The organism is Candidatus Epulonipiscium sp., from assembly GCA_012519205.1.
GTDB lineage: Bacteria > Bacillota > Clostridia > Lachnospirales > Defluviitaleaceae > JAAYQR01.
Window position 1 is genome coordinate 1 of sequence record JAAYQR010000028.1, and the last position, 57,671, is coordinate 57,671.

Annotated in this window: 45 protein-coding genes, 1 tRNA gene and 1 CRISPR repeat array (1 of these 47 running past the window's edge); of the genes, 12 read left to right on the forward strand and 34 right to left on the reverse strand. The window is 34.8% G+C overall.

Annotation, left to right across the window (positions count from 1 at the left end; all coding sequences use genetic code 11):
- A CRISPR array of direct repeats spans positions 1 to 1,722; the repeat unit is 32 nt; unit sequence ATTTCAATCCACGCCCCTGTATGAGGGGCGAC.
- 166 nt (positions 1,723 to 1,888) lie between these two features.
- The 17 genes from cas2 to GX308_09980 form a co-directional block, all read right to left on the reverse strand.
- Entirely contained in the window at positions 1,889 to 2,179 is a 291-nt protein-coding gene (gene cas2 / locus GX308_09900; protein ID NLK22361.1) for a CRISPR-associated endonuclease Cas2, read from the reverse strand.
- A 5-nt stretch (positions 2,180 to 2,184) separates the two neighbouring features.
- The gene (gene cas1c, locus GX308_09905; protein NLK22362.1) at positions 2,185 to 3,216 is read right to left on the reverse strand and encodes a type I-C CRISPR-associated endonuclease Cas1; all 1,032 of its coding nucleotides are present in this window, start codon (positions 3,214 to 3,216) and stop codon (positions 2,185 to 2,187) included.
- 3 nt (positions 3,217 to 3,219) lie between these two features.
- Positions 3,220 to 3,858 carry a CRISPR-associated protein Cas4 gene (cas4, locus tag GX308_09910; protein ID NLK22363.1) on the reverse strand — a complete coding sequence of 213 codons (639 nt, stop codon included), beginning with the start codon at positions 3,856 to 3,858 and terminating at the stop codon, positions 3,220 to 3,222.
- Between the two features lie 37 nt (positions 3,859 to 3,895).
- Complete coding sequence (gene cas7c / locus GX308_09915) at positions 3,896 to 4,744, reverse strand: type I-C CRISPR-associated protein Cas7/Csd2 (GenBank protein ID NLK22364.1); 849 nt, start codon at positions 4,742 to 4,744, stop codon at positions 3,896 to 3,898.
- A complete protein-coding gene (gene cas8c / locus GX308_09920) occupies positions 4,738 to 6,540 on the reverse strand; it encodes a type I-C CRISPR-associated protein Cas8c/Csd1 (protein ID NLK22365.1) in 1,803 nt (600 codons plus the stop codon). Before cas8c ends, cas7c begins: the two co-directional genes overlap by 7 nt.
- Positions 6,515 to 7,249 carry a type I-C CRISPR-associated protein Cas5 gene (gene cas5c / locus GX308_09925; GenBank protein ID NLK22366.1) on the reverse strand — a complete coding sequence of 245 codons (735 nt, stop codon included), beginning with the start codon at positions 7,247 to 7,249 and terminating at the stop codon, positions 6,515 to 6,517. The genes cas8c and cas5c overlap by 26 nt, the downstream gene beginning before the upstream one ends.
- 9 nt (positions 7,250 to 7,258) lie before the next feature.
- On the reverse strand, positions 7,259 to 9,727 hold the full coding sequence (gene cas3, locus GX308_09930; GenBank protein NLK22367.1) for a CRISPR-associated helicase Cas3': 2,469 nt from the start codon (positions 9,725 to 9,727) through the stop codon (positions 7,259 to 7,261).
- A 139-nt stretch (positions 9,728 to 9,866) separates the two neighbouring features.
- On the reverse strand, positions 9,867 to 10,298 hold the full coding sequence (gene msrB, locus GX308_09935; protein ID NLK22368.1) for a peptide-methionine (R)-S-oxide reductase MsrB: 432 nt from the start codon (positions 10,296 to 10,298) through the stop codon (positions 9,867 to 9,869).
- 140 nt (positions 10,299 to 10,438) lie between these two features.
- Positions 10,439 to 11,413, reverse strand: coding sequence for a Gfo/Idh/MocA family oxidoreductase (locus GX308_09940; protein ID NLK22369.1), 975 nt, complete (start codon positions 11,411 to 11,413; stop codon positions 10,439 to 10,441).
- Between the two features lie 138 nt (positions 11,414 to 11,551).
- Positions 11,552 to 12,715: a tetratricopeptide repeat protein gene (locus GX308_09945; GenBank protein ID NLK22370.1), complete on the reverse strand. Its 1,164-nt coding sequence runs from the start codon at positions 12,713 to 12,715 to the stop codon at positions 11,552 to 11,554.
- 12 nt (positions 12,716 to 12,727) lie between these two features.
- The gene (locus GX308_09950) at positions 12,728 to 14,806 is read right to left on the reverse strand and encodes an Hsp70 family protein (protein NLK22371.1); all 2,079 of its coding nucleotides are present in this window, start codon (positions 14,804 to 14,806) and stop codon (positions 12,728 to 12,730) included.
- Entirely contained in the window at positions 14,803 to 16,443 is a 1,641-nt protein-coding gene (locus GX308_09955; GenBank protein ID NLK22372.1) for an Hsp70 family protein, read from the reverse strand. Before GX308_09955 ends, GX308_09950 begins: the two co-directional genes overlap by 4 nt.
- A 121-nt stretch (positions 16,444 to 16,564) precedes the next feature.
- Complete coding sequence (locus tag GX308_09960) at positions 16,565 to 18,136, reverse strand: Hsp70 family protein (GenBank protein NLK22373.1); 1,572 nt, start codon at positions 18,134 to 18,136, stop codon at positions 16,565 to 16,567.
- A gap of 16 nt (positions 18,137 to 18,152) precedes the next feature.
- Positions 18,153 to 20,075 carry a nucleotide exchange factor GrpE gene (gene grpE, locus GX308_09965; protein ID NLK22374.1) on the reverse strand — a complete coding sequence of 641 codons (1,923 nt, stop codon included), beginning with the start codon at positions 20,073 to 20,075 and terminating at the stop codon, positions 18,153 to 18,155.
- A 27-nt stretch (positions 20,076 to 20,102) separates the two neighbouring features.
- Positions 20,103 to 21,782 (reverse strand): Hsp70 family protein, encoded by a 1,680-nt coding sequence (locus tag GX308_09970; protein NLK22375.1) that lies wholly within the window; start codon positions 21,780 to 21,782, stop codon positions 20,103 to 20,105.
- Positions 21,783 to 21,797: 15 nt separating this feature from the next.
- Complete coding sequence (locus tag GX308_09975; GenBank protein NLK22376.1) at positions 21,798 to 24,494, reverse strand: hypothetical protein; 2,697 nt, start codon at positions 24,492 to 24,494, stop codon at positions 21,798 to 21,800.
- Positions 24,495 to 24,496: 2 nt separating this feature from the next.
- Positions 24,497 to 25,714 carry a hypothetical protein gene (locus GX308_09980; GenBank protein NLK22377.1) on the reverse strand — a complete coding sequence of 406 codons (1,218 nt, stop codon included), beginning with the start codon at positions 25,712 to 25,714 and terminating at the stop codon, positions 24,497 to 24,499.
- A gap of 223 nt (positions 25,715 to 25,937) precedes the next feature.
- Here GX308_09980 and GX308_09985 point away from each other — a divergent pair, with 223 nt between their 5' ends.
- Positions 25,938 to 27,038 (forward strand): aminotransferase class I/II-fold pyridoxal phosphate-dependent enzyme, encoded by a 1,101-nt coding sequence (locus GX308_09985; GenBank protein ID NLK22378.1) that lies wholly within the window; start codon positions 25,938 to 25,940, stop codon positions 27,036 to 27,038.
- 33 nt (positions 27,039 to 27,071) lie between these two features.
- Here GX308_09985 and GX308_09990 read toward each other — a convergent pair whose 3' ends face one another.
- Together GX308_09990 and GX308_09995 are read right to left on the reverse strand one after the other, a co-directional pair.
- Positions 27,072 to 28,268: an ATP-binding protein gene (locus GX308_09990; GenBank protein ID NLK22379.1), complete on the reverse strand. Its 1,197-nt coding sequence runs from the start codon at positions 28,266 to 28,268 to the stop codon at positions 27,072 to 27,074.
- An 85-nt stretch (positions 28,269 to 28,353) separates the two neighbouring features.
- Positions 28,354 to 29,070 (reverse strand): folate family ECF transporter S component, encoded by a 717-nt coding sequence (locus tag GX308_09995; GenBank protein NLK22380.1) that lies wholly within the window; start codon positions 29,068 to 29,070, stop codon positions 28,354 to 28,356.
- Positions 29,071 to 29,557: 487 nt separating this feature from the next.
- Here GX308_09995 and GX308_10000 point away from each other — a divergent pair, with 487 nt between their 5' ends.
- The 8 genes from GX308_10000 to GX308_10035 all read left to right on the forward strand — a co-directional run bounded on the left by GX308_10000 (position 29,558) and on the right by GX308_10035 (position 36,547).
- On the forward strand, positions 29,558 to 30,097 hold the full coding sequence (locus tag GX308_10000; protein NLK22381.1) for a cupin domain-containing protein: 540 nt from the start codon (positions 29,558 to 29,560) through the stop codon (positions 30,095 to 30,097).
- A gap of 28 nt (positions 30,098 to 30,125) precedes the next feature.
- Complete coding sequence (locus GX308_10005) at positions 30,126 to 31,172, forward strand: ABC transporter ATP-binding protein (protein NLK22382.1); 1,047 nt, start codon at positions 30,126 to 30,128, stop codon at positions 31,170 to 31,172.
- Positions 31,173 to 31,206: 34 nt separating this feature from the next.
- Complete coding sequence (locus GX308_10010; protein NLK22383.1) at positions 31,207 to 31,992, forward strand: ABC transporter permease; 786 nt, start codon at positions 31,207 to 31,209, stop codon at positions 31,990 to 31,992.
- Positions 31,986 to 32,759, forward strand: coding sequence for an ABC transporter permease (locus GX308_10015; GenBank protein ID NLK22384.1), 774 nt, complete (start codon positions 31,986 to 31,988; stop codon positions 32,757 to 32,759). Before GX308_10010 ends, GX308_10015 begins: the two co-directional genes overlap by 7 nt.
- A gap of 13 nt (positions 32,760 to 32,772) precedes the next feature.
- A complete protein-coding gene (locus tag GX308_10020; GenBank protein ID NLK22385.1) occupies positions 32,773 to 33,822 on the forward strand; it encodes a spermidine/putrescine ABC transporter substrate-binding protein in 1,050 nt (349 codons plus the stop codon).
- Between the two features lie 92 nt (positions 33,823 to 33,914).
- Positions 33,915 to 35,189: a peptidoglycan-binding protein gene (locus GX308_10025; protein ID NLK22386.1), complete on the forward strand. Its 1,275-nt coding sequence runs from the start codon at positions 33,915 to 33,917 to the stop codon at positions 35,187 to 35,189.
- A 115-nt stretch (positions 35,190 to 35,304) separates the two neighbouring features.
- A complete protein-coding gene (locus GX308_10030) occupies positions 35,305 to 35,865 on the forward strand; it encodes a hemerythrin domain-containing protein (GenBank protein ID NLK22387.1) in 561 nt (186 codons plus the stop codon).
- Positions 35,866 to 35,956: 91 nt separating this feature from the next.
- Positions 35,957 to 36,547, forward strand: a complete 591-nt coding sequence (locus GX308_10035; protein NLK22388.1) for a rubrerythrin family protein — start codon at positions 35,957 to 35,959, stop codon at positions 36,545 to 36,547.
- A 38-nt stretch (positions 36,548 to 36,585) separates the two neighbouring features.
- Here the strand turns inward: GX308_10035 and GX308_10040 are convergent, their stop codons facing one another.
- The 13 genes from GX308_10040 to GX308_10100 form a co-directional block, all read right to left on the reverse strand.
- Positions 36,586 to 40,101, reverse strand: a complete 3,516-nt coding sequence (locus GX308_10040) for a S8 family peptidase (GenBank protein ID NLK22389.1) — start codon at positions 40,099 to 40,101, stop codon at positions 36,586 to 36,588.
- A gap of 69 nt (positions 40,102 to 40,170) precedes the next feature.
- Positions 40,171 to 40,587, reverse strand: a complete 417-nt coding sequence (locus GX308_10045; protein ID NLK22390.1) for an alpha/beta hydrolase — start codon at positions 40,585 to 40,587, stop codon at positions 40,171 to 40,173.
- Between the two features lie 64 nt (positions 40,588 to 40,651).
- Positions 40,652 to 41,005, reverse strand: coding sequence for an alpha/beta hydrolase (locus GX308_10050; GenBank protein NLK22391.1), 354 nt, complete (start codon positions 41,003 to 41,005; stop codon positions 40,652 to 40,654).
- Between the two features lie 101 nt (positions 41,006 to 41,106).
- Positions 41,107 to 41,832: a 3'-5' exonuclease gene (locus tag GX308_10055; protein ID NLK22392.1), complete on the reverse strand. Its 726-nt coding sequence runs from the start codon at positions 41,830 to 41,832 to the stop codon at positions 41,107 to 41,109.
- A 116-nt stretch (positions 41,833 to 41,948) separates the two neighbouring features.
- Positions 41,949 to 42,863 (reverse strand): homoserine O-succinyltransferase, encoded by a 915-nt coding sequence (gene metA / locus GX308_10060; GenBank protein ID NLK22393.1) that lies wholly within the window; start codon positions 42,861 to 42,863, stop codon positions 41,949 to 41,951.
- A 107-nt stretch (positions 42,864 to 42,970) separates the two neighbouring features.
- Positions 42,971 to 43,044 (reverse strand) — tRNA-Met (locus tag GX308_10065).
- A 114-nt stretch (positions 43,045 to 43,158) separates the two neighbouring features.
- Positions 43,159 to 46,689, reverse strand: coding sequence for an AAA family ATPase (locus GX308_10070; protein ID NLK22394.1), 3,531 nt, complete (start codon positions 46,687 to 46,689; stop codon positions 43,159 to 43,161).
- Entirely contained in the window at positions 46,670 to 47,896 is a 1,227-nt protein-coding gene (locus tag GX308_10075; GenBank protein ID NLK22395.1) for an exonuclease SbcCD subunit D, read from the reverse strand. Before GX308_10075 ends, GX308_10070 begins: the two co-directional genes overlap by 20 nt.
- 187 nt (positions 47,897 to 48,083) lie before the next feature.
- On the reverse strand, positions 48,084 to 48,377 hold the full coding sequence (locus tag GX308_10080; GenBank protein ID NLK22396.1) for a hypothetical protein: 294 nt from the start codon (positions 48,375 to 48,377) through the stop codon (positions 48,084 to 48,086).
- A gap of 201 nt (positions 48,378 to 48,578) precedes the next feature.
- Positions 48,579 to 48,890, reverse strand: a complete 312-nt coding sequence (locus GX308_10085; protein ID NLK22397.1) for a hypothetical protein — start codon at positions 48,888 to 48,890, stop codon at positions 48,579 to 48,581.
- A 143-nt stretch (positions 48,891 to 49,033) separates the two neighbouring features.
- The gene (gene fsa / locus GX308_10090) at positions 49,034 to 49,681 is read right to left on the reverse strand and encodes a fructose-6-phosphate aldolase (protein ID NLK22398.1); all 648 of its coding nucleotides are present in this window, start codon (positions 49,679 to 49,681) and stop codon (positions 49,034 to 49,036) included.
- 23 nt (positions 49,682 to 49,704) lie between these two features.
- The gene (araD, locus tag GX308_10095) at positions 49,705 to 50,394 is read right to left on the reverse strand and encodes an L-ribulose-5-phosphate 4-epimerase (protein NLK22399.1); all 690 of its coding nucleotides are present in this window, start codon (positions 50,392 to 50,394) and stop codon (positions 49,705 to 49,707) included.
- Positions 50,395 to 50,471: 77 nt separating this feature from the next.
- Positions 50,472 to 51,560, reverse strand: coding sequence for a GntR family transcriptional regulator (locus GX308_10100; protein NLK22400.1), 1,089 nt, complete (start codon positions 51,558 to 51,560; stop codon positions 50,472 to 50,474).
- Positions 51,561 to 51,775: 215 nt separating this feature from the next.
- On the opposite strand from GX308_10100, the gene araA reads away from it, so the two are divergent.
- From araA to GX308_10115, 3 genes are read left to right on the forward strand one after another with little or no spacing between them, the layout of a single operon-like run.
- A complete protein-coding gene (gene araA / locus GX308_10105; protein ID NLK22401.1) occupies positions 51,776 to 53,254 on the forward strand; it encodes an L-arabinose isomerase in 1,479 nt (492 codons plus the stop codon).
- A 31-nt stretch (positions 53,255 to 53,285) separates the two neighbouring features.
- The gene (locus GX308_10110) at positions 53,286 to 54,893 is read left to right on the forward strand and encodes an FGGY-family carbohydrate kinase (protein ID NLK22402.1); all 1,608 of its coding nucleotides are present in this window, start codon (positions 53,286 to 53,288) and stop codon (positions 54,891 to 54,893) included.
- 57 nt (positions 54,894 to 54,950) lie between these two features.
- A complete protein-coding gene (locus GX308_10115; protein ID NLK22403.1) occupies positions 54,951 to 56,084 on the forward strand; it encodes a glycerate kinase in 1,134 nt (377 codons plus the stop codon).
- Positions 56,085 to 56,137: 53 nt separating this feature from the next.
- On the opposite strand, the gene GX308_10120 is transcribed toward GX308_10115, so the two are convergent.
- Together GX308_10120 and GX308_10125 are read right to left on the reverse strand one after the other, a co-directional pair.
- Positions 56,138 to 56,320 carry a hypothetical protein gene (locus tag GX308_10120; protein NLK22404.1) on the reverse strand — a complete coding sequence of 61 codons (183 nt, stop codon included), beginning with the start codon at positions 56,318 to 56,320 and terminating at the stop codon, positions 56,138 to 56,140.
- A gap of 90 nt (positions 56,321 to 56,410) precedes the next feature.
- On the reverse strand, positions 56,411 to 57,671 hold the 3' portion of the coding sequence (locus tag GX308_10125) for an MATE family efflux transporter (GenBank protein NLK22405.1). It continues 98 nt past the right edge of the window; only the last 1,261 of its 1,359 coding nucleotides appear in the window; its start codon lies off the right edge, out of view — the gene reads right to left on this strand; its stop codon occupies positions 56,411 to 56,413.

Sequence of the window (57,671 nt, forward strand, 5' to 3'; positions counted from 1 at the left end):
ATTTCAATCCACGCCCCTGTATGAGGGGCGACAATGGGTTTACGTCTAGGCTACCTATGGTTGTAATTTCAATCCACGCCCCTGTATGAGGGGCGACCTTAAAAATTTTCTCACAAAAATTATCAAGCATGATTTCAATCCACGCCCCTGTATGAGGGGCGACAATGTAAAAGTTATTCATTATTTAAATGGTGAATTTCAATCCACGCCCCTGTATGAGGGGCGACTAGACTATCACAACCCAAAGGAAGAGGGAAAAAAATTTCAATCCACGCCCCTGTATGAGGGGCGACGCAGCACTATTGATAATATTTTTGATGGATTTAATTTCAATCCACGCCCCTGTATGAGGGGCGACAAGAATTAAGGGAAGATATAGATTTTATATTAATTTCAATCCACGCCCCTGTATGAGGGGCGACGTAAGGTTAGGCTCTGCCCTATGTGTTCATGGAATTTCAATCCACGCCCCTGTATGAGGGGCGACAAAGATGAATTATATATTGCTGAAAAAAAAGAATTTCAATCCACGCCCCTGTATGAGGGGCGACGGCTTTTCTGCGGTAGACTATCACAACCCAAAGATTTCAATCCACGCCCCTGTATGAGGGGCGACAATGACTCTGGTATAAAACGTACTAATCTTAAATTTCAATCCACGCCCCTGTATGAGGGGCGACATATGGCAGAGCAACAGAGGCAAAGACAGAAGAAATTTCAATCCACGCCCCTGTATGAGGGGCGACAATGGGCTTGGTGATTTTATTCTCTTTAAGAGAATTTCAATCCACGCCCCTGTATGAGGGGCGACGGCTCTCTTGTTGGCGCTCTCAATAACATTGTTATTTCAATCCACGCCCCTGTATGAGGGGCGACATCGCTTAAGTGTTGTCATAGTCAAGTATAGAAATTTCAATCCACGCCCCTGTATGAGGGGCGACGATACCATGCAGGCTTTTTTCATGCTTAAAACTATTTCAATCCACGCCCCTGTATGAGGGGCGACAATACTACCTTGATTTATTATTAATGACTGGTGATTTCAATCCACGCCCCTGTATGAGGGGCGACCAGATCGCCCGCCCTCCAGCAAGTGTTCCGATATTTCAATCCACGCCCCTGTATGAGGGGCGACATTCACAAAAACGCCGTTGAGCATGGGTGGTGGATTTCAATCCACGCCCCTGTATGAGGGGCGACAATACCGGCCGGTTCCTATACCGTCATACATAATTTCAATCCACGCCCCTGTATGAGGGGCGACATACTCAATATTATACCGTTTACGGTGATGGCGATTTCAATCCACGCCCCTGTATGAGGGGCGACAAACGGGCTATTCGGCTGTATCTTCACCCGAAATATTTCAATCCACGCCCCTGTATGAGGGGCGACAAAACGCTTGCAGAGGATTTACGCCGTTGGATGATTTCAATCCACGCCCCTGTATGAGGGGCGACTTCCTGCATTGCGATAATATAATATTGCAAAGCGGATTTCAATCCACGCCCCTGTATGAGGGGCGACCAACACTTGTTTGTATTAAATATTGCATTGCAGATTTCAATCCACGCCCCTGTATGAGGGGCGACGGGCTAATGCTTCAAGGCCGTATTCGTTCGGTTATTTCAATCCACGCCCCTGTATGAGGGGCGACTTTCACCCAACGCAAAAACCCGTAAAGCTTTATATTTCAATCCACGCCCCTGTATGAGGGGCGACCGCATTCTATAAACACCTTTATCTTAATGGCATTAATATATAGTTTCCGCGAGTCTATATAATCTAACGCTCAATCAAGATATTTTTTATTATGATTCTCTATATATATTATGCTAGGATACTATCGCGAATAATTCAGTATCTAAATGTTATCATTGGGTTCGCGCTATAATATTAGTGGCTCATCAATGTCCATCTTTTTCTTAACTCCATAATGATTAATTTTATTTTTCCAGTTGCTCCCCAAAAAATAGAAACAAATACTATCCACATTTAAGTCAGCTATTTTAAGAAGTTTATGTTTGAATTCTTCGAATTGAGCTGGATCTAGAATGCATTCGAACACCGAATTTTGGACCCTTTGTCCATAATTAACACATTCTTTTGCAACTAGTCTTAATCTTTTTGTTCCTCCTGTTTCTGAAGTAGCAACATCATAGGATACAACAACCATCATATTAATCACCTCATTAGAAATGGTGGATAACCGTCCATATCTTCTCTAAGATATCTAGCCATTAATAATGCCTGGCTATATGAAATAAGCCCTATCTCTATTTTTTCTTTCAAAAAAGGATGAGTGATAGTATCTTGCTTTCTTTTCTGCCAAACCTGTAAAATTCTTTTTCTTGCTTCTGGATTTAACAAAACAGCACCATTTTCCTTAATCGTAAAATCATTTAATTGAATCTGCCTAGTATTAATAAGCGTTACCACAAAACGGTCTACTATATACGGTCTAAGTTCTTCCATCATATCTAATGCCAATGAAGACCTTCCTGGTCTTTCTTGGTGAAAAAAACCTACTTGTGGATCTAGTCCAACCGTTTCAAGAGCTGCCTCACAATCATGGGCCAACAATGTATAAAAAAATGACAATAAGGCATTTATTTCATCTGTGGGTGGTCTTTTATTACGTCCTCTAAAAGTATTCTTAAAATCAGGGTTAAATATTAGCTCTGAAAAAACACTATAGTAGTTTTTTGCTGCTTCTCCTTCAACACCCCGTAATGAATCTAGATTCTTCACTTTATCAATATTATTAATCGATATGGCTAAACTACTAACTATTTTGTTTACTTTCTTACTATCTATTTTGTCTTTGTGATCTCTTACCAATCTTTGAAATACACATCTACTATTGAAAATCTTCCCTATAATACAGTTTTTCGATATCTCTAAACAGGCATTTTTATCATCACATACTCTATATTGTTTTCTCCTTAATCTCACATTTCCTTTAGTGGGATTTTGTATTCCAACTAAAAATCTTCCTGTATATGAAATAAAAGATACCTTAATATCCTTTTCAGAGCACATTTTCATTAGAGCAGGCGTAATCGTTAAGGGTTCAAAGATAACTATATCCTCAATATTATGAGATGGGAACTGAGCTATTTTCTGTTTTCCCTTTTTAAATACAATTGTTTCTCCCTCTTTAGATATGCCCATTCCAGTGCTGGTAATATAAATAGTACTTAATAATTTTCTCATATTTTAATCCTTCTCAGTCAATTTTGTATCAATATAACGCTTAACTGACTTATAAGACTTTTTAGTTTTTGGCACACAAATATTATATAAAGAACAATTAGCACATTTAGTCGAGTATATAGGTAGTATTTTTATATCTTTTTCAATAATTTCATGCATTTTTTTCGATATATCACAAACCTCATGTCGTAATGATTCATTTATTTCTATCAGACGCCTGTGCCTGGTTTTCCCATAGTATAAATATCCAGTTCTAATAGAAGTCTGAAACATCTCCTCTAAACACATGGCTTGAATACAAAGTTGGATAGCATCTCTATTATCTTCTTTTGGCTTTCCAACCTTATATTCAACTGGTATAACCTCATAAAAATTGTTCTTAGAAGAAATAAAACACCCCGAATCATTTAATCTAAATTCTACAGCATCTGCAATACCATAGAAGCCTAAACTATATGAAATAAGCGGCAAACTTCTACTTATAAAATAGTCATTTCTTGATTCAAAAATAAATGGATCATCGACTTTCTCATGGAATATTTCCCCTTTTACCGTATATATGTTTTCTGCCCACTGTTGTTCCATATGTATTAGGGCCCATTGCCGTTTACAAAAGTAGAAATGTTGTATACCTGAAATCATTAATAATTCATCGTCTGTATACAATTAAATTCCACCCCTATCTTCCATCAATCTCTTCCATTTCTAATCCTTTTAAGGGCTCAACCGAAATAACATAGTCGTTTATTTCTTTTGGCTCAACAATACCCTTTTTTAGATTAATTTTAACACTTTTATGAACCTTCGCTGAAGAATATTGTCCATTAGGACTATTGTGTTTCCACCAAAATACCTTCATTATTTCCATACTACCTTCAGGTCTTGCCGATGACGCATCATTTTCAAAAAGTTCAATTAGGGCTGTTTTTATATCCTCTACGTCCTTATCATCCAATCCTGTTTTTGATGCCAGCTGTGGATTGATACTTCCTGCAAAAGTATATAAACCAAAATCTACACGATGTTTCATACCCATAGTATCTGAAGATTTGTTTTTTCCATCTCCCTCACTATTAACACTCTTTGTAATTTGAATACTCGTAGTATTAATAGGTGATACACTAAATGCACTTTGAATAGATATAGGCCCTCTTACTCCTGTTGATACCCCTTTTGTTTCTCCACCTTTAAAAGCAAACACTTGTCCAAAGGCCCTAACATCTATCCATTCCTTGCATGCTGCCTCATATAATTTATCCTTATCTTTAAGAACATCTTTAGGTAGAGTCTTTTCAGCTCGCTCTTTTAAACTTTTATACCCATCCATTTTATTATCATCTGATTGAACGAATACCCTTTTCCCATTTTGCATTAGCCTATTTCTTATTTTACGCTTAATGCATACATCCGATATTTCACCTATACCGTCATAATTAATGCGTGGCCTGTTTCCATTTAAGGGATCACCATTGGGGTTTGCATTTTTCACACTAAGAACCACTAAGAAATCATACTTATTATTTAACATTTTACTTCCTCCTTTTTTCTTAATGCTGCACGTTGGCAGTGATAACCTAATAAAAATTCACCGGATAATGCTGTATCTTTTATGAAGTCTTCCGGTTCAAATAAATTCATTATTTCATCAATTAAGCTCTCCCTACTTTTACCTTTTCCTTTTAGTCTTGTGAAAGATGGTTTTAGCGCTAATTCGATTGCTTTCCATGTTGAAAATGGATACTGGGAAAACCTCTGCATTAATCTATCTGCATTTGTTAGTCGATTTTCATCATTTGTATCCAATGCCCATCTTTCAACATTTTGAGCTATGGCTAATAGTCTGCCATATAGATAATCTCTACTTCGTCTTTCCTTATCCAGTGCCATACTTATTTCCTCCTTCTTATAATCATAGCAATACTTTTTATATAATGCACAAGTGATACTAAGAGATTTGTCAAAATTCCATTGTTTTTCAAATGCAACCCTATTTACTGTTCTTCTAACGGAATTCTGAACTAAATCTAAAGGTATCTTTTGTCCATCCGTGATACAAGTTAAAATTCTATCTATCACCTGCATTTTAACTTTTGTATTAACTTGCTTTCCCTCGCCAAAAATTGTATTTGCGATATCCATAGGGGCCGGAGCTCCAACGAATACATGAGGTTTTTTATAATGATGAATCCAATTGCAGGTTGTATGCCACTTTTCTAATTTGTCGATAAAATCTTCGGGATTCATTTCCTGATAATATGTAATGGATAATCTTCCATCGGTAACTGATTCGAGACTCATTAATACAACGTGATCAAGTTCATCTAGTTTTGAATTGTATCCACGTAATTTCATATTAATTTTATTGGCAACTTCTTCCCCTGTATAAGTAACTGCATTTTCACTTCCTTGATCTTCCCCACTTAGTAAATCAAAAGTATCATAAAAAATATTAGCAATTTCTACCTTAGATGTTCTCCAGCAAATAATCGTTTTTTTACCATTATTATATCCTTGCTTTGATATTAGCCACTTCACGGCATTATGGGCCTTTTGAGAAACTTCGTAACTTACCCCATAACTTTGAGTGGAATTTAGAAATCTTCCTCTGTAAGTAAATCCGTTAGAATCATTAGAACTTATTATTTTTGCATTAGCACACTTATTATATATGTTTTTAGGATGATTTATAGCAGTGGGTAAATGCTTGCCTAATACTTGGCAAAAGCCTTTTGATGTCAATGAAGAACTATAATATTTTTCCCAACTCTTAAAAAGACTAATATCCCTCCATACACGACTTTCTTTTATATCTATTTGTTCAACACACCATCTTATAAAATCATCATTATTTTCCACATTCCCTTTATCATCCAAGGTATATACCTTTGCATTTATCAAGTTTTCTATAAGAGTTCCTTTTTTTACATATTCATAAATGGCTTTTACCTTCCCATGGGTATCATTGGATACTGCCCATTGATATAAGTTTTTGCAGTAATCTTCATATCCATGCCATTTTTCGCCTCCATATTTCTTATAATCCCCAGCTAGATATTGTACCTTATCACATAATGGATGTGGAACTGGATATTTACCTGCTCTACCACCTGATTCTTCTGTGCAAGGTATAATTATGCTAGGGCTATCCTTATCTAAGATATGGGCTCTTAAAAAATTACCCTTTCCATCAATAACCACTTCAATCTGCGCCTGTACAATAGTATGATATATGGGCAGTAGAGGAGTTGTATCTTCACTTTCTATAACTCCTACTTGTGAAATATTATTTTCATATGTATCATAAAGTCTTTGAATCCAACTCATACCCCGCCTCCTCATACCCTTCTAGTAGCCTTGGCTCACTTATTCCGACTGTACTAATCTGCTCAAAATCCATTTCTTTAATAATCTTTGGTGTAGTATCTACGAAATCCATTGAAAACATAATAACACCATCTTTCATTATCGGTTTCCAAAAATATGCCTTTAAATTGTTTTCTCCGGATTCACTTGGGTAATCAAATTTATAAAACATTCTGTCAAACCGTAGTTCTCCATAATTATCATAAAACCCCTTCTTCGCGCCATATACTACAGGTTCTACATATGCCTGACATTCTCTTGTTCCAAGAAAAACATCTCGTCTGCCTCCTTTTTCAATCATTCTCTTCGCTACAAAGAAATGTTTATTTTCATTCCTATCTACTTCTAAATCCGTTCTATTAAGATTCCATTCAAAATGGGCTCTTACTTCGTATTCAACATCGCTTAAGTATGTATAATATGAAAGGGTATTTCCTCCATTGTAATTAATGGGTCTAATACCTTGGCTCTGGGTTCTGATAGGATTCATTACCCGAATCTCATCAATAATCCAGTGAAATGTCGGTTTCCAATATATGCTTTCACATATTCCCTTTAATGCTTGATAAGTCGGAATTTGATATGTGAACTTTTCTCCCCCAACACGGGTTATGGAATCAGTAAAAAGAGCGTACCTTCCATAAATTTTAAACTCAACTTGATTTCTCATAATCTCCTCCTATAAAATTGTGGCTTCTACAGCTTTTGATTCCATTAGTAAACCATAAGCATCATCATAATAGGCCTCTGATAAATAATAGATTCCTGAATTCTTTTGAGTTTCATATATGGCTTCCATTTTACATAGGGCCTCAATTTGATAATGAAATAAATTAACCGAATGTCTTTGAGCTAACTTAAGATATGCGTACCCCTGTTCTAGGTAATACATGGCACATAAACCTGATATTATTTCTTTACTTTCATTGTTATATGGAACAATAATGCCTTGGGTATATGTATCGATGGCTCTATAATTTTTAGCTGCTGTATCAAAAGCCTGTGTAAGGGTAATATGGGTGGCTTGTTTTCTATACTTAGCTGCCTCTATAGACTTTTCATTTATTGATAATAAGTTAAATATGTTATCTTGAACTCCCTCCTTCAATTTCACCAAATAAGGCATTCCCTCTTTTCTTTTGAAAAAGTAATACTCATAATATTTTTCTAAAGCTTTAGGACTAAGTAAATCATTATCAAACCTATCCGGTAAAACTCTATATTCTTCTAGAATCCGCTCCGTTACTTCTTTTCCCTTTAGAATATCCGTTAATCGAGATAACTTTTCATCTTTTGGATTAACTATGTAGACTTTTCCCTTATCTTTCATGAAACCATTTCTATTGCATCGACCTGCAGCCTGGACTATGGAATCTAACCCTGCCAAGTATCGAATAACTACATCAAAATCTATATTTATCCCCGCTTCCATTAATTGTGTACTTACACAAATGATTGGTTCTGCCGTCCCATCCCTTGCCCGTTTAAGTTTATCAATCATTTCATTCAAACGCTCCATACGGTGAATAGGGCACATGCTTGTACTTAAATGATATACATTTTTAGAGTATTTATTTAATATTTTAGTGACTTTCATAGCAGAATTCTTTGTATTAACAATTATTAAAACACTTTTTCCTTCTTTTACTTTATTTAAAACAAATTCTACTATTTCTTCGTTCTCCCATCCTCCAGTTTTTGTAAGATCTTCTGTAATAGTTCTTGAAAATTCTTTGTATAAGTTATTTGTGTTTTTAATGATTCTGTTCTTACTGTGGATATTTAATGCATAGGATTTAGGCTCAATTCTATCTAGAAGTGGTTGAGTGGCTGTACATAATACTATGGATGAGTGACATATTTCTTTTAGAAACTGCATGGCCATATTGAATAAATAAATAAATTTTACTCCTAATGTTTGTATTTCATCAAAAATTATTATGGAATTAGCCAATTGATGCATTCTTCTAACACTTCTTGTCCCTCCTGCAAATAACGTATCTAATAATTGCACCATAGAAGTAAAAATAATGGGAGCATCCCAATTCTCTGATAATAATTTTGTTGTAGGCGTTTCTTCATCCTCAGTCAAGTTAGAGTGATGTTCTAAAACAACAGTTCCAAATTCCTCATTAGTTTCTAAGATATCTCTAATTTCTTGAGCATTTTGATCAATAATCGTATTAAAGGGCACCACATATATAATTCTATCCATTTTATTTTCTTTGGCATGGTGAAGTGCAAATCGCAGACTAGATAAGGTCTTTCCTCCACCTGTTGGAACTGTAAGTTGAAAAATATCATTATTAGCTTTCGCCGCAATTTTACAACTATTAGATATCTCTGTTCTTAAACTATCTATCTTATTACGAATCTGAAATTTAGAAATATAATTTTCTAATCTTTCTATTAGAGTTGTCCAATCTATATATTCACTATTTAAACGTCTCGTCTTCCCCATTGGCATTTGAAAGTCTGCGGTATCTTGCCTATCTGCATCTATCAAACAACTAAATAAATACTTTATAAGTAGACCAAACATATAAAAAGTTGTTTTATCGTCTTTAAATTTCTTTATACGGTCAAGATTATTCTTAAGCGGTGTAACTAAATCTTCATTAGTTAATTTATCAATTAGAGATTTTAATTCATCATCCAAATTATTTACTGCCTCTATTAATCTCTCAATTGTTTCAGCCTTCTGCATTTTTTCATGTAGTAAGTTATTCCCATCAGGAGTTAGACAGTCAATCAATCCCCCATGATGTGATTTAATTATTAATGATATAATGGACCTAATCCTTTCATCTATTTTTTCCAATTGATATATGTATTGTGCTCCTATTGATGAGTGATCTACTTTTCCCTTCCATTGGATGGGCTCCATATAATTTTTATCACCCTTATCTAATAATGCAGTTTGTGATTTTATATATGAATTAAATAATTCTGTTTGTTTCCCTAAATCATGTAGTAGCCCTATTAATTCCCCCCATGATTTCATGCCAACTTTATTAGCATATTTCCCAGCTAGACGAGATGTTTCAATTAAGTGCTCTTTTACAGTCTGAATCACATCATCTTCTTTCCTATAATGCGCAATAAATATTTCATTTGAACTCACTATGAATACGCCTCCCTCCTTAATATTCTACATTTTTTTATACAAAAAAACAATATAATTTCAAAAAAAAGTGAAAAACAGTCAATAATATAAAAACGTGCATAAACAACCAATTTGTATCAGTAGCTTATACACGTTTACTATTAAGTCCTAATAAAAATTATTAAACTCTATCCATATACTCCCCATAACCTTCTTCTTCCATCTTATCCTTAGGAATAAATTTCAAAGCAGCGGAATTGATACAATACCTAAGGCCGCCTTTTTCTATGGGTCCATCATTAAATACATGTCCAAGATGGGAGTCAGAGCCAGAACTTCTTACCTCTGTTCTTATCATATTGTGACTGTAATCTTGCTTTTGCTTTACCAAATTGCTATCAATGGGTTTTGTAAAAGAAGGCCAGCCGCACCCTGATTCGAATTTTTCCCTAGATGAAAAGAGGGGTTTGCCACTTATGATATCGACATATATCCCATCTTCAAAGTTATCGTTATATTCGTTTTGAAAAGGCGGTTCGGTCCCATTTTCTTGAGTTACTTTGTACTGGATATCTGTTAACTTTTTCTTTAATTCCTCTTTGCTTTCTGCCATAGATATATCACCTCAGTTTTATAATGCCCCATTTTGGGAAATTTAGAATATAATTATGCTATAAATTATAAAAAAAAGACAAGCATAGATGCCTGCCCTACAAACTTTGAACCTTTTTAATGGTTGGGATTTGTTGTTTATTAGATTATACCGATTTGTTTTCTGATGGTATCTAGAGTTTGTTGAATTTCCAAGGATTCCTTAAGGGGCATAATATCACTTTCTAACTTACCTTCCTTAAGGCATCTGATAACTTCTTCTATTTCATAATTATATCCGTTGCCTTCCATGGGCATATGGATTGTTTCTTGATCCTTATTGTGTACTTGGATAAAAGCTTTTTCAGCTCTATACCAACCATGGGGGATATGTATATACCCCTTATCACCTATAATAAATATATTTTTGGGGGTTTCTGTCATTATTGCGCAGCTTAAAAGTGCCATTTCCCCATTTTCGTATCCAAAAATCATGGATGATTGCTCATCTACCCCCGTATGACATATATCTGATATGACTTTTATCTCTTTGGGTTGCCTATTATATATCATGGATACAAAAGAAATAGGGTATACCCCTACATCCATTATTGCCCCCCCTGCTAGATTTTTATCAAAACGGATATCATCATATCCCGTGCTGGACTTAAATCCAAAATCTCCTTTTATCATTTTAACTTTACCAATGATATCTTCATTGAGTATTTCCCTTATCCTTCTAATCAGTGGAAAAAACCTTGTCCACATGGCTTCCATCAGAAATACATTATTTTCTTTGGCTATGCTAATCATTTCTTCTGCATCTTTTTTGCTCCCTGCAAAGGGTTTTTCGCAGATTACTGCTTTTTTATTTTTGAGGCACAATATTGCATGGTCTTTATGTAGTCCATTAGGAGTCGAAATATAAACGACATCAATTTCTTCGTCTTTAGCCAATGCCTCATAATTATCATATCTTTTTTTAATTCCAAAGATATCTCCAAATTCATTAGACTTGGTTATATTTCTTGATGCGATGCCGATAAGCTCAGCTTCTTTTGCATATTTTATGCCTTCTGCAAACTTCTTGGCAATTCTTCCTGCTCCTATAATTCCGAATTTGATTTTTTTGTACATATATTTGCCTCCCGTCATATTTATGAGGATATTATACTATTGGCATATTTTATATTCAAAGTATCCCCCATTCTTAAAATTATATTTGTATTGCAAAAGGCATCAAAGAATCAGGAGAGTTAGGGTATAGGTTTATTCTTACATGGAATCATGTCGATATCTGTGAATCCATCTTTTTACTAATTCTAGCAAAGAGCCTTGATAATCTTTTTGTTTACCTTGTTCTTTTTGTATACGGGCTTGTTCGAGTTTTGCTCCTTCATATTCATCGTTAATTTTAAGTGCTTCTTGGATTGCTCTAGATGCATCTTCTAGTTTTTTCTTTTTTCTATATAGTCTTGCTAATCTGACCCAAGCTAAAATATAATTCTTATTTATTTCTATACTTTTTTGGGCATAATCTATTGCCAATTCTTCTTTGTTCCAGCTTTCATATAGATTCGAATATTCCAACCAATACTCTTCTTTCCTAAGCTTAGAAGGGATTTGTTCTAGATAGTCTTCTGCTAGTTCGTATTGCCTTTTACCTATATATAGCCTTGATAATCTTATATAACTATCATAATCATCACCTTTTTTAATAGACCTTTTATAAGACTCCACTGCCTCATTTTCACTGCCTTGATTGTTATACAGTTCTCCGTAGTAAAACCATATTAGTTTAGAATCCTCCATAGCTGCTGCTTCATTAAGATATTCTGCTGCTTTTTCATAATCTGTTTTAAGTATATAGAGTTCTGTTAGATTTAAAAGTATAGACAAATTATTAGATTCTTTTTCATTTGCTTTGGTAAGAAAATAGGCAGCATCATCATACCATCCTAAGTGCATACAAGCAATTCCCATATTATTATAAACCTTGGAGTTTTCATCAAAGACTATGGCTTTTTTATACCACTTTATTGCTTCCTCTGGCTTTTTTAAGGACATAAAATAATCGGCTTTTTCCTTACACTTTTCCCACTCTGCTTTATTTTCCCATTTGAAAATTTCTTTTCTTAGAGTATCTAATTCAGATTCATAAAAATAATCAATAAGATCTAGAAACCCAATATACTGTTCTGTTATGGATTGCTGCCCATCTTTTATCCTTTTTATCTGTCCACTTATATGAGATAAACCTAATTCCACTCTTACCCAGTCTTCTAGTTTTCCCATTAAAAAGTCATCAATAGACTGCTTCCAATAATGGTAGCAGTGATAATACAATTCTTCTATGGAATATACCTTAATTTTAGTCATATAAAAATAGTATGGTCTCTCCACTGTTTCAGGAGAGACGCTAAGTATTAATGAGGACATCTTATTCACCTCTTATAATCGTACCAATTCTGCAATGTCCATTGCTATATTGTCTAAGATATCTGTAAACTTATCTTGTAAATCATAATATTTTCCATTAGGCTTTGTTAAAGGATCATAGCTCTCTATGCTTAATTTATCCTTTCTTGCTACAACATAAGTTGTTATACTACTTTCCCTTAGCATAGCACAAATCTCAGGAACATATTTCCCATCTTCCGTAGGTACATGGGGTGGGGCATCAGTTATAAGTATAAATATGTTTTTACCACTTTTGTCCACTTTAGAAGTTTTCAAAAGTTCTATACCTGTACCTACCGCTTCCAAAGAAGATTCGGGTATATCCCCTCCATAGGTTCTTGGAATATTTTTAACTTGTCTTTGGAATTTTTCTACTTCATTTGTGAAGTTATAGACACTGGGGTTTTCTTTTTCTCCTAAATCACCAAAACCTATAAGGCCCAATTGGAAACCTATACCTTTTCGACTTAGTATATTTGAAAATTCTATGGCCCTATCCTTAACTCCATTAATATAGGTGTCCATGCTCCCTGTAGTATCTATTATAAATACAATATTCATATTTTCGGCAGAAGTAGTCGAAAGCTCTCTTTTAGGTGGCGGCATAACCTTGGTCCTATCAAATTCTGCTCTTTCAGTTTTTCCTGTAGATAAATCTTTTACAAATACTTCGAAAAGATTATTTTCATCTATGGCATAGGTAATTTCTAGCTGGGTAGTACCCTTAAGCCCCGTAAGCATTACACTACCTATATATTTTCTTTCTTCTTCATTATCTTGCTCCCATTGATAAACATCAACCTGTACCGAAGAAGCCCCGGACATACTGGCAAAGTTTCTATCAGATATCTTTGCCGGAATAGAACTGCCCATGGGGATAATGGGAATTAATTCTTTTTTCATGGTATCTACATTTATAACCGCTTCCGTACCAAAAATTTGGCGGGTGATTTGCCCCACCTTTACATTGCTGTTAGGAAGGTGGATGAGATAATTATAAATCGATGCCCCCATGGCTACACTCTTTGCAGGGTCCGTAGCACGATAGGGTTCCTTAATGTATCCCCCAACCATTCTTTTTACCATAGGAATTAGGGTTGAACCCCCAACTAAGATTACCTTTGATATTTCGTCGGGTTCCCTTCCTGCCCTTTTTAGGGCCTCTTGTATAATTTCACGGCTTCTGTCTATATATTTTCTAATTAAGGCTTCAAATTCTTCCCTTGTTAACTCCATTACTAGATTTTTGGGGACCCCTTCATGAATTATAAGGGGATGAATCCTTATGGCTACTTTGTTAGTTCCTGAAAGTTTCTTCTTGGCTTGTTCCGCTTCTTGCTTTAGTTTTTGAACCACTCTTTTTCTTTCTACAGTTTCTAACTTGTCTAGATTAATCCCTGTCTCCTTTAAAAAATTCTCTTTCATCAGGCGTATAAGTTCACTGTCAAAATCATCTCCCCCAAGATTCATATCTCCGACATCAGATAATTCTTGAAATATTTCCTCCCCATTTTTATCTTGGGATACCTTTAGGACACAAGCATCAAAGGTTCCCCCACCTAAGTCATATACTAAAAGGGTTTGGGCATACCCCTGCCTATACCCATATTCTATTGCCGCTGCTAGGGGTTCTGATAAAAGATGAACATTCTTAAATCCTGCCATCTCCCCTGCTTTTTTTGTTGCAAATATCTGTCTGTCGTTAAAATATGCTGGGTGGGTTATGACTACTTCATCAAAATTTTCTCCACTTTGATTTTCTGCTGCTTTTTTTAACTTTTTTAGTATTTCGGCACTTATTTCTTCCGGGAGTTTTTCTAAGGCTCCTACTTTGATTTTTTCCGATTGTCCCATGAATCTCTTGACAGAAATCACGGTGCTTTCTGGATATATGATTGCCCCAGCCTTGGCCTCACTGCCTACTATAATCCCTTCTTCTCCATAGCACACAACAGAGGGAAGGATTTCATCCACTCCATCTATCTTTACAATTTCCATTTCATCTGTTTTATCTTTATATATGATTGCTGCCGAATTGGTGGTTCCTAAATCTATTCCTAAATAACTCATTCTTCTCCCTCCAGTACTGTCTTATTAAATCGGCTTGGATCAAAGGGCTGCTTAAATCCGCTAGGGGGATACTCTTCTCCGAATCCTAAATCTTCAACTGCACCTTTTACAAGCCCCCCTTCTTCCTCTACTGCAAGGGTTACCTGCAACTTAGTCTTACCTGATGGCCTCTTTGGCAATCCCTTTATGCCTACATCCCCAATTAACTTACAATTTTCTATGGTATCTTCTTTATCTATTCTTTCTAGAATTCTAAGTTCTAGAGTTGTCATATCTTCAAGAGTTTTCCCTGATAGAGTAAATATATGGCTTTTTTTTGCCAATGAATAGGGGGTCCCCCTTCTTATCATGGTAAAAAAAGATTTCCTTGTGCCATGATCTACTTCGAGTCCAATATCATGGGGAACTGTAACTTCAAATTCCACTTCTACCTTTTCCGCTTCTAAATCAGGGTGGGTTAACACCCCCATTTTCATAGCTGCATAATAAGTAGCACCCAAGGAGATATCTAGAGCTGGTCTTTCTGATGTGTATATTTTATTTTCTTCATTAAATATACCTATTAGCATATCTTTTATCCAAGGCATAGTAGATGAACCCCCTTCAAGAAGTACCCTATCTATGTCGCTTGGAAGCAGTGCCCCAGTATAAGCTTCTCTTAAAGCTTTTAATACAAGTTTTCTCGTTTTTTCTATAAAGTCATGGATTAAATTTTCAAATTGCTCCCTTGTTATTTGTTCTACAAATGGCGGAATACAAAAGGTAAAAGGAATTCTAAAGCTTTTGACCCCGGATAATCTTTCTTTTGTTTCCCTTGCTCTCATTATAAGTTCTGCTTGATTTTCTGGTGTCATAGCATCCTTATTTTGTCCTGTTTTATTTTCTATATATAAATAACATTGTTTTAGGAGGACTTCGTCGATATTATCTCCCCCGTGGCGTGCTTCCCCTCCTTCGCTTATTACCTGCAGCTTGATGCGACAATCATCTTTTTCGACTACATGGAATAGAGTAATATCTAAAGTCCCTCCCCCAAAATCAAAAACCATGATTTTTTCATCCTTGGATAATTGATGTCTGAAATTATATGCTAGGGCCGCTGCCTTTGGTTCTTCTATAAGGCAAATCAACTTATCTTTCAATCCCGCTAATTCACAAGCTCTCATCGTAGCCTTTTTTGCCCCATCATCAAAATCATAAGGTACAGAAACTACGCACCCTGCAATCTCTGCATTTGGGTTCATGTTTTTACAATGACTTATCAATTCTTTTAAAATCATTGCCGATATCTCTTCCGGAAGATATTCTTTATCTTCTATTTGTATTTTTTCGTTGGTTCCCATTTTTCTTTTGATTGATCTTATGGTGGTTTCCGGGTAAATTTTCATAGACCTATAGGCTTCTTCTCCTATAACCCATTCCTCTTCGTCCCCTTCTTCTCCCCTATATTGAGCTACTGAAGGAAGAGGAATCTTACCAAATCCATTGCTGATGTCTATGGGCTCGGGTTTTTTGTTATTATTATCCCAGTAACTTATTACTGAGTTGGTTGTCCCTAGGTCTATTCCTAGGATATACCATTCTTCGGGGAGATCTTTTTGTTCTTCGATTTGTTTCTTGTATTCTTCCCAGTTCATTATTTCACTCCTTTTACATGGATAGATAGTTATGGGATTCCATGCGGATTTTGTGGTTTATAATGTTAAATTAGTTGAGGTGATTATGCAAGAATGGTGGTGGCTATATTAGGTATTTATGTTATAGTTGGATAATTGCAGTTTGGGTATAATCTGTGGCGGGAAACATTTCTCCGAATCCACAGTCCTTTATGATTACCTCTATTTGGTCATATTGTCTAAATCCTAAGGTAAATTTTAGCCTTAGGGTTCTTGAAGGTCTATCGGGTAAGCCTTCAAGGTTTATGGTATGTAGGGGTGTTATCTCCCCCCTATCATTTCTTTTGTATACAGGTATACATAATGTGTTTTCCGTTTCCCCATCCAATATAAATATTTTTGGTTTGGGTTTTTGCCACCAAAACGTATTTTTTTCTATTAGGGGTATGAAACAAGGTGCCTTTCTAAAGGCTCCATTAATCCCTATATCCCAGGTTAACCTATGGTAATCTGTTAATTTAATCATTGTCTCAGGAATGATTCCCAAGTAAGAAGCGGCACCTATACATGCCCCTAGTGCTACCGTCCCTTCTGCTTCTTTTGGGTATATGATGGAACTTCCTAGAAATTCGTTTTCTAAAAGTTCCTTCATCCAGCTCATTTCAAAGCCGCCCCCAACGGCTATTATTTTGTGTATTTCATTTTTATCGATTACTCCGTTGATTGTTTTATTTAACAATTTAGAAATAAATTCTTTAATACTTTGTGAAAATGGCTCTATGAGCCTATCCATATCCTCAATAGTAACGGACTTTTGGAAGGCAGGATATACAAAGTTAAAATATAGTTTTGTTGTTTTTTTCTTATAATAGTTTTGGAATAATAACCCTTTATTTTGATATGCAAAGACCTCAATTTGGTGGAGAATTTCATCACTAATCCTATGTTGAGTTAGCCCTGTTTCTTCACAATAAAAATTAACAAATAACTTTTTTAATAGTTTATCAAGTTTTCTTCCTCCCAAGGTTGAATCAAATAAATAAGATAATGTCTCCGCATTAACACTCCCTTCATTGGAAGGATTAACCCTAATAAGTCCTCCCCGTATCTGTTCTCCCCCATAATCGATAAATAAAACCTTTTCTTCACTGTTTAGAGAACGCTCAAAATACAAATATCTTAAAATACATTCTCTATAACCCATTAGATTTATTAAGGCCTTACTAAGCCCTGCAATTGAAAAAGCTCTTTCTAATTCTTCCCTAGCACTTTCCGAAAAATAATCCGGTACTGCGGCTATAACCCCTACTATATCTGCATTGGGGTTTAGGTTCTTACACATATCTATTATTTCTTTAATGTATCTACTAAGGAGGTTTGGTATATTCATGGGTTTACCACTAATATTTATAAGTTCCTTAGTTCCTAATTTTGATAAGATATTATGAATTGTGATATCATCAAAATATCCCCTATTAAGTAGGGCATATTCACCATAGACCCATTCCCTATTTTCTGGAATGTATTGCATAACCGTTGGTATGGAGGGATTCCCATAACCACCACTCATATCGATTAATTCTGCCTGCTTCCTATTAACATTCCAAATGGCTATTTTGGTTGCTTTGCTTCCTATATCTATTCCTAGTATGAATTTTGTTTCGTCATTAAAGTCCATTGATGAAATTTGTTTTTTGAATATTTTCCAGCTCATAGCTTCTCATCCTCACCTATTTGCCTGCAACTACATTGGCTTTTAATACGATTTGATTGTTATATTTATATCCCCTGTTCATGGTCTTGATGATTTCACCCTTTTCAAATCCTTCTTTTACTTCAGCCATCAGAACTTCATGTTCTTTCCCATTAAATTTTTCATGGGTCTTAGGGTTTATAAATTCAACTTTAAATTCCTCTAGCAGGTTTTCTAGTTTTAGGGTAAGGGCATCAATATTTTCTACATAAGAAGCTACTACCTCTTCATTTTCATTTCTAAGTCTAGATACCGAATAGTTTATTATTTCTTCATAGGTGCTCATTTCAAAAAACAGATGCTCCCTAAGATACTTTATCATTTTTTTATTAGCTTCATTTTTAATTTTTTCTACTTTTCTTCCTAGCCTTTCCATAAGGGCATCATAGCCCTCTTTGATTTCATTATCTAAAAATGCTCCTTTTTGTGTTAGAACATCCTCTATAGGGGTATCATACTTGCTAATAAATTTATTGTATATTTCTAAGTCGATTTTTTCGTATTCTTTTTCTATCACAATAGGATCCAACTCTTTTTTTACATATTCCTCAAATTGATTGATTGTACTCTGGTATAACTCTAGGCTTTCCCTTAGGCTTTCAATTTTTATAGAAATTGTTTCAGAGATTCCTTCTATTATAGGGGTATACTCAGCTTCTTCCGGTATATCCTTGTATAATTCCTGATTTTTATTAAACTCTAGAAAAAAATCTACTATTCTTTCTCCGGCTTCTTTGTTTATATATAAATTTTCGACTATTTCCTTTAGTAGAGCCCCTGGGTTGAACTTTTCTATATATATCTTTAAAAGTTCCTCCTTCAAGGAGCCCCATTTTTCGGTAAAGTCATTAAAATTATCAATAAACTCTAAGGGCTCTTCGGTTTTGAGCCTAAGCTTCTTTCTTACGGTGATGTCATTAATATACAATCTCATTCCTTGAAACTTCAGGTAGTTTTCAAATCCCTCTTTATCAAGTAATATTATTTTGTTAGGCTCTTTTTCTGCCTCTTTAAAGAAATCCTCTAACTCTTCGATTTCTTTTCCTAAATGCTGATAGGCCTCCCTTATGGTATGTAGAATTTCTTGGATTATTTGCTGTTCACTACTTTCGTACTGCTCTATTTTCATTTCTTCTTCCAAGGCATTCACTTGAATCTTAATAATTGCCTCCACATTATCTTTTTCTTGTTTTATGGATTCATAGTAAAAATTGGCAGCCTTTCTTAAATGAAAATCGTTAAGCCTTTTTATACCCTTCTCTGACCTTTTTGTATAACATTTATAAAGAGGTTCACTCATTTCTTCAATCAATAAGAGATATAATTCTCTTATGAATTCTAGTTGTGAATCTTCACCTTTATAGATGTCCATTAATCTATTTCTTGAATTTATTAAAGTTGGGCCTATTTTATAATTAAGCCATAGCTTTTCCAGTTCATCTAACTGATTTAAGATATTTATCTTTTGTTCTGTAACAAATTTATCCTTTTCTATTTTAATTGGATTGATATTAGCCTTAGGGTCGGCTATTCCCTGATTTGCCAGCTGGCTTTCTTTAAATTGCTTAAGCTGCGACAAAAGTACGGTGCATATTCCAATCAATATTTCTTTTGCTTTTCCCGTTTTTATGTTTTCCTCATTATCATAAAATAAGTAGATTGTCCTTTGATAATGATGCATTAAGTGATCAAAGTATTCAAATATCCGCTCATCATATTTGGATAATTTATTTTCCTCAGTAAGATGATTAAGTATTCTAAGCATTACCTTCATTTTGATATGAAAAAAACATCCCTTTATACTTTGTTCAGTAAATTCATCGAAAGCCTGAAGGGTTTTTCTCCAGGCTTCGATTAATTCCTTTGACTTTAGCAAAATAGGGGGATACTCCTTAAACATATAAATCCTCCTCTTACTATCATGACTTTAGTATAAGTCGTCTACAGATAGCTCCGTCTCTACTCCACTAGTACTCATGCTTTTAGCCATTACCTTAAGCATATTGTCCTGTCCTATATGAAAGATTACTTTTACCTTTTCTTCTCCCTTTGCCTTAGACGGGATACCCCTTAGGCTCGTTCCTGCAAGGCGTTTCATACCATCTTCCATTACATAGGAAGCTTTCTTTTCTTCACTAGAGGGTCTCATGTTTTCATAAACAACTATTGCCATACTGGTTACATTGTCAAAATTAGTAACCAAAAGTTCCGCCGCCTCTATAGTAAGACCCTCCTCAGGAATATCTACACCACTTTTTACAATCTCCATAAATCTTCTACCTGATATTTCGAGCCCTAAAGGGTGAATGGTCTTTTCTTGAACAATAGGTCCCTTTACCGTAGGCATCATAATCATATTGCAGTAATGGGCTGCCCCTTGAGAAATACTTAGGGCGGGACTAATTTTTGATTTAAAGGGTTCTTTTCCAAACTTTTCTTTTATTTTCTCCCTTATTCTAGGAATCGCAGAGGAACCTCCCACTAAGAATGTTTCATCAATATCTCTAGCTTCTAAGGAGGCAGCTCTTAGACATTCATCAATACACTCAATACTTCTTTCTATTAAGTCTTCTACCGATTTCCCTTCTAGTTTACTAAATACTTCATCGGAATCCCCTAACTGGTTGATTCTTTTATGGTTTAAAAAGGCATCCTTTGTAATTTCCATATTGATATTAATAATTTTAGGTTCCTGGATAAATGGAGCTAAAACAACTTTGGTGGATTTAGCCGATGAAAGTCTTTCCTTAGCTTGGTTAGCTACTTGGGCAAGGCGAACTAAAGCTGTTGTTTTTTGCCGTTTTGATGCACCATCATCAGCGTTTAAATCAAATAGATTAATTTCCTCATTAGTCATTTTTTTAAATTCTTCATAAACCATATCTATTATTATTTTATCTACGTCATTTCCACCTAGATAATTGTCACCAAAGGTACTTAGTATAGATATAGAGGGTTCATCGGTATCTGTCATCCTTATATCCAGAACACAAGCATCAAAGGTTCCGCCCCCAAAATCATAAACCAATACCTTTTTATTTTTTCTTTCGTTGACTGCATATGAAATTGCTGCAGCTGCCGGTTCTAATCTAAGGTATATGTTATCTTCATCAAAACCTGCTAGTTTTGCGGCTTCTTTTGTCATTTTCTTTTGTTTATCCGTTGAATTGGCAGGAACGGTTATTACGCAGCCTGAGAATTCTCCTGCTATATTTAGTTCCTCTTGAGCATATTCATCAGCTTTTTGCTTAAGATACCCTAATATCTCCCCAGTCACCTGCTCGGGAGTAAATTCATACTCTTTATCATCTACCACTATTTTTACTTTTTCTTCACTTCCTAGAAGGCGCTTTATCGATAAAACTGTACTTTGCGGATAAATTATAGCTGCTTCTTTTGCCTGTATCCCAAAAATCCTAGATAGTTTATCAGGATCATCGGGATCCGTTTCGAATTGTACCGCCGTTGGGAAAACATTGCTTCCATCAATGGGTATGGTTTGTACTTGTCCTTCTTTAAAGTCATACACACTTACTACTGAGTTTGTTGTTCCAAAGTCGATTCCTAAAAACAATCCTCTTTCTACATCTAATCCTAGTGTTCCCACAAGCAATTCCTCCTTTTATAATAACCACCCTACATTATTCTTTTGGTTCTCGCAAATCATTTCATCAAGTATTGACTCAACCTTATCAAATTCTAAATCATGGCTATAAATACTCGCATTGTTTAATTTTTCGTAAACCTCTTTTGGATTGCCCCTTAGTTTTTTGCAGTTATGGTTATACATTTTGACTTCCGTAAGGATAATATTGTCTTCCTTATCGATTTCTTCAATATAGTATTCCATACTTTCATTAAAAAACAAAGAAACACAAATTCCATATAAGCCAAAAGCTATAGGATACATTTTCTTTTTATTCAAGGGAAAACCTTGAATTTTATAACAAAAATAGACTTCCTTCCCCTTCTTAGTATAATGGGTAAAGGGGGTATTCTGTTCTACATACGAAAAATACGGAAATTTGTCTTGTTTTTCTTTAATAATTGGAAAAATAAATTGATTTCTTTTCATCCATTTAAAAATGGGTAGTATTGTTTCATTTTTTATTTCTATATTCATTGGGATATTTGCGTAAATATGAATAAGAGATGATCCTAATAGCATATCTTGAGTAAGTTCAAAGTTTTTTTCTAGTTTTTCTAGGGTTTTTGGTGTAACCATCTTCCCATTTATCAAAATTTCATAGCTGCAATATAGGATAAAGTCATTTGCCATGGTGGGTTCTTTTTCATATATGTTTTGAAAAGCTTCTTCTAGTTCTTCATTCAAATCTCTAATCCAAATCCCCTTTTGCAATATTTTTTTATCTATATCGTAGGTTGGCTTTTCTAGGAGTTTTATCATATGCCTTAAGGCATACCATTCTCCCATACTTCCTTTATAATTCTTAAGAACATAATCTAAAATAACTTCATCGTATTTTCTTTCTAAAATAAGATTATATGCAATCCCTGCAATATATGAATTCTCTATGTTTAACTCTATTCCCTTTTTTACTAGTTTAAACTTTGTATCATCCCCTAATGAATCCGAGCCTTGCGCCCAAAATATTGCCTTAGTTACATCTCCCCCTTCTATTAACGCATTTATTCCGTATTCTATCTGATACGGGTATAAATCCTGTAAATCTAGAGGTTTAAAGTATGGGAATGCCTTTTCTTGTTCTTTATTAAAACTATAAAGTGTTCCTAAGGAAGCTGATATTTTTTTCCTGAAGGTATCGGACAATGCGCTATTTTCTAAGCATTCCCCCATTATCCTTACAGCCTTTATCAAAGATAGATTTCCCATGTTTTTTGGCATTTCATTTATAAAGTATTTAGTAAGTCTAATTAGAAGGCTTGCACTCCTATAGCCTTCATCATAATACTTTAATAATAAATCTACGGGCACATCTTTAACTAATTTATTCACCCGTATTAAGTCTTTAGGATAAATGCCCTTCTGCCTCTGACCTATACAAAGAATAGTCAGCTCATCTTTTTCATGGGCAACTGCTTCTATATAAAGTATCTTTTTATCGACTATATATGTAGCCGTTGTTTCTTTTTCGCTTTCGATAACCCATATATATTTAATTAAGGGAGATTCTACATAGACTTCATATGTAAAAAGCTGCTCAAATATTGCTTTTTTAAATAAGTTATCGTTTTCGTTTTTCTCTAGTAATCGCATATATATATCAATATAGTATTTTCCTTGTTTGTTTGCTCTTAAGGCATTTTCCCCAAAGGCAAGAATCTTATTGTAATGAATTTGAAAAAGCATCCTATGCTGCTCATCCTTGCATAAGATTGAGTATATATAGGCAGTTAGAGATTCATTAAATTGCTCCTTAAGCATTGCTGATTGTAAAATTGATGTAGGAATTTTTACCATATCTAGCTTATGAGCTGTTTCTATATATGCCAAATGAACTCCCTTAACATAAAATTTTAAATCTATTATTGCCTCAAATACCTTAAAGGCTTCCTTATCCCTCTTATTTTCTTTTATATAGGTTGCACATAATAGTACCAAGGCCTCGCTAATACCCCATCTATTATACATTTTTTCTATATAGTCCTTGGGAATATTGAGGCTTTCTTGATTTTGATTTGCCCAGCTTATAAATAACTTTGCATTTTCCTTATCCAAAACCTCATATTTTATTGCCCATATAAAAACAGCCCTGACCATATCCTTCATATTATAAAAATAAGTGAAATCAAGACAAAGCAACCGGTATACCTCTGAATATAAAAACGGGCTCCTTAAACCATTTAGAAAAGCCTTGTCATAATAATAGGCTTGGGTTTTTTCTTCATTAAAAAATTCTCTTTCTATCATGGCTTTTATAAAAAATAATATTCCGCTATTTTCTTCTTCTAAGCAATCATCAAATATCTTAAGAGACCTTTGTACAAACATATGTCTACCTTTATAATAATCTATCAATGCCTTAAAATAATATAGGATTGCCAAAATGGTTTTGTCGGTATCATGGTAATATTTTTTGTATTTGAGTAAAGCCTTAAGGGACTTATATGCCTCATCATATCTTTCTAGTTTTATTTTTAACCAAATAAGACTTAAAGCAATCCTTATCTCTATTGGATTTTGTCTATTAAGTTCAGATACCAATAGTATCGAATCGTTATATTTCCCCATAAGTCCATAGCTTACTGCATTAAATAGTCTTACACGATAGGCGATACGATTTTGATTGGATTTGTCTTCCCACTTATCCATTAATGTCTGCATATATCCATTCATTTTCATCCCCCTAAACCAATCCTATCAACTTTCAATACCAAACTATCTTTTATTCTATATTTTTTATTGCTAACCATAAGCTCGATTATCGTTTCGCAATAAGGTTCCTTGTTCATCCCCCATTTATCCCAACCCGTTAAGCGAACTCTAAATGGAATTTCTGCCTTTTTTGATATAAGATATTTTTTAGCCTCAAAACCAATCCAGGAATCCTTAGGAAAGATATGAACCATGGCATCTTTCCCGGTTTCGTTTTCAATTATTAGCACTCCCACATCATCTTGTTTATAGGATTTTTTAGAAAGACTTATATTAAAAACTTGCTTTTGTGTTACTATAACCTTATATGTGCTTTCCATATCCTCATGATGAATCTTGATATATCCAAAGTTAATTTTGTTTTTAATTTTATTGGGTATAATTTCATACTCAATAATAAGTTTATTTTCTTTAAAATCCTGGGCTGTAAATATGGACTTAGATAGTTTTATCCAAGACTCATTGGTTTCTAGTTCTATATCAATCAAACCCCATCCTTTTTTGTGCAGTATTATCCCTTTTTTGTTTGGCCTCTTATCCTTAGGAGATAGTTCTACTTTCCTTATATCGTCCTCTATCCATATGGTTGGGGGTTGCTTATTGTTTGTTAATCTTAAAAAATATTCCAATGCCCAGTCCTTTTGTGAAATTATAATAATTTGGTTATATATTTTTACATATTCTAAGTTCTGACTTTGATAAAGCCAAGACAAAAATCCCGGTGAACAGAATATTTCATTTGCCCGTTCCCAATTATTTTTTGCAAACTCTGTGAATTCCTCTAGGCTGGATACGCTATTGGTTTCATCAATAATTAACATTGGTTTTTTTATTCCGATATGGTTAGAAATCTCCTGTTCTCCTCCATTTGATTCTATTATCCAAGTATCTTCATATGTATTACCCCAAAACATATTTTTACTATCAATACGATATATGATAACCTGCACATTATCCTTCCATTCTGCAGAATTAAAATTTTCAGGTGTAAACTCTGCATATCCTTTTTTAGAAAAAACTTTACCCTTTAAGGGAGTTCCCCCTTTGTTTTCTACTCTAAATGCCCCTGTATATATGGATTGTGATGCAATTGTTATTCTTAGATTATTAATAGGTACAAAAAGTATCGGAGGGGTTTTACTATAATCTTCCCTATTAACTTGATAAGAAGTATTTTCCAATGTCATCCTCCTTTACTTTAAGGTATTATTAATTATTATATATCAATCTACTTTAATTTTCCAATATATTATGAATACATTAATCTTTACTGATATCTTTTACTTATTCATAAGGATTAATTGACTTCTAGTTGCTTATGTCCTCTTTTGGTGTATAATATATAAAAATCCACTCATAAATGTAATTTTTTAATTTATGCCTAAGGGCAGAACGGAGGACAACATGGAAAAATCTAAACATTACCTACACGGGGGAGATCTTGAAGCTATAGAAAAGCTATATAAAATTCCAAGAGATAAACTTATTGATTTTAGCTCCAATGTTAACCCTTTAGGAATTTCTCCAAAAGCTAAAGAAGAATTAGCACATAATCTTGATTTGATTTCTACTTATCCAGATAGAGAATATATTAATCTTCGTCAAAAAATCTCTAAATACACGGGAGCTAGTTTTGAGTCTATCATAGTGGGCAATGGCTCAACGGAACTTATTTCCCTATTTATTAAACTAATAAATCCAAAAAAGTCTTTGGTTATAGGTCCCACTTATTCAGAATACGAAAGAGAAATTCTTTTAGGTGGCGGTAAGATAGAGTATTACCCCTTAAAGGAAAAATTGGATTTTGAGATTGATATAGAAAATCTTAAAAACTCTTTATCAGAAGATTTATCTTTACTCGTTATATGTAATCCAAACAATCCCACAAGTTCTGCTATTTCAAATTCTGATTTGGATGTGATAATTAATCATTGTAAGTCAAAAGGCATATATGTTCTAATTGATGAAACTTATATAGAATTTACAGAAAACATGGAAAAACTAGAGTCAATTTCCTTATCAAAATCATATGATAACCTAATTATTCTAAGGGGAATATCCAAATTCTTTTCTTCCCCGGGACTTCGTTTTGGATACGGTATATGCGGAAACAAAGACTTAATTAATAAAATGAATGACTATAAAAATCCATGGACCATAAATATATTAGCTTCCTTTGGTGCAGGAATTATGTTAGAAGATAGGGAGTATATTAAAGCCACAAAAAAAATGATTTGCTCAGAAAGAACTAAAATGTATAATGCCTTAAAATCTTGGAAAAACATTAAGGTATACGAACCCAAAGCTAATTTTATCCTTTTTAAGCTTCTTAGGGGTGATATTAACTCCACAGAGATTTTCGAGAAACTTATTAAGCAAAATATGATTATAAGAGATGCCGCTAGCTTTCCGTTTTTAAATTCTAGGTATATGAGATTTTGTTTTTTACTTCCAGAACAAAACCAACAACTTATAGATTATCTTTACGAACTGATTGAACAGTAAAAGGCTGCCTAATAGGTAGCCTTTTTTGCTTTCTTATTTTCCTGAAATATAATCAATAAACTGGCGAGCCGTCCTTCCAGAGCGGCCATTATGCCACATTTCCCATTGTAGCGCTTTTTTTCGCAATTCTTCCCTTGGGATATCTATTTGATGTTTGGCCGCTAAACCCTCTACTATTTTAAGGTATTCTTCCTGACTTGGGGATATATAAGTAATGCTTATGCCAAACCTATCTGCCAAGGATATCTTTTCTTGAACAGAATCAGAAATATGTATTTCTTCAGTGTTTTGCCTATCATTCCACGTTTCTTTTATCAAATGTCTTCTATTAGATGTAGCATAGATTAAAACATTATCCGGTTTTTTCTCTATACCCCCTTCGATGACAGCTTTCATATGCTTATATTCTATTTCAAATTCTTCGAAGGATAAATCATCCATAAATATTATAAAATATCTATTCCTATTTCTAATAAGGGATATTATTTTATTAAAATCAATAAGTTGATTTTTGTTTAATTCAATTAATCTAAGACCCCTGTGGGCATATTCATTTAAAAGAGCTTTAACAGAAGAAGATTTCCCTGTCCCCCTATCTCCAAATAACAAAACATTATTTGCACTTTTCCCTTCTAGAAAACCTTCTGTGTTTTCCTTTAAAATCTTTTTTTGTTCCTCATAGCCTATTAAATCCTTAAGTCTTATGTTGTCGGGATTTTCTATACCTTTTAATCCGTCTTCCCACCTAAATGCCCTATATTTCCCCATCATACCGCAGCCATTTTCATAATAATACCGTGCCAATTTATTAATGATATCGTCTATGGCGATATTATCTTTTTGGGATGCATTTAAAAATGATAAGGGCTCTATTTTAAGTTTGCTTGCTATTATATCCCAATCTATATGGGCAAATTCACTCAAAATTAACAAATCCCTTTTCACAACCATTTCTATTGCTGTATCCCTTTTATTATTTTCTTTTTCACAGGAAAGACTAAAAATATTTTCATCCTCAATTACTAAATGAATTATATAATTTTTCCACAAAGAATCTCTTAAGTTATATTTAAAACCAAATTCAAGAAGCTGTGAGATAATTTCTGAAAAATCATTTTGTAATTTGGTACCATCCTTGTTTTGCTGTTTCAAATCCGTAATAAGTCTTTGGGTTGCACTTATTAGCTTATCCTCCAAAAGACTTCTATAAATCAATAAATTATTTATCATATTAATTCTCCTTTGATTATAAAATCAGCCTACGACTTAACTGTACAAGGCAGTAAGCCATAGGCATTAGTATCGTTTGTTAAAATTAAATATGTTTAAACCATCGTGATAAGACAAATATTATAAAAGAATGTAGCGGGATAATAACCAACCCTGCAATTATCCTTCCAGGTAAGAATGCCAGAAATCCCTTTTCATAAGTAATTGCAAGCACAAAGGTATTTATTATTAGTGAAATTATAAAATACCCTACGGTTACTACAAATAATATCTTATCAAATGAATATAGGCTATCTTTTGATTTTACGATTATCCCTAATATAATAGGAAGCACTATAAATGCTAGAGCAACTAACCCATATAGTATCAAAATAAAATTCGATATCTCAATATTTTGGGTCATAGGAACATATATTGCCCCTACCGCCATAATAAGGCTAAATATAACATTTATAATATGAAAATTAATCTTGACTTTATGGTTTCTAATTACCCAATAAATTAAACCCGGTAATAATCCTCTCAAAATTGCCCCTACTGTCATCCCAGGGATATAAGGCCCACCCATGGGATTAATGATAAATCCCAAGATATCGCTTACCCCCCCGGTTAATGCTCCAGCAATAGGTCCAAAGAGTATACCACTTATTATAACGGGTATATCCCCAAATCCTATGCGTAGAACCGGGAACCCTGCCAAGGGAATCATATATGAGAAAAATCTAGTCAATATAATGCTAATTCCTGAAAGCAGTCCACAAGAGACCAAAATCTTTGTATCAAAAACTTTTGATTTATTCAAACTCTCCCTCCTTTCTCTAGTATGATATGACATGAGTAACACACCACACTAAAGAAAGGGGTTCTTTAATGCACAGCGGAAGCGATAAAGCACCGCAGCAATGGATTTATAAAATCCATCTCTTTCGTTTAAGAGCAACTTCCCATCTCTTAACACTTAACGCGCCTTATCTACTCTGTCATTCCATAATCATTATATATAATTATACAAAATTCTGCAAGAAATAATAGATAAACAACAGCCATTATTCCATATTTCTCTTTTTTCCAGCTCTATTTAATTTATTCCGTGAGTTGTCATTCTGAGCAGAGCAAAAAATATAGGCCTCAAAATCCTTTACTTCGTTTAGGACGGTAGGGACGGATTTACTGGTTAAATAGGTATTGACATTTCGTCAATAATATGCATATAATAAACCGTTTCATTTGTTTAGCAAATCTAAACAAAAAGTTTAGTTAATCAAAACATACAGGAATAGGGTGTATTTATGAATATCGGTGAAAAAATAAAATTACTAAGGATTACTAATGGCTTAACTCAAGAAGAACTAGCTAACCGTTGCGAACTTACAAAGGGATTTATTTCTCAAGTTGAAAGGGATTTAACATCTCCTTCTATTGCAACCTTAGTTGATATTTTAGAATGCTTGGGAACCAATTTAAAAAACTTTTTCAATGAAGCCGAAGAAGAAAAAATCGTATTTCACAAGGATGATATTTTTATTCAAGAGGACCTTGATAATAAAAACGAAATACATTGGATAATCCCAAATGCACAGAAAAATCATATGGAACCTATTATGCTTGTTATGGAAAAAGGCGGAAGTTCCATACCACATCCACCCCACGAAGGGGAAGAATTCGGGTATGTTTTATCGGGAAATATTTTAATCAATATTGGTAATAACAAGTATAAGGCGAAAAAAGGCGAAACCTTTTGCTTTAAACCTTCTAAATCTCATTTTATTTCCAATACAGGAAATTCAAAGGCAAAAATATTATGGGTATGCACCCCACCTAGTTTCTAACGATATCATTTATAAGGAGGAAATCAATATGGCAAAGAATATAATCGAATTAGTAGATATCTCAAAAACTTATGACTCTACGGAAGTGCTTAAGGGCATTAATCTCTATATCAAAAAAAATGAGTTTTTAACTCTACTAGGTCCTAGTGGGTGTGGCAAAACCACTACCTTAAGAATTATTGGAGGGTTTGAATTTCCTACAAGGGGCAAAATTATTTTTGAAGGAAAAAATATTAATTCCCTTCCTCCTTACAAAAGAAAGGTAAATACTGTCTTTCAAAAATATGCCTTGTTTTCTCATATGAATGTTGAAGAAAACATTGCCTTTGGCCTTAAAATCAAGAAAGTAAATGAAAAAACTATACAAGAAAAAATTCATAAGATATTAAAATTAGTTAACCTTGAAGGATATGAAAAACGCTCCATTGATTCCCTTAGTGGCGGACAACAACAAAGAATTGCCATTGCCAGAGCTTTAGTAAATGAACCAGATGTATTGTTATTGGATGAACCCCTTGGTGCCCTTGACTTAAAACTAAGGCAGGATATGCAAGTGGAACTTAAGAGAATGCAAAAACAGCTGGGCATTACATTTATATATGTAACCCATGACCAAGAAGAAGCCTTAACGATGTCTGATACTATTGTCGTTATGAAAGATGGGATTATTCAACAAATTGGAACCCCGGAAGATATCTATAACGAACCAAAAAATGCCTTTGTTGCAGATTTTATTGGGGAAAGCAATATTATCTCAGGAATAATGAAACAAGATTGCTTGGTCGAATTTAGCAAAACCGCATTCCAGTGTGTGGATAAGGGTTTTGCCCTTAATCAGCCAGTAGATGTGGTTATAAGGCCTGAAGATATAGAGGTAAGCTCTAATGAACAAGGAATGCTTTCTGGTATAGTCCAGTCGACCACCTTCAAGGGAGTCCATTATGAGATGATTATTAAAACGGATTCCTTCGAATGGATGGTTCATAGCACTGCCATGTATCCTCCGAAATCAGCAGTGGGGATTAATATCGCCCCCCACAATATTCATATTATGAAAAAGGTGGTGAACCAATGAAAAAAAATGGCTATCCTATCCTTATATACTCTGGATGGGGATTTTCGTTGTTGTTCCTTTAATTTTAGTCTTTTTTTTCAGTATCACCACTTCTAGTGATGGAACACTCGTATTTTCCTTGGAGCATTACCGACGCTTTATGGAACCTCTTTACCTTAAGGTATTGTTAAAATCTATTTCCCTTGCAGGAGTAAGCACAATAATATGTCTTATTTTAGGTTACCCCGTAGCTCTTATTTTAGCCGGCAGACAAATGAATAAAAAAAGTTTTCTTCTTTTTTTATTCGTTCTGCCTATGTGGATGAATTTCTTACTTAGGACCTACGCCTGGATGACTCTACTCGAAAAGAATGGATTTATTAATACCATATTATCCCTCTTTGGATTGGGTCCATTCCAACTCCTATACAATGATGCCGCCGTTATATTGGGTATGGTTTATAACTTTCTACCCTTTATGGTCCTTCCTATTTATTCGGTATTGAGAAAAATTGATCATAGTATCATCGAGGCAGCTGAGGATTTGGGAGCCAACCAAATTATAATATTTAAAAAAATAATATTTCCCTTAAGTCTACCTGGGGTTTTTTCTGGTATATCTATGGTATTTATGCCTGCCGTCACCACCTTTGTTATTTCAAGACTTCTCGGGGGAGGTCAATATATGCTTATTGGAAATTTAATCGAAAGACAATTCCTTTTAGCCGGGGATTGGAATTTTGGTTCCGCCATATCTATTGTTATGATGATTATTATTTTAATAAGTATGGGTGTTACATCAAAATATGATAAAGAACATGAGGGGGGAGGACTATGGTAAAAAACATAATAAATCGCATCTATTTGTTTATAATATTTGTATTCCTATATGCCCCTATTGCAGTGCTCATTGTTTTTTCTTTTAATGATTCTAAATCAAGGGCCCGCTGGAGTGGTTTTACCCTTAAGTGGTATGAGGGATTATTAAGAAGCCCGGATATAAAAAAGGCCCTTTATTATACTATAATCATTGCTATACTATCTTCTGTTATCTCTACAGTTATTGGTACTATCGCAGCCATAGGGATACACAATATGAAAAAATGGAAAAAAGGATTGGTAATGAATCTTACTTATTTGCCAATACTTAACCCAGATATTGTAACCGGTATATCCCTTATGATTTTATTTATCTTTATTCGCCTAAAATTAGGGTTTTTTTCAATGCTCTTGGCACATATTACATTTAATATACCCTATGTTATTTTGTCTGTAATGCCTAAGCTAAAACAGTTAAATAAACATCTGTATGAGGCGGCTTTAGACCTTGGAGCAACCCCTACCTATGCGTTTTTTAAAGTTATATTGCCTGAAATTATGCCTGGTATTATAACCGGTGCCCTATTGGCCTTTACCCTGTCTTTGGATGATTTTGTAATCAGCTTTTTTAATACCAGTTCAGGGGTAACTAATTTATCTATTACTATTTATTCTATGGCAAGAAAAGGAGTAAATCCAACTATCAATGCATTGTCTACATTAATGTTTCTTACTGTATTGATTTTACTCTTTATTGTTAATAAAAGAACTTCAAAAGATACCCATTGAGGAGGAGATTTTAATGAAAAAACTAGGATTTATTACTTTTTTACTGTTTTCCATAGCCACTGTCCTATCTTCCTGCACAACCAGTGATAGTACAGGTAATAAAACGGTTCTCAATATTTATAACTGGGGAGATTATATCGATGAAGATGTTATAAAAGGATTTGAAAACAAATATGGGATTAAGGTAAACTATGATACCTTTGCTACTAATGAAGATATGTACGTTAAAATTAAATCAGGGGGAAGCAATTATGATGTTATTTTCCCTTCGGACTATATGATAGAAAAAATGATTAACGAAAACCTACTCCAAAAAATAGACTTAAATAATATCTCTAACTATGACTTAATAGACAGCCAATTTAAAAACCTAGATTATGATCCTAACAATGAATATTCCGTTCCCTATATGTGGGGGACTGTAGGAATTCTTTATAATAAGACCATGGTTGATGAGCCGATTGATAGCTGGGATATTCTTTGGGATAAAAAATATGCAAAGCAGATATTTATGCTAGATAGCCAAAGAGATTCCATAGGGGTTGCCCTAAAAAAATTAGGTTTTTCCTTTAACACCAGGGAGGTTAGTGAATTAGAACAAGCAAAACAGGCGCTAATTGAGCAGCGCCCTTTAGTCCTAGCTTATGTAGGGGATGAGGTTAAGGACAAAATGATTGGGGAAGAGGCTGCCTTCGCCGTAGTCTGGTCTGGGGATGCCGTATATTGTAAAAGAGAAAATCCAAATCTTGAATATGTAATCCCCAAGGAAGGTTCAAACTTTTGGTTCGATGCAATGGCTATCCCGTCATCAGCCAAAAATAAAGAAGAAGCCGAAATGTTTATAAATTATTTATGTGAAACCGATATTGCCTTTGCCAATACGAATTATATAGGATATTCTACCCCTCATATAGCAGCAAAGGAAATGCTTGAGGAGGATATCCTATATGATAGGGCTGCTTACCCCCTCGAAGAAGACATAGCACATTGTGAAATTTTCAAAGACTTAGGGGGCTTTGTTAAAGAGTACGATAGAATATGGACTGAAATTATGGCACAATAAAATATATGGCGCAGCAAGACAAGCACCATTAGCTTCCCCCTAGTCATATACTACTAATGGAATTTTTAGTAAAGTGAGGAATTGGAATGTTTATGCGCTATCCAGCAGCGATGGATCGACAATCCACTGGAAAATTAGTAGTAGATGTTTTTACTGCCAGACAGGGACGGCTTGCCCCAGTTAATAATGCAACTGTGGCAATCCGTCAAAGGACTAGGTATACTAGACAAAACCAACCGCTTGAGGTAGTTATCACCAATGAATCAGGAAAAACAGAAACTGTTTCACTTAGTACACCTTCTATTGAACTTACCCAAGAGCCTCCGCAGCAACAGCCTTACTCCACCTATGATGTTGAGATACAAGCCCCAGGGTATGAAACCTTACTAATTGAAGGGGTACAGCTTTTTGCAGATTCAACTGCTATCCAAAACGTAATCCTAGGACCTGAAGGTTCGATGGAAAGACAAGTTAATGAAATCATTATTGAGCCTCATACTCTATGGGGAACCTATCCACCAAAAATCCCCGAAGACCCTATAAAACAAGAACCCCCTCCAACGGGATTTGTTGTGCTAGATCAACCGGTTGTTCCCCAATTTGTAATCGTTCATGATGGGGTTCCCGATAATTCTGTTGCCCCTAACTATACAGTCAGTTTTAAAGATTATATAAAAAATGTTGCATCCAGTGAAATCTTCCCCACATGGCCTGAATCTACTATCCGTGCTAATGTCCTTGCTATTTTATCTTTCACCCTAAACAGGGTATTCACAGAATGGTATAGGGGTAAGGGGTATAATTTTACCATAACTTCTTCCACTGCCTACGATCATGCTTTCTTCTACGGACGAAATATTTATGAATCCGTCTCTCAGATTGTAGATGAAATATTTGTAAATTATATAAAAAGACCAGGATTTCGCCAGCCCCTCCTTACCCAATACTGTGATGGTGTTAAGGTAGAATGCCCCACGTGGATGACACAATGGGGATCTAAGAACTTAGGCGATCAAGGTTTAGATGCTGTAAGTATCCTTAGAAGCTTCTATGGGCAAGATATATCCCTTGACACTGCCCCAAGAGTAGCTGGTATTCCTTCTTCTTATCCCGGCACTAGTCTAACTATAGGTTCTAGCGGACCCTCAGTTAGAACGATACAAGAACAACTTAATGCCATCTCAAATAACTTTCCAGCTATTCCTAAGGTAAGAGCCGATGGGAATTTCGGAGAACAAACAGCAGATTCTGTTAAAAAATTTCAAGAAGTGTTTAATCTAACTCCCGATGGGATTGTGGGGTCGGCTACCTGGTATAAAATCTCTGATATATATGTGGCTGTAACAAGAATTGCAGAACTGGTATAAAAACACTTTCTGTCACCTAAGGTGACAGAAAGTGTTTTTTGTGACTTAAATCATATAAATATGCCATACTATACTCTATAATCTAATAAAATATTATTACTTAGGAGGAATATATATGGATGCAATTACTTTACTTATGGTGGAACATAATAATATAAAAAGGGCATTGGCCGCTATAAGAAAGCTATGCATATCTATCTTAAACGGCAAGGAAGTGGATAGAGAGCTTTTTTATGGTATTATTGATTTTGTGAGAAATTATTCTGATAAACACCATCATAAAAAAGAAGAAGATATACTCTTTAAAAAGATGTCCCAAGAATTAGGAGAAAGAATTGCCAATGGTCCTATTTATGGAATGATAGCTGAACATGATTTAGGGAGATTATTTATGATGAACTTAGAAAATGCCTTAAAAGAGCTAGAAAAGGGTAATTCTGATGCTAAGGTTGATGTCATCGCTAATGCCATTGCTTATACAGACTTGCTTAATAGGCATATCTTCAAAGAAGATACTGCCATATACACCTTTGCCAAGAAACAGCTTTCAAAAGAAGGAATGGAGGAAGTAGAAGAAAAATGCGCTGAAGTAGAAGAAATTGCTAAGGAAGATAACATCCAAAATAAATATCTCAGTTTTCTAGAATACTTAGAGAAATCTTCAGAAAACTTATAACTTTTCTGTTCTGGATAATCATTATTATTTACTTTTTATTATTTTATGATATAATATAAATGTAAATAATTGATTGAGGGAGGATATGTAAATGAAATCATTAAAAGGAACAAAAACAGCAGAAAATTTACTTAAGTCTTTTGCAGGAGAATCCCAAGCTAGAAATCGTTATACATACTACGCATCCATAGCAAGAAAGGAAGGTTATGTCCAAACTTCTAACGTTTTTACAGAAACAGCAGATAATGAAAAAGAACATGCTAAAAGGTTTTTTAAATTCTTAAGTGCAGACAAAGAGCTAAATCAAACAGCGCTTGAAATCACTGCAGGTTTTCCTATAGCCCTTGGTAATACAAAAGAAAATCTCCTTGCGGCTGCTGAGGGAGAAAACGAAGAATGGGCCGATTTGTATCCTGCCTTCGCAGATACAGCTGATGAAGAAGGTTTTAAAGAAATAGCTGCGGTTTTTAGAAAAATAGCTGATGCAGAACAAAGCCATGAAATAAGATTTAAAAAATTAGCGGCTAATATCGAAAATGGTTCGGTTTTTAAAAAGAATGAATCCGTATTCTGGAAATGCAATAACTGCGGATATATCCATGAAGGTACAGAAGCTCCAAATCTTTGCCCAGCATGTGCTCATCCCCAAGCTCATTTCGAAGTATTTGTTGAAACATATTAAATAAAATAATACCCGGCACTGCAGTGCTGGGTATTATTTTATAAGTTCCTAATAAACTGAAATGTATTTAATAAATTTAGTTCTCCATACCCCCAGGATGTATCAGGGTATCTTCTTGATTCCCTCCTTGTTGCTCCTCTTATTAGATATGTTCTTACCTTTCTTGTTGTTAAGGTAGTATCATTTCCTTTTATAATTCCCCACTCTAAAAGAAGGGCTGCTGCCCCAGCAGCAATCGCCGCTGCAATGCTAGTTCCAGTCATTTGCCCATATCCACCCCCAGAAAGAGGCCCCCTTACATTAACTCCCGGGGCAACTAAATCTGGTTTCATTTCGTCATCTCTTGTTCGGCCTCTACCTGATGCACTGTATAAACTGTTATCTATAGGATTGTATGCTCCAACTGTTATTGTTCCCTTCCCACTTCCTGGAACAGTAACAGTAGTTTGCGGTACTGGTTTTAAAAAAACTGTATCTTTATCAATCCAGCCTTCTCTTGGAAGCCATACATTGTATCTTCCATCAACTATAAAATCTCCATGCAGGGTCACAATCCAGTTCCCCGGAGTAGGATCTTCGAATCGTATTCTAGTAAGTTGATCTCCTGTCCTTGGCTCTGGATATATATAATCTACTTTTACTCTGGTTTTTTCTAATATAAATCGTATTTCTTCTTCTTCCCCAAATCTCGCAGGAATCCTTTCAATAAATTCTCCTGTAGGAGATATCATAGAGATAGACATTTTGTCAGGGGCATTATTCCATATATATAAGATAAATCCCCTTTCTCCTTCTCCCACCTTTATTTCTATATCCTCTGTTTGGATGCCATCTAGGCTGCCACTCGTATGATGTAGTGTATTTGCTTCATTGCCTGCACTAGCAATCATTACAACGCCCCTTCTTCCACCTAATTCAGCCATATAAGTTTCTGTAAAAGAAGTACCATCATGCCCTCCTTCGTTACTCCCTATTCCCAAACTAATAACTACAGGCATATTCAAACTTCGTGCCGTCTCCACCACATATTTTAGTGCCATAATTACATCGGTACTTTGATATACTGTGGTTTTAGGAGCTCCTATTAAGTTGTAATCCCTAAGATATTCCTTGGCTGCCTTTAGTTTTACAACTAAAAGATTAGAATCAGGGGCAGCCCCTATAAACCCTTTATCGATTCTATCATATCCTGCTGATACCCCTGCTAAAAATGTTCCATGTCCCACTTCATCCCTATGGGGAACTATTTCCCCTGGATTTTTACTTTGTAATGCATTATTTATTTCCTCTTCAGTGAATTCCGTTCCATAGTCAAAACCTTGTGGTGGATTGCCTTCTAAGGATTGATCCCATATTCTTAAAATCCTAGTCGTATTGTCTTCATATAAAAATGCAGGATGAGCATAATCTATCCCTGAATCGATAACCCCGACTAATATCCCTTGGCCCCTTAACTCACCGTAGGGATAGTTATGAAACATAAGTATATCCGAAGCTTCCAAACTTCCATTGGCATAGTTCCCAAAAAGGAGAGGGATTGTGTACTGAACTATCTCCCTAGTTTCTTCAAAAAATTTTTCTTTTATGTCCCTAGGAATCTGTAAAATAGCATAATTTTCATTGATGATTTCCACATTGGCGGCACCATTTTGTAATGCTGCTTCAACTATATTTTCATTATACTCAACTATGAAATCTAGATATTCATCAGATATAATTGATTGTGGGTCCATGGCAGGAATATTCCCCTGCCTTAAATCTTCCATATTATTATCCAAGATTTGGCCTTTCATTCCTCTTATATCCCCCTGTCTTAACCCCTCAAATGAATTAGCCAAACATAAACTTCCATATCCCCAAGAAGGATTAGGATAATTTAAAAATGGCCATGTTCTCCTAGCACCCTTATATAAGTATGCCTTTAACCTCTCTCCATATAAAAATGGGTCATTTCCCTTAACTATGCCCCATTCCATAAGCAGAGCTGCGGCCCCACTCCCATGGGGGGCTGCCATACTAGTTCCACTTAGCAAATCATATCCGCCTCCAGGGATGGGTGCCATAATATTAATCCCCGGAGCCACCAGTTCTGGTTTAACAAATCTACTTCTTCTCGTATAACCCCTTCCAGAAAAGGGAGCAATTTGATTAGTTGTTCCATTATATGCTCCAACACTTATCATCCGTTCTGCTGTTGAGGGTATTGTTAGGGTATGTTCTAGTTTAGGCTCCACAAATGCAGTTTGTCTACCTATTTCCTCCGTAATAGGAAGCCAAATGCTATATATTCCCTCAACAATACTAACCCCATACAAATTAAGCTGCCAAATACCATTGTCTATAAACTGATTTACAGAAATAAGGGCAATAAATATTTCCTCATCTCCATTTAAAGGAGAAGGTCCCCCAAAATAAGCCATAACTTCTGTACTTCCTATAATAATTCTTTGAACTCCTGCTTTAGGTGAAATTTTATTGGTACTTTCTCCATTGGGTGCTGTTACAGAAAATTCCATAGTATCTGCAAAAGACTTCCATAGGGTCAAAGTAAGACTTGTAAGCCCTTCATCGGCAATAAATTGTATGTTTTTTTCTTCACCTTCTTCTAATAATCCTCCCGTATGGTGACCCGTATCTCCTTCATTTCCTGTTGCCACAACAATGGCACTCTTCCACCTATTTGCCATTTCATCCATATAAGTTTCTACTATTGAGTTACCGTCATGGGGCCCCTCATTGGTTCCAAAACTTATATTAATTGCTATGGGCCTTGCCAGTTCCTCTGCTTTTTCTACTATATATTTAATAGCTCTCATAAGTTCGGTAGTTCTAGGAAAAGACTGAGTCCCTCTTCTTCCTAGCTTTACTATAATGAATTCTGACTCCGGAGCTACCCCCATATATTTTCCATTACTACCTCTCCCATTTCCTCCTGCTATACCTGCTACATGGGTTCCGTGGCCAATCTCATCCTTATGGGGCACCCTAGCTATCCTTTCCATTAAGGTGGAAAGGCTTAGAGCCTCATCGATATCCTTCCTCGTAAACTCAATTCCCCCGCTAAATCCCTGTGGCGGTTCCCCATTTAAGGTTTGATCCCATATATATAAAATACGGCTTTTTCCATCCCCGTTTATAAAATCAGGATGGGCATAATCTATGCCGGAATCAATAATTCCTAGAAGTACCCCTTGTCCTCTTAGATCATTCGGTGGCCTTTGTACGGCTGTAATGCAACTTTCCCTAAGGCTATTATTAAGGTTAATCCCTAATCTTTTAGGTCTTTCAATGTATTCAACCTGGCTATAATCCGATAACTTTGGGATTTTACTTTCCTCTAAGGTTAAAATTCCATATCCTTGGGTTAATATTTCTACTCCTGCCTCTAATTGTCTCCCTACTTCACTTAAATCTCCATGGTATTTTACTATTACCTCCCAAGTATTAGATTCTGCATTAAACCCAGTATTAAAATCCTGTGCCTTTACTCTTTCTTCTTCATCCATATTTAGTAACAACTCTAATCCATTATCTATTTTATTATCAGAAGGCATAACTCACCCCCAAAAAAATATAGAGAACTATGCAAAAGCATACCTCTCTATATATCTATGCGCTCCTATTTAATTAATTCTTTTTTCTAACCAACATAATATATCGGACATTATTTCTTCTTTTTCTGGTTCATGAACCAGCTCATGGTAACAATTTTCATAGAATTTTAATGTCTTATCCTCCGATTGAATCCTGTGGTATACTTCTGTGGTTCTCTCATAAGGGATTACCTTATCACACTTTCCATGAAGGAAAAGACAAGGTAAATCGTAATGTTCTGCATTTTCCTGAGCCCAACTAATTCCTTTGTATAAAAATTCTCTTATTAGACCAATTGTAGAATATCTAAGGTCATAAAAGTCTTTTTTAAACTCCTTTGAGTATTGTATATTTCTAGTGGCTCTCCTTCTGCCTATCCTGTATATTCTTCCCTTTGGTATAGTCTTTCCTAATACATTGCATAACTTTAACGATGCCCCGTACAACCCCCAGGGAGCCCCCAAGGCAGGGCCCGAAAAATTTGTCCCCTAAGTTCTACCTCAGGATATATCAGTCCATATATGAAGGTAATAAGTCCCCCATACTGTGGCCAAAAGTAAAGATTTTACTATTAGGATGATTTCTTTTTACTATTAAAAACAATCGGTTAAAATCAACAGTAAACTTGAAAAAAGATTCTATATGACCTCTTGTCCCCTCGGACCTTCCATGACTTCTATTATCTATTAAGTATACTCCGTAGCCATTTTTAATCAGTAACTCGGAAAGTTCCAAGTAATGGCCTGAGTGTTCACCATAGCCATGACTAATAATTATAATAGCCTTAGGATTATAAGGTACATCTTTCCTGTAAAAGATACGAAGTCCATCTGAACTTCTAAAATATTTATGAATCAAATTCATAAAATTATCTCCTTTATTTGTAAGATGAATCCTGCTTTTGGATTATATTACTATTAAAATAGTGTGTAAATATTAATACAGTGAAATTTCTACCCTAGAATTTATATGAATCTACATCTATATTGCGTTAGGATATTATCTATCATTCTGCTGGCTTCTGACTTTGTCAGACCTTCAATATCTTTGTCTATTTCTATCTTATGGGTTTTAATCAAGCTTATGAGGTATCTTTTCTGTCTTTCTGTAATCATATCCTGTTTTGGTGGATTCCATACCATATCCCTTGCTTTAAATAATGACTCATCTATGTGGAAAAAGTCTCTTTTTAGGCATTTAAACAATTGGAAAGTAGCTTCTGCATCGTGTATCGCCCGATGGGCATTGGTTAAATCTATCCCATAATATTGACAAAGAGGCGCTAAACTCCTACTAGGAAGATGTTTTAGAAATCTTCTGGCTATTGCTAAGGTATCTATAGCTTTTTTTGAAAAGCCATAACCTTCCTTTATACTTTTTGCTTTTATGAATCTGTAATCAAAAGAAACATTATGGCCTAAGACATAATCCCCATCACAAAAGTCTAGGAAGCTTGGCAATGCTTCTTCTATGGTCAATCCATCCTTTACCATATCGTTGGTAATCCCCGTAATCTCTGTAATAAAAGAAGGGATAGATTCCTTAGGATTAAGCATTTGGTGATATTTATCCACTGCTTTTCCGTTTTCAATTTTAATTGCACCTATCTCAATAATGGAATCCAAGACAGGGTTGCATCCTGTAGTTTCTAAGTCAAATACTACCACATTTTTCATATAATCATTAATCATTATAACATCCTTCTAAACTTTTATTTTCAATGCAAACAAGCTTATATAATCATACCATTTTATTTAATGAATATAAATAATATCTATTAAAAATGCCACCCCATGGGGCAGCACTTTTAAAGATTCTCAAGATTATACGGGGTTTCTTGGTATACATAATAATTCAACCAATTAGAAAAAAGTAAATTGGCATGGCTCCTCCATAAAACTATGGGTTCCTTTGAAATATCATTCTTTGGGAAATAATTCTTAGGAATTTGTATGTCTAGGCCTTTTGATAAATCTCTTTCGTATTCCAACTTTAAAGTATTGGCATCATATTCTGAATGTCCTGTAACAAAGATTTGTTTCCCATCTTTAGAAGCAACGATATAAACCCCAGATTCCTCGGATAAGGCTAGAATTTCCAAATCCTCTACCTTTTCAATATCTTCCTTTTTTACTCCCGTATGCCTTGATTGGGGTACATGGAAAATATCATCAAAACCTTGGATAAGTTTTATATTTTTTTTCAAGGTTTGATGAGGAAATATCCCAAACATTTTTTGTGGTAAGGGATACTTAGGAATCCCATAGTGATAATATAATCCCGCTTGGGCTCCCCAGCAAATATGAAAGGTAGAAGTTACATGTTTTTTGGTCCACTCCATAATCTGTTTTAATTCTTCCCAATAGGTAACGTCTTCGAAGGAAAGGTTTTCTATAGGAGCCCCTGTAATAATCATCCCATCAAATTTTTTATTCTTTATCTCATCAAATGTATTATAAAAAGAAACCAAGTATTCCTCAGGAGTATTTTTGGGTATATGACTCTTGGGATGTAATAGGGAAACTTCTACCTGCAATGGGGTGTTTCCCAAAAGTCTTAATAATTGTGTTTCTGTTACTTGCTTTAGTGGCATTAAGTTTAAAATGACAATCTTAAGTTCCCTTATATCTTGTTTAAGAGCTCTATTTTCATCCATAATAAAGATATTTTCATTGGTCAGAATCTGCTTGGCAGGAAGATTATTAGGTATTTTAATCGGCATCTTTTTCCTCTTTTCTACCGTCATTTCGTAATATATATTATATATAAACCTTTGGTCAAATGCAATGTAAAAAACCTCTAAATCCCTTGGATTTAAAGGTTTTAAAATTGCGGAGGCAGGATTTGAACCTACGACCTTCGGGTTATGAGCCCGACGAGCTACCAGACTGCTCCACTCCGCGTCATTTAAAATTCTGCTGACAAAATTCATTTTAGCATACTAGTAATATTATGTCAAGTGTTCTTTTCAAAAAAATGTAAGCCTTAAAGAAAAGGGCAGGTGTGAAAACCTGCCCCTATAGATATTCAATTTTTACTTTACTTCCGCTTAACCCCTGCCGTGCCGGTTCTACAATTAACTTAATGGGTATTCTTGACTTTAGTTCTTCCACATGACTTATGATACCAACACAAAGCTGTTGAGAGTGTAGTTTTTCTAAGGCACCCATTACTATATCCAAAAGATTATTATCCAGCGTACCAAAACCCTCATCTAAGAAAAAGAATTCTAAAGGGGAGGTATTATTTAGCTGTATTTGGGATGAAAGGGCTAGAGCCAGGGATAAAGAAGTAAGGAAGGTTTCCCCCCCAGATAGAGTAGTGGCAGAACGCCTTATGCCTCCATTAAAATCATCCCTCATTATAAAATTACCATCCCCATCTAACTCTAGGGCATACCTACCTCTAGTAATCTCTTTTAAAGTTTTGGATGCCTCTTTGGCAATATATCTTAGTCTATTATAGGCTGCAAATTCTACAAACTTATTCCCCTGTACCAATCTGTATAAATCCTCTAAAAGGCTAAATGTTCTATCCAGTACTGCCTTTTTATCATTTAACTCCACTATTGATTCTAGATTCTGTTTCATAATGTTTAATTTCTCATGGATTACAGCAATATACTTGCTCCTTCTTTCTAAATCAGAAACCTTTTCTCTTTTTTCCACCTTTAAATCTTCCCAAGCCTCTTTTGATATTACGTCTTCTTTTAGCTTTGATTGAATCCTAAAGAGATTATTTTTTATTTCGTCCAGGGCCTTTTCATATTCACTTATCTCTTCCTTTAGAGCTTCCCTTTCCATTTGGGGTAGCCAATGACTATATACCTCATCACAGTCTAAAAGTTTATATTCCTTAAGTAATAAAGTTATTTTATTTTCTTGTTCTTGTTTAAGTTGATTTAAGGTTTGATTATAGGCTTTTAGCTTAATGACCTCCTCCTCTACGCCTTGTATTTCCTTTTTTATTTTTTCAAAGGAGTGGCGCAAGGTTTCTTCTTCTTTTAATATACCTTTAATTTTATTTCTTATCTCTTCCCTATGGCTGTACGGCTCCTTCTTCCCTGATAAATTTATTATCTGTTCATCCCATTTTTCTATCATAGTTGTTTTTTCTATTCCACTTTGTTTTGTTTTTTCGTTTTCCTTAGTGAGTTCCGATATTAATTTGGTAAGTTCATCTTTTTTAATTATTTTGATCTTTATATTTTCCCTTAGCTCCTTTTCTTCTTTTTCTAAGGCAGCTTTTAGTTTATCCCATTCTTTTATTTCATTTATTCTATCTTCTATCTTATTAAGGTTGTATTTGTTTTTTATCTTATTATAATGGGATAATACTTCCTCTAGCTTTACCGCGGTTTTTTGCCACTTCTCTTTAAGTTCCTTGTAATTATCTTTATCATTATTTAGTCTTTCCTTTAGACGGGCTTCTTCTTTTTCTATATTATTAACTTTTTCTTTAGAAATCGATAGGTTTGATTCATTTTCCAAAATACTACTTTCCCATTTTTTAATAGTTTCTTGAAGCAATTTTAGAGATTCTTCCTCTTTTATTAAAATACTTTTTAGGGTATCGATGTTTTTATCCTCTATAATCACATTGATTCTATCTATTTCCGCTTGAGTTTGCAGAACTTCTTTTTTCATCTGCGTATGCTCTAAGGATATTTTATGATATGACGTTTCTATTTCCCTAAGACTATTTTCTAATTTTTTTTCTTCAATCACCATATTATTATATTTTTCTTCATCTAACTCAAATTCCATGGGAATATGGTTCGTCGAACCACATACAGGGCAGCTTTGCCCCTCTTTAAGTTCCCTTGCTAAGATTGCAGCCATGTTTTTTCTTTTTATACCTTCTAACATATCTTTTAATTTTTCTTGTTTTTTCTTTATCTCTCCTAATTCAGCAAACAACTTCTCCTTAAGTCCTTCCCCCTCCTTTACTATAATAAAAGTATCCTTAAGCCTATCTTCTTTTATTGTTTTTTGTCTTATATTTTCATCTAGGTCTCTTATATTAGTTTTTAATTCTTCCAAATACTTATGCTTGCTCAAAATATCATCGTTGCTTCCGGGGCAGTTTTTTCTTAAATTTATTAATCCCTCATTAAGTTTTTGTAAAATGACACTTTCTTCTTCCTTTTCTTTAGATAAGGCATTATATTTCTTTGTTGATTCTAAAATTTGCGAATGGATTTTTTCTAACTTTTCTTCTGTTTCATTATTTTCTTTTTCTAAATTAAAATATTCCCTCTCTAATTCATATCCTTTTTGTATTTCTTCTCTTATATGGGGTTCAATATGTATTTTTTGTTTTGCCCTTTCTATCTCATTGGCTCTTTTTTCTAAGTTCTCGATTTTATTTTTAAGCTCATTTTCTTTGGCTTCATCTTCTTCTATTTCCTTTTTGTTTTCTTTATATACTTCTCTTAGGTTGTCCCTTTCTTTTTTCATAGAAATCTTATCTTCTAACATTTTTAACGCTTGATTAAGATTGGTTTCTTTTTGAAGAAGAATTGGGTGGTTTATATTTTTATTGTTTAAAGCTTCTAAATACTCAGCCTCAATCCTTTCTTTTTCTTTTATAATGTTTTGTAGTGTATCATTTAATGTTTTAAGTGTATTTTCGTTTTCTGATTTTTTCTTCTCAATTTCCCTTAATTCTTCGATTTGGGGCTTGATTATTTCTGCATCTTTTGCCCTGCTTAAGATTTGTTTTTTCTTATTGTATTCATCTTTTTTCCCATTGAGATCTTTTTGTTTGTTTTGGTATATTTCTAGTTCTTGTTGAAGCTCCCATATTCCCTGATATTTTTCATATTTCTTATTAATGATTTCTAATTCACTTTTTAATCTTTCCTCTTCTAGCACAAGTATCTCATAATTTTTCTTTTGTTCTTCATATTCCTCTTTCGTCAAATTACCATATACCTTCAATTGTGATTCTATGTCTAATATCTCCATGCTCTTTTTATTTTTTATAATTTTGATTTTTTCCGTTAAACCTTTTCCATATCTTTTTAACCCAAAAATTCTTTCTAGCATATTACGCCTATCGGCCCCTGTTAATTTTAAAAATTCATTAAATTTTCCCTGAGGCAGTACAACAGAACGGGTAAAATCCTCTGCGCCTAACCCTAGAATTTCATTAATTTTTTGGGTTACATTGTTTATTCCTTCTGCAATAATATCTATGTTTTCTCTATCTATTAATAAAAGTCTTGCACTCCTTGATTTTCTTATGCCCTCTTCCGTCTTTTTAAAATTTCTTTCTACTATATAGATATTAATATTTTCTCCATCTTTAATAGAAAATTCATAAGAAACATTAAGGGTATCTACTTCTGTATTTACAAATTCCTTTGTATTTCTTGGGATTTCACCATATAAAGCTAAGGTTATAGCATCTAATATTGTAGATTTACCACTACCTGTAGGTCCAAAAATCCCGAATAAACCTCTTCCGGTAAGTTTGCAAAAGTCTATTTCCTGTTCTTCTATAAAACTATTTAAACCTTTTATCTTAAGCATCCTGGGCTTCATCTTTTTCCTCCTCCTCATTTATTATGGAAAGAAAGAGCTCCATCATTTCTGCAGAGGGCTGAACTTGTTTTTGGTGGATATAAAATTCCTTAAATAATTCATCTACCTTCTTTTCTTTTATGCTTTTTAATTCTTTTTCCTCTTTTTCCGACTCATAAAATAGTGGAAGAATCTCAACTATATCTTCCTTTGTTTTTTTCATTTCCTTTATTTCAGATTGGAGAAGTATTCTATCCGTTTTGATTTCTAAATACACCCATACGTTTCTTTTGCTATTTTCTTCACATTTTTTAATTGCTTCCTCAATGCTTTCACATCGCCAAACTTCTATGGGCTTATAGTTTTTAAGATATACTTCTTGAATATTTGCTTTTTCACCGACACAGACATCAACTATGTAAAGACTCTTTGAATAAGAAATTTCGCTTTTACTATACTGTAAAGGAGAACCCGAATAACGGGCCTCTACCTCTGTTCCTTTTACTTTTTGGGGTCTATGAAGATGTCCTAGGGCTACATATTGGGCCTTTCGCGGAAGTACACTAGGATCTATTGCTAAACTTCCCCCTAATTGGATGGGACGTTCTGAATCTGTACTCTCGCCGCCTGATATAAAAAAATGCCCTGCCGCAATATTTATTGTATCTTTTCTATATTTAGATGAAAGGTTGTCAAATAATACAGCCATTCTTTCTGAATAACTTCTTTGCATTTCTTCTTCATCCATACTAATACTTATAAGTTCATTTAGTCTCTTTTCACTAGGGTAAGGTATCGTAATAATAACTACTTTTTCCTTGTCTTTTTCAATCTCTACATATCCTTCTCCTGCATCGGTAATTTTATAATAAGGATACTCTCCAACCCTAGCTATACTCTTAGGGGTGCCAAGAAGTATTATCCCCTGCTCATAGGCAAGGGGTCCGGCAGCAGATAATCTTTCTGGATGATCATGATTACCTGCAATAACCAAAACCGGCCTTTTTCCTCCCTTAGATATTTTTTTGAGGGCAAAATAAAAAAGTTTCTCTGCTCTAGCAGGAGGATTGCCGGTATCATATATATCTCCTGATATAATTATCATATCTACATTTTCCCTATCTACTATTTCAATGAGTTCCTCTATAAATAATTCCTGCTCCTCCAGCCTGCTGCACCCTTCTAAGTTTTTTCCTAGATGCCAATCGGAAGTATGAAGTATTCTCATATAATCATCTCCTAGTTACTATTATAGGCTTTCAAGCCATAAAATCTAATCGAACTTACCATAAATTTTATCATATTTTAGTCATTAATTCCAAGCAGTATCCATATGATTTCACACAAGCCCTATTACAATTAATTAGATTAAAAAAACAAGAGAGCTGCTTCATTAAGCGCCCTCCTACTTTTAGTTATATTAAGTTAATAATTTGGTTACTTCCACCCTCATATTTTATTATAATAATATGTTCTTGTTTATTATACTCTACACTCCCCGAGCCTATTTTAATTTTATTTTCTGCAAAAAGGCCGTAAAAAATATCATCGGCGAGGGTTTTAGCACATTCTACCTTTTCTTCCTTAGTTAAAGCTTCAAACTCTATAAAGCCCATATCAAAAAAATTATAAAAGCCCTCTATTTTATAAATGGCCTCCCCTAGCTCATTGCTTATATCTTCATATTCTCTGTTGAACTTAATTCCCATTATATCAATCCTTTTTGTTTTATTTGTTATTTTACTATAATTTTTAATACATCACAACTAAACCTTATTTCTAATCTACAGATATTGCTAGTTTCTAATTATATAGATTTTAAAATGATAAATATTGAGGGTCTTATTATGTCTATAGCACTTTATATAGTATATTTTTGAAAATAAAAAAACGAGATTTCATCTCGTCTTTTATCGTGTGTTTAGATAGCTAGAAAGTATCTCCTTCATTTTATGGGGACGTTCGTTGGTTTCGATTACTATACTATCCCCTAGTACATTTACCTTAAAATTATTAAATCCATTATTCTCAAGATAACCATTTATATCTTCTGGGTCATCTGTCTGGGTCAATAATACTTTTTCTCCTATTTTATCATCATTTACAAAAACTTCATAGGTATCATTTGATACCTTGGTGCCATTGTCTTCGTAGGGAACCGGTATTGCAACCGTAGCCCTTACATTATCCGTAGTTGATATTACAGGGAATATTTCTGCCATGCTCTTCCTCCTTTAAGTACATAAGGATAGTTAGTTATAAATTTGCCAGTTAAATCAAGTTCCTTAGCAAATTCTTTTAATATAGATTCGTAATGGAAATCTATAAATATAGTATGGCATAATAGATATAAAATAATTCGTTGCTATTTTTTAGGTACACCTTCCCAATCTTTTAAGAAACGCTCAACACCCAAATCGGTTAATGGATGTTTTGTCATTTGTTCAATAACGTTATAAGGGATAGTTGCAATATGTGCGCCTATTCTTGCTGCTTGAATTACATGAATTGGGTTTCTGATGCTTGCTGCAATGATTTCTGTGTGAATATCATGAATGCTAAATATTTCTACTATCTCTTCTATTAAATTCATACCTTCATTACCGATATCATCTAATCTCCCTAAAAATGGGCTTACATAAGTTGCCCCTGCTCTTGCTGCAAGCAAAGCCTGGGTTGCCGAAAAAATAAGAGTAACATTGGTTTTAATGTTTTCTTCAGTAAGAATCTTAACAGCTTTTAATCCTTCTATAGTCATAGGAATTTTGATAATAATGTTTTTATGAATCTTTACTAATTCTCTTGCTTCCTTTATCATTTCATCTGCTTTTAAACTTATAACCTCTGCACTAATAGGACCATCAACAATCGTTGTTATTTCTTTTACAACTTCAACAAAATCCCTACCTTCTTTTGCAATTAAAGAAGGGTTTGTTGTCACCCCACAGATAACTCCCATATCATTGGCTTTTTTGATATCTTCTACATTTGCGGTATCAATAAATATTTTCATCTCAATTCTCCTTATCTTATAAATTAATTTTGCCCATAGTAGGCATTTTTACCATGCTTACGTAAAAAATGCTTATCCAATAAAACTTGATCCATATTTCCTTTATCAGGGGAAATCACCATGCTATGATATGTCATTTTTGCAACTTCTTCCATAACCACAGAATTATGAACAGCATTCATAGAATCTGTTCCCCATGTAAAAGGCCCATGGCTATGAACCAACACTCCTGGTATCTCCATAGGATTCATGTTTTTAAATGTTTCTACTATTACGTTGCCTGTTTCTTTTTCGTATGCACCTTCTATTTCTTTTGATGTCATTTTTCTTGTACAGGGAATCTCACCATAAAAATAGTCTCCATGGGTAGTGCCCATAGGCGGAATGCCTCTTCCTGCCTGTGCCCATGCCGTTGCCCAAGAAGAATGAGTATGAACTACCCCGCCAATTTCTTTAAATTTATTGTATAATACTAAATGGGTAGCTGTATCAGAGGATGGATTAAGGTTTCCTTCTATAATCTTTCCTTCCAAGTCCAGTACAATCAACTTGGCTTCTGTCAGTTCATCATATTGTATCCCGCTGGGCTTAATAACTACTAAACCTTTTTCCCTATCAATTCCGCTTACATTCCCCCAAGTAAAAATAACAAGCCCATACCTTACCAAGGCTAAATTAGCTTCTAATACGGATTTTTTTAAAGCCTCTAACATATTATCACCTTCTTAGTAGGTTTTATTATCTTTGTGTATTACAGCCCCATTATACTTGTACGCACAAGTATTGTCAATTATATTTGTTTAACCGAATTCCTTATCATTAACTTAGGTTCAATCCTATCTTGCATGATATTCTGATTACCTTTTAACTGGGATATGAGGTTGGACGCTGCCTTTCTCCCTAATACTTCTTTTGGATGCGCTACAGTTGTCAATTTTATTTCGCCTTGCTGTGCCAGTTCAGAATTATCAAAACCTACTATGGAGTAATCCTTAGGAACATCTAGTCCCTGGCTTTTAAATAGCTTAATTATTTCCATAGCAATCAAATCATTATAGCAAATAATCCCCGTATATTTTTTTTCTTTATTTATAGATTGATTAAAGTACCTATAATCTGAGAATAATATATCCCTATCTTGGGATGAATACCATATCACAGCATCTTCATTTATATCTATATCTCTTTCTCTATGTGCCCTAACAAATCCTTGGAAACGGGCATGTCCCTGCATATCATCGCTTTTAAAGATACCTACAATATTTCTATGTCCCTTATCCATCAAATGTTTTGTTGCTAGATATCCGCCTAGGATATCGTCCTCTATTACATAAGATGAATTAATCTGATTATAATAAGCATGTATAAATACAATAGGAATATTTTTGGCTTTAAACTTTTTATAAATATCTAAATTAGGATTTGGCAAAATGCTTTTTGTAGGTTCTATAATAAGTCCCTCTAAGTCATTGCTCAACATATTAAGGAGGCAGTCTCTTTCCTTTTGAAACTCATTGTTAGTATGCCCAAGTAAAATAGTATAACCTTCTTTACTAAGTATTTCATCAATTCCATAAATGATACTAGGGAAAATATAGTCTTTTAGATATGTGGTCACGACTCCTATTAATTTTGTCTTCTTCTTTTTCATTCCATCGGTACTGGCAACAAAGGTGCCTTTGCCTTGTATCTGATAAAGCCATCCTTCATTAATAAGTTCTCCTATGGCTTTCCTGACAGTATGCCGGCTTATTTGAAATTTATTAGCCAGTTCATGTTCTGAAAATAGTTTATCACCGTTTTTAAGTTCTCCATCTGCTATATATTTTTTAATAAATTCTTTGACTTTTATATATTTAGGTTCACCATTTAGATTCATAATCCACCTCTTCACATTGTATGCACAAGATGATTGTATCACATATTTATATCCTTGTGAATATCTTATACATTCTTCATGAATTACCTAAAACTATATTGAAAAATAGACAAAAACAGTGTAAAATCTAAGTATCTACTTGTATGTACAAGTATAGTGCTTTAGCATAATACTATAGGATAATAAAAATAAACCCAAATCAAAGGAGAAGGACTATGTTAAACTTAAAATCTTTGGAAATCTGGTTTGTAACAGGAAGTCAACATTTATACGGACTCGAAACCCTCAGGCAAGTAGAAGAGCATTCCCACAAAATAGTAGAAGGTCTGGATAAGGATTCATCCATCCCCTGTAAGGTTGTATTTAAGCCTATCCTAACTACCTCCAATGCTATCCGTAAACTTTGCCAAGAAGCCAACCTAGATGGAAAATGCGTCGGTATTATTACATGGATGCATACATTTTCTCCAGCTAAAATGTGGATTGCCGGCCTTTCTGAACTTAAAAAACCCCTGTTCCATCTTCATACTCAATTTAACAGGGATATTCCATGGAATAGTATTGATATGGATTTTATGAATCTTAATCAATCTGCCCATGGGGATAGAGAATATGGCTTTATCGGTGCCAGATTAAAAATTGCCCGTAAAATTATCGTAGGTTATTGGGAAGACCCTAAGACTAAAAATCGTATAGGAGCATGGATGCGCTCTGCTGTTGCCTTTACCGAAGGCCACAAACTTAAGGTAGCCCGTTTTGGTGATAATATGCGTAATGTTGCTGTTACCGAAGGAGATAAGGTAGAAGCTCAAATAAAATTTGGCTGGGCAGTTGATGCTTATGGCATAGGCGACCTCGTAGAATATATTGATGCCGTAACTAATGTACAAATCAATGAACTAATGGACGAATACAAAAAACTCTACGATATAGATACTAAAGCTAATATAGACTCCATAAAAGAACAAGCTCGTATCGAAATAGGTATAAAAAACTTTTTAGTTAAAGGAAATTACGGTGCCTTTACTACTAATTTCGAAAATCTATATGGTATGAAACAACTTCCGGGACTTGCAGTACAACACCTAATGGCACAAGGTTATGGTTTCGGTGGTGAAGGTGACTGGAAGACAGCCGCTATGGTCCATATTATGAAAATGATGGCATCGGGGCTTAAGGGTGGAACTTCCTTCATGGAAGACTATACCTATCATCTCGAACCAGATAATGAAATGATATTAGGAGCCCATATGTTAGAAGTATGTCCTAGTATATCGGCAACAAAGCCAAGGATTGAAGTTCACCCCTTAGGTATCGGTGGAAAAGCTGACCCTGCCCGTTTAGTATTTGACGGTAAATGTGGCCCTGCCATCGCCGCTTCTTTAGTGGAAATGGGTGGCCGTTATCGTCTTATTATCAATGCTGTAAATGCCATCCAACCTACACAGCCAATGCCTAATCTTCCTGTAGCAGGAGTGCTTTGGAAGCCCCAACCATCCCTTAGTGAAGCTGCAGAAGCTTGGATACTTGCCGGGGGCGCTCACCATACTTCCTTCTCCTATGATATTACGGCAGAACAAATGATGGATTGGGCGGAAATGGCACAAATTGAATGTGTACTCATTGACAATAGTACAGATCTTCTTAGATTTAGAAATGAACTAAGATGGAATGATATGGCTTGGAGAAGATAAGATTATAAAAAACATTATGGAGGATTAGTGTATGAATCTGAAAATGCATGATGTTAAAAACTCTATTATTAACGGAAAAACTGCATTGGGAATTGAACTGGGTTCAACTAGAATCAAAGCTGTCCTTGTTGGTGAGGATAATTCACCAATTGCTTCTGGCAGCCACGACTGGGAAAATAGCTATATTAACAACATGTGGACTTACAGCGTAGAAGAAATTTGGAAGGGGGTGCAAGATAGCTTCCGAAAGATGGCTTATGATGTTAAACAACAGTATGGTATTACTCTCCAAAAAATAGGGGCTATTGGTTTTAGTGCAATGATGCATGGCTATCTGGCCTTTGATAAGGATGAGAACCTCTTGGTGCCATTTCGCACATGGCGTAACAACATTACTGAAGAAGCATCCAAATCCTTAACAAAGCTATTTAACTATAATATCCCCCAACGATGGAGTATCGCCCACCTTTATCAAGCTATCTTAAATGCAGAAGAACATATAACTGATATAAACTTCCTAACAACCCTAGCAGGATATGTTCACTGGAAATTGACAGGTCAAAAAGTGCTTGGAATTGGAGAGGCTTCAGGGGTTTTTCCAATCGATTTAAATTCTAAGCGTTATGATAAAAACATGACTAATCAGTTTAACAAATTGATTGATTCTTATAATCTTCCATGGAAGCTTGAAGATATCCTTCCTAAGGTATTGCTAGCCGGTGAAAATGCCGGTATCCTTACAGAAGAAGGAGCAAGGCTTTTAGACATTTCTGGAAACCTTCAGGCAGGCATTCCCCTTTGTCCTCCTGAGGGAGATGCAGGAACAGGTATGGTTGCAACCAATAGCATTGCAAAACGTACTGGGAATGTTTCCGCGGGAACATCAGTATTTGCGATGATTGTCCTAGAAAAGGAGTTGTCCAAGGTGCATCCTGAAATAGACCTAGTTACAACCCCTGTGGGTAACTTGGTGGCTATGGCTCATTCCAACAATTGTTCCTCAGATCTTAATGCATGGGTAGGATTATTTGCGGAATTTGCAAAGTCAATGGGCATAGAACCAAATATGGATAAGATATTTGGTTCTCTATACAATATGGCACTAAAAGGCGACCCAGATTGTGGCGGCTTATTAGCTTATGGTTATCTCTCCGGAGAACATATGACAGGCTTTGAAGAAGGCCGTCCATTATTTGTCCGTTCCTCTGATAGCAAATTCAATCTGGCTAACTTTATGAGAGTTAATTTATTTACGGCTTTGGGAGCTCTTAAGATTGGTCTTGATATTCTTCTTAAAGAAGAAGGGATTAAATTAGATAAAATCTTAGGCCATGGGGGTTTATTCAAAACAAAAAGAGTAGGACAAAAAATCATGGCCGGTGCCATTAATGTACCTGTAACCGTTATGGAAACCGCTGGTGAAGGCGGTGCATGGGGGATAGCTCTACTGGCGTCCTATATGATTAATAAAAATGGTGGCGAAACCTTAGAAGTTTATCTTAGCACTAAAGTATTCGCAGGAAAAGGAGTCCATACCATGACCCCTGATTCTAAGGATGTGGAAGGCTTTGAAAAATTTATGGACCGTTATGTTAAAGGACTTGCTATTGAGCGGGCTGCTATAAAATATCTTAAATAATTAAGACATAAGGACATGGGATGGTTTAGTTATTAGGTGGCACTGGGAGGTATAAGGATGAAAGTTGTAATAGCAATTGATTCACTAAAAGGAAGCCTTACTTCCATGGAGGCGGGAAATGCAATCAAAGAGGGAATATTAAGAGTGTCTAATGCTAATATTATTGTAAAACCTTTAGCTGATGGAGGAGAAGGAACTGTCGATACTCTTATAGAGGGCTTAGGATGCAAGAAAATTTATGTAGATGTAACCGGACCCTTAAATCAAAGAGTAACCGCTTATTATGGATATCAGGAAAAAAGTAACACAGCTATTATTGAAATGGCTTCTGCCTCTGGAATAACCCTAATAAAGCCAGATGAAAGAAACCCCATGATTGCTACTACTTATGGGGTAGGTGAAATGATTAAACATGCGGCAAAAAATGGCTGTCGGCATTTCATTGTGGCTATAGGGGGCAGTGCTACTAATGATGGTGGCATTGGAATGCTACAGGCTCTTGGCTATGAATTTTTTGGCATTGATAATAAAGCTGTAGGGCAAGGCGGACAAGCCCTAGAAAAAATTAAATCAATTTCGGATAATAATAAGTTGGATTTACTTAAGGAATGTAGTTTTAAAGTGGCATGTGATGTGACTAACCCCCTTTGTGGCATCAATGGGGCTACTTATATATACGGCCCCCAAAAAGGGGTTACCGATGATATTAAGGATTCGCTAGATGCCGGTATGAAAAACTATGCAAAGATTACCAAATCTTTTAATGGTACTGATTATAAAAACTTTCCCGGTGCTGGTGCTGCAGGTGGCCTAGGATTTGCATTTTTAAGCTTTTTGAATGCTGAGTTAGAACTCGGAATTGAACTGATATTAAATGCGGTTCAGCTAGAAAAAGATATCCTTGATGCTGACTATGTAATAACAGGTGAAGGAAAACTCGATTATCAAACTTCAATGGGTAAAGCCCCTATCGGAGTGGCTAAACTAGCTAAAAAACATGGAGTAAAGGTTATTGCCCTAACAGGAAGTATAGGTAAAGACGCATCTAAATGCAATGAGGCAGGAATAGATGCTTATTTTTCTATCATCAATTCAATTATAAGCTTAGAGTATGCTATGGATAAAAAAATTGCTATAAAAAATATGACTGAAACCGCTGAGCAGGTCTTTCGTCTTATCTCATCCGTCTAAATCCCCTCTTTGTTATAGATATTAAAAAAGATACTAGCACGCTAGTATCTTTTTTAATTATGATTTAGATTTTCCCCTCTTAAATCCATTGTATCATTTTTTTCCCCTTTTGGAATTCTTCCTTCTGATTCTAGTCTGATTTTTTCTACTTTTTGCAAGTGACTAAAGTAAATATTAGTGACAGAAATAATTGTAATACATATGGCAATAACTATCCCCAAAATAACCTCTGGCATTACTGATTTTCCTCCTTAGATTAATATTTATAAATACTATAATCTATTATACGAGGAAAACAACCCAAAGTCTGCTATCTTTTATAATAATTAATTTACTAATATCAATTTATGATTCTCATCTAATTTTCTCATTTCCTTCCAAATAAATAATCCCGTAATTACTGTAGATAAACCATCTGCTATAGGTCCTGCCATCCAAACACCTGATAACTCAAATGCCATGGGGAGAAGCAATAACAAAGGAATTAATAAAATTACCTGTCGCAGCAAACTTAATACTATAGATATTTTTGCTTTTCCTACTGCTTGGAAATAGTTTGAGCTTACAATTTGAAAACCTATTAAAGGCATCATGCTTAAGAATATACGAATGCCACTACTACCTATTCGAATTAGTTCTGGTGAATCGTTAAAAATCCGAATAACAGCTTCTGGATATACTTCCACTACAATAAAACCTAAGGTAGAGATAACTGTAGCCGCTACAACTGCCAGTTTTAATGCCTGTTTTACCCTATCGTATTGTTTTGCCCCATAATTGTATCCGATTATAGGTTGTACTCCTTGATTAATACCAAAAATAGGCATAAAGAATATCATAGCTACGCTAGATATAATACTCATAGCGCCGATGGCCAAATCTCCCCCATAATCCCTTAGGGCATTATTAGATATGGTGGTAACTACACTGGCAGCCAATTGCATGGCAAAAGGAGACATTCCAATGGAAAATATTTCTATAATCACATTTCTTGATAACTTCATATTTCTAATATGAAAATTTAAGTGACTGTGTTTACTTTGTAGAAATGCAAGTACATATACAGCACTAATAGCCTGTGAGATTATGGTCGCATAAGCTGCACCCTTAATCCCCATGGCAAAAACAAAAATAAATATCGGGTCCAAAATAGTATTGGTTAATGCACCTATTAGCATAGATGCCATAGCCGCCCTTGGATGGCCTTGGGCACGAATCATATGATTCATGGCAAATCCTATGGTATTACCTAAGGAACCATATAAGATGATAGTAATATAATCCCTAGCATATGCATAGGTGTTTTCACTGGCTCCAAATATCCTAAGTAAAGGGTCCCTGTATATAAGGCCTAATATAGTAACAAGAACTGTGACGATAATCATTAATATAAAAGAATTTCCTAGTATGCGTTCGGCATCCTCTTTTCTATCCTGCCCTAACCTGATAGAAATAAGGGAAGCCCCACCAATACCTACTAGCATAGAAAAAGCTAAAAGGATTGTCATAAAAGGAAAGGCCACTCCTATCCCCGTAAGGGCCAGTTCATTTACTCCCTTTCCTACAAATATCCTATCCACTATATTA

Bases quoted from the DNA above. Each gene is read 5' to 3' on its own strand.
- cas2 (NLK22361.1), bottom strand. From the start codon at position 2,179: ATGATGGTTGTTGTATCCTATGATGTTGCTACTTCAGAAACAGGAGGA.
- cas1c (NLK22362.1), bottom strand. From the start codon at position 3,216: ATGAGAAAATTATTAAGTACTATTTATATTACCAGCACTGGAATGGGC.
- cas4 (NLK22363.1), bottom strand. From the start codon at position 3,858: ATGATTTCAGGTATACAACATTTCTACTTTTGTAAACGGCAATGGGCC.
- cas7c (NLK22364.1), bottom strand. From the start codon at position 4,744: ATGTTAAATAATAAGTATGATTTCTTAGTGGTTCTTAGTGTGAAAAAT.
- cas8c (NLK22365.1), bottom strand. From the start codon at position 6,540: ATGAGTTGGATTCAAAGACTTTATGATACATATGAAAATAATATTTCA.
- cas5c (NLK22366.1), bottom strand. From the start codon at position 7,249: ATGAGAAATCAAGTTGAGTTTAAAATTTATGGAAGGTACGCTCTTTTT.
- msrB (NLK22368.1), bottom strand. From the start codon at position 10,298: ATGGCAGAAAGCAAAGAGGAATTAAAGAAAAAGTTAACAGATATCCAG.
- GX308_09940 (NLK22369.1), bottom strand. From the start codon at position 11,413: ATGTACAAAAAAATCAAATTCGGAATTATAGGAGCAGGAAGAATTGCC.
- GX308_09945 (NLK22370.1), bottom strand. From the start codon at position 12,715: ATGTCCTCATTAATACTTAGCGTCTCTCCTGAAACAGTGGAGAGACCA.
- GX308_09950 (NLK22371.1), bottom strand. From the start codon at position 14,806: ATGAGTTATTTAGGAATAGATTTAGGAACCACCAATTCGGCAGCAATC.
- GX308_09955 (NLK22372.1), bottom strand. From the start codon at position 16,443: ATGAACTGGGAAGAATACAAGAAACAAATCGAAGAACAAAAAGATCTC.
- GX308_09960 (NLK22373.1), bottom strand. From the start codon at position 18,136: ATGAGCTGGAAAATATTCAAAAAACAAATTTCATCAATGGACTTTAAT.
- grpE (NLK22374.1), bottom strand. From the start codon at position 20,075: ATGTTTAAGGAGTATCCCCCTATTTTGCTAAAGTCAAAGGAATTAATC.
- GX308_09975 (NLK22376.1), bottom strand. From the start codon at position 24,494: ATGAATGGATATATGCAGACATTAATGGATAAGTGGGAAGACAAATCC.
- GX308_09985 (NLK22378.1), top strand. From the start codon at position 25,938: ATGGAAAAATCTAAACATTACCTACACGGGGGAGATCTTGAAGCTATA.
- GX308_09990 (NLK22379.1), bottom strand. From the start codon at position 28,268: ATGATAAATAATTTATTGATTTATAGAAGTCTTTTGGAGGATAAGCTA.
- GX308_10000 (NLK22381.1), top strand. From the start codon at position 29,558: ATGAATATCGGTGAAAAAATAAAATTACTAAGGATTACTAATGGCTTA.
- GX308_10005 (NLK22382.1), top strand. From the start codon at position 30,126: ATGGCAAAGAATATAATCGAATTAGTAGATATCTCAAAAACTTATGAC.
- GX308_10010 (NLK22383.1), top strand. From the start codon at position 31,207: ATGGGGATTTTCGTTGTTGTTCCTTTAATTTTAGTCTTTTTTTTCAGT.
- GX308_10015 (NLK22384.1), top strand. From the start codon at position 31,986: ATGGTAAAAAACATAATAAATCGCATCTATTTGTTTATAATATTTGTA.
- GX308_10020 (NLK22385.1), top strand. From the start codon at position 32,773: ATGAAAAAACTAGGATTTATTACTTTTTTACTGTTTTCCATAGCCACT.
- GX308_10025 (NLK22386.1), top strand. From the start codon at position 33,915: ATGCGCTATCCAGCAGCGATGGATCGACAATCCACTGGAAAATTAGTA.
- GX308_10030 (NLK22387.1), top strand. From the start codon at position 35,305: ATGGATGCAATTACTTTACTTATGGTGGAACATAATAATATAAAAAGG.
- GX308_10035 (NLK22388.1), top strand. From the start codon at position 35,957: ATGAAATCATTAAAAGGAACAAAAACAGCAGAAAATTTACTTAAGTCT.
- GX308_10040 (NLK22389.1), bottom strand. From the start codon at position 40,101: ATGCCTTCTGATAATAAAATAGATAATGGATTAGAGTTGTTACTAAAT.
- GX308_10050 (NLK22391.1), bottom strand. From the start codon at position 41,005: ATGAATTTGATTCATAAATATTTTAGAAGTTCAGATGGACTTCGTATC.
- GX308_10055 (NLK22392.1), bottom strand. From the start codon at position 41,832: ATGATTAATGATTATATGAAAAATGTGGTAGTATTTGACTTAGAAACT.
- metA (NLK22393.1), bottom strand. From the start codon at position 42,863: ATGCCGATTAAAATACCTAATAATCTTCCTGCCAAGCAGATTCTGACC.
- GX308_10070 (NLK22394.1), bottom strand. From the start codon at position 46,689: ATGAAGCCCAGGATGCTTAAGATAAAAGGTTTAAATAGTTTTATAGAA.
- GX308_10075 (NLK22395.1), bottom strand. From the start codon at position 47,896: ATGAGAATACTTCATACTTCCGATTGGCATCTAGGAAAAAACTTAGAA.
- GX308_10080 (NLK22396.1), bottom strand. From the start codon at position 48,377: ATGGGAATTAAGTTCAACAGAGAATATGAAGATATAAGCAATGAGCTA.
- GX308_10085 (NLK22397.1), bottom strand. From the start codon at position 48,890: ATGGCAGAAATATTCCCTGTAATATCAACTACGGATAATGTAAGGGCT.
- fsa (NLK22398.1), bottom strand. From the start codon at position 49,681: ATGAAAATATTTATTGATACCGCAAATGTAGAAGATATCAAAAAAGCC.
- araD (NLK22399.1), bottom strand. From the start codon at position 50,394: ATGTTAGAGGCTTTAAAAAAATCCGTATTAGAAGCTAATTTAGCCTTG.
- GX308_10100 (NLK22400.1), bottom strand. From the start codon at position 51,560: ATGAATCTAAATGGTGAACCTAAATATATAAAAGTCAAAGAATTTATT.
- araA (NLK22401.1), top strand. From the start codon at position 51,776: ATGTTAAACTTAAAATCTTTGGAAATCTGGTTTGTAACAGGAAGTCAA.
- GX308_10110 (NLK22402.1), top strand. From the start codon at position 53,286: ATGAATCTGAAAATGCATGATGTTAAAAACTCTATTATTAACGGAAAA.
- GX308_10115 (NLK22403.1), top strand. From the start codon at position 54,951: ATGAAAGTTGTAATAGCAATTGATTCACTAAAAGGAAGCCTTACTTCC.
- GX308_10120 (NLK22404.1), bottom strand. From the start codon at position 56,320: ATGCCAGAGGTTATTTTGGGGATAGTTATTGCCATATGTATTACAATT.